This is a genomic window from Arthrobacter sp. GAS37 (assembly GCF_044908325.1).
GTDB classification, from domain to species: domain Bacteria; phylum Actinomycetota; class Actinomycetes; order Actinomycetales; family Micrococcaceae; genus Arthrobacter; species Arthrobacter ramosus.
Genome location: NZ_JBIYDB010000018.1, coordinates 1 through 57671, shown reverse-complemented (window position 1 = coordinate 57671; position 57671 = coordinate 1). Strand labels below are relative to the sequence as shown.

Sequence of the window (57671 nt, the reverse complement as noted above, 5' to 3'; positions counted from 1 at the left end):
ATTCTCGACGGGCCAACACGGAACGAGCAACGGCAGCCGGATCTGACGCCTCCTGCCCAAGGAGGCCTTCAACTGCCAGACTGTCTTCATGCATGCGCTTTTGGACGGACTCCTGAACACCAGCCCGCTCGTGATCGCGTGCATCGTGTTCGCCCTCGTGTTCGCTGAGGATGCAATCTTTGTGGGCTTTGTGATTCCTGGTGAAACGGCGGCGGTGGTCGGCGGGGTGATTGCGAGCCGCGGGCTGTTCGAATTGTGGGCCATGATCGCCATTGTGGTGACTGCCGCGATCACGGGAGACACCGTGGGCTATGAAATAGGCAAGCACTTCGGCCCACGGGTGATGGCCTTGAAAATCCTGGACAAGAGACGCGCCCAATTGCAGAAGGCTGAAGACTTCCTCAAAGACAAAGGTGGCGTCGCGGTGCTTCTCGGCCGATTTACCGCTTTCTTTCGTGCTGTCATGCCCGCGCTCGCCGGACTCAGCCGCATGCCTTACCGGCGCTTCGCGTTTTGGAATTTCAGCGGCGGCATTATCTGGGGGGCGTTGTTCGTGACCCTCGGCTTTGTGGCCGGAAATTCGTACGAAGAAGTGGCGCGCGTAGTGGGCCGGGGTGCGGCGGCTGTGGTGGCAGTAATTGTGGTGGCGATTCTAGTTGTGTGGCAGGTCAGGAAACACCGCGCGAGGAAGGCTTGATGCCGCACGAGCACGGAAACCTTGCGGAAATCTCAAGGCTTTAGGCTGGTCACAATTCGTTCGGGAGGGGCGGTGAAGGGTCGAACTGGATATGTCTGACGTTTGGCGTTATAACCGTAGTAGCTGCCCCGACGTCCTCGGCTTATCTGAGCCTCGAGTGATCTGATGTCCGCTTCTGCAGCACGCAACTTTAAGGAGAACCGATGCATCTTTTGCCCCGTGAGCAGGAAAAGCTCATGATCGTGGTCGCGGCCGACCTCGCCCGCCGTCGGCAATCCCGCGGCCTGAAGCTCAACTTCCCCGAAGCCGTGGCGATCATCAGCTACGAACTGATTGAGGGCGCCCGTGACGGGAAAACCGTCGCTGAACTCATGAGCTATGGGACCACCCTGCTTCGCCGCGAGGATGTCATGGAGGGAGTGCCCGAGATGATCCATGACGTCCAGATTGAGGCCACATTCCCTGACGGCACCAAGCTCGTCACCGTCCACGACCCGATCCGCTAGGAGGCCAACATGATCCCCGGTGAGTACCGTCTCCAAGCAGAGCCCATCGCTTGCAACAGCGGACGCGAGGCGATCGCCGTCGACGTCGTCAACCGTGGCGACCGCCCGGTCCAGGTGGGTTCCCACTACCACTTTGCCGAGGCGAATCCGGCCCTCGATTTTGACCGCGAAGCAGCTTACGGCCGCCGCCTCGACATCCCCGCCGGAACGGCCGCGCGCTTCGAGCCGGGCGATTCCAAGACCGTCAAACTCGTTGCGCTTGCGGGCAGCCGCGAAGTCTACGGCCTGCGGAACGCCGTCAACGGTCCCCTTGACGCGGACGCAGGACAGTACGACGGCGGCGCTGCCGCCGCCACCGAAGGGCCCGGAGCCAGCAAAGAAGGGCCCGGAGCCCGCAAGGAAGGACAGCCCAGTGAGCTTTGAAATTTCGCGCAAGCAGTACGCAGACCTTTACGGCCCGACGACGGGCGACTCCATCCGCTTGGCGGACACCGAACTTTTCCTCGAGATCGAGAAGGACTACACGGTCTACGGCGAAGAAGTCATGTTCGGCGGCGGCAAAGTGGTCCGCGACGGCATGGGACAGAACGGCCAAGTGACCCGCGACGGCCGCCGGCCTGAATCGAACGCGGCATCGGACCAGACGCTCGACGTCCCGGACACCGTCATTTCGAACGTCGTGGTCCTCGACTACACAGGAATCTACAAGGCCGATGTGGCGCTCAAAGACGGCCACATCTTCAAGATCGGCAAGGCCGGCAACCCCCAGATCGCCGACGGCGTGGACATCGTGATCGGGGCCAGCACCGAGATGATCGCGGGCGAGGGCAAGATCCTCACCGCGGGCGGAGTGGACACCCACATCCACTACATTTCCCCGGACCAAGTCCCCACGGCCCTGTGCAGCGGCATCACCACTATGGTCGGCGGTGGCACGGGACCGGCCGAAGGCACCAAGGCCACCACCATCACCCCCGGCAAATGGCACATTTCACGGATGCTGCAAGCCGCGGAAGGGCTGCCGATCAACATTGGCCTCCTCGGCAAAGGCCACGCGTCCGCCATCGAGCCGCTCGCTGAACAGATCCGCGCAGGCGCGGTGGGCCTCAAAGTCCATGAGGACTGGGGTGCCACGACCTCGTCGATCGACATGTCCCTCCGCGTAGCTGACGAATACGACGTGCAGGTAGCCATCCACACGGACACACTCAACGAGTGCGGATTCGTGGAGGACACCATCAATGCCATCGACGGCCGCGTGATCCACACCTTCCACACCGAAGGCGCCGGCGGCGGGCACGCTCCGGACATCATCAAGATCGCCGGATTGCCCAATGTGCTCCCGGCATCCACCAACCCGACGCTCCCGTACACGCGGAACACCATCGAAGAGCACCTCGACATGCTCATGGTGTGCCACCACCTCAACCCGGACATCCCGGAAGACGTGGCGTTCGCGGATTCCCGCATCCGGGCCGAAACCATCGCCGCCGAAGACGTGCTCCAGGACCTGGGCATCTTCTCCATGACGTCCTCGGATTCCCAGGCCATGGGCCGCGTGGGCGAAGTCGTCATCCGCACGTGGCAAGTAGCCGACGCCATGAAACGGCAGCGAGGCGTCCTCAAGGACCCGTCCGGCGCAAGCCACGGTGCTGCAAACGGCTTGGGCCAGGAAAGCGACAACTTCAGGATCAAGCGCTACATCTCCAAATACACCATCAACCCGGCGATCGCGCAGGGCATGGCGGACTCCATCGGCTCGGTTGAGGTGGGCAAATTCGCCGACCTCGTCCTCTGGAATCCGGCCTTCTTCGGTGTGAAGCCGGAACTGGTCCTCAAAGGCGGTCAGATCGCCTACGCACTCATGGGCGATTCCAACGGCTCCATCCCCACCCCGCAGCCACGCACCATGCGCCCGATGTTCGCCACCCACGGGAAGGCGCTGCAGCAGTCCTCCATCACCTTCCTGTCCAAGGCGGCCATCGACGCCGGTGTTCCGGAAGAGCTTGGCCTGGAACGCGTCATCCGGCCGGTGTCCGGCATCCGGAACCTGAGCAAAGCGGACCTCAAGTTCAACGGCGAGACGCCCGACATCGCCGTCGATCCCGAAACCTACAAAGTGACGGTCGACGGCGAAGACGTCACCTGCGAGCCTTCCGACGTGCTGCCCATGGCCCAGCGCTACTTCCTTTTCTAGATCGCCGGAGGAGAACCACATGATCATCGAAAAGATCCTGGGCAACCTGCACGAACTGCCCGACCCCGAACAGTACGCCGGCCTCCACAAGGAGAAAGTCGTGCTGCCCAGCGCCCAGCTGGTCAAACGCATCCAACGCGTCACCACGGACCATGGGAAGGAGCTCGGCATCCGCCTCCCGGCTGGCTCCGGAGACCTGCGCGACGGCGACATCCTCGTCGTCGAGGATGCGAACCTGATCGTGGTCTCGGTGCTGCCGAGCGACGTCCTGGTCATCGCCGCACGCAGCATCTACGAAATGGGTGTGGTGGCGCACTCCCTCGGCAACCGGCACCTGCAGGCCCAGTTCTTCGACGCCGACTCCGAGTACGGGGCCGAAGTCATGGTGTGCCAGTACGACCACACGGTCGAGGACTACCTCAAGCACGTCGGTGTGCCGTACGACCGCCAGGAACGCGTGATGCCGGTGCCTTTCCGCCATGCTGAACACACGCACTAGTCTCCTGGGCCGATGGTCGGGTTGGGGCGCCAGCCCTTCGGTCGCCGCAGCTTCGGCGGGTGATAGGGGCCGTGCCCGTCCCCAGCCGCTCCCAACCCTCGCAAGCTCGGGTCGGGGCCCTCGCGGCAGTGGGCCCCCCGCGGTGCCCTCCACACCGCGGCCCCTATCACCCGCCTTCGCCTTGTACGTCACCTTGCGAGGCGCCCGATGAGCGGGTCGTACCAGCTCGCGTTGCAGCAGCTGACTGACTCCGCGTTGCCTACCGGGGCGTTTGCTCATTCTTTGGGGTTTGAGACGTACATTGACCGCGGGTTGGTTCACGATGAAGCGTCATTCGGCACTTGGCTGTCCGCGTTTGTTGGGCAGCAGTTGACATATTCCGACGGCTTGGCCATTCGGTTCCTGTACGAGGGAGTGTCTGTGGGGGAATTGGATGAGCATCTCAGCGCTCAGCTCTTGCCTCGGCAGGTGCGGGAGGCCAGTACCAAAATGGGCGGGCGGCTGATCGAGATCGGGACCGAGGTCTTTCCTTCGGCCGAGCTGGAGGCCTACCGGACTCTCGTGACCACGGGCCGGGCTGCCGGTCATCAGCCGCTGGCGTTCGCCGTCGTCGCGCGCTCGCTGGGCGTGCCGTTCGAAGATGCGCTCGCCGCTTACCTTTTCGCGGCGGTCACCTCACTGACGCAGAACGCCGTGCGCGCCATCCCGCTCGGCCAGAACTCAGGGCAGCGGCTGTTGCGCAAGGCGCACGACGACGTCGCTGCCGCCGTCGAACATGTCCAGCACCTCAGCTGGGACGACTTCGGAGCCGTCAGCCCCGGGCTGGAAATTTCGCAGATGCGGCACGAATGGCAACGTGCGCGCATGTTCATGAGCTAGAACCATAGGAGGACACATGTCTGAACCCATCAAGATCGGCATCGGCGGCCCGGTAGGTGCCGGCAAAACGCAGCTCGTGGAGCGCCTGACCCGCCACATGAGCCGGGAAATCTCCATGGCCGCCATCACCAACGACATCTACACGATCGAAGACGCCAAAATCCTCGCAGCCAACGGCATCCTGCCCGAGGACCGCATCATCGGCGTCGAAACCGGCGGCTGTCCCCACACCGCCATCCGCGAAGACACCTCCATGAACACGGCGGCCATCGAGGAACTCAAGAAACGCCACCCCGACCTGCAGGTCATCTTCGTCGAATCCGGCGGCGACAACCTCTCCGCGACGTTCAGCCCCGAACTCGTGGACTTCTCGATCTACATCATCGACGTCGCCCAGGGAGAGAAAATCCCCCGCAAGGCCGGTCAAGGCATGATCAAGTCGGACCTCTTCATCATCAATAAGACGGACCTCGCCCCTTTCGTCGGCGCGGACCTATCAGTGATGGAACGGGACTCCAAGGAATTCCGGGGCGACAAGCCGTTCTGCTTCACCAACCTCAAAACCGACGAAGGGCTCGACAAGGTCATCGCATGGATGCGGCACGACGTCCTGATGCTCGACCTGGCGCAATGAGCACGACGGCTACGGCGGTCGAGGGGAGTCCGGTCGGTGACCTGACCGCTGAGGCGGCGAAGCCGGATTTGGGGGCCGCGGCGTGGCGGGCACCGCGGAGCGGGCACGGCCCCAAATCCGGCGGAGCCGCCGGAGGTGACCTGGTACCCCCAAGAGCGCCGCGGGGCGAGCTCAGCCTGCGGGTCGCCCTCCGTGCTGGTCGTTCCGTGGCCGTGCAGCAGTTTCATCAGGGTGCCTTGCGGGTTTTGAGGCCGCACTACTTGGATCAGAGCGGTCAGGTTTGTTATGTCATGGTCAATCCGGGCGGGGCGTATTTGGGGGCGGATCTCTATGTTGTGGATGTGGAGGTCGAGGCCGGGGCTTCGTTGCTTTTGACGACGCAGTCGGCCACGAAGATCTATCGGACGCCGGGGTCGTTTGCTGAGCAGCGGATGACTATCCGCCTGGGGGAGGGGGCGGAACTGGAGTTGGCTCCCGACCAGCTCATCGCCTACCGGGAGGCCAGCTATCGGCAGAATACGCACATCAATGTGCATCCGACGTCGAGCCTCATCATGGCGGAAGTCATCACTCCCGGCTGGTCGCCGGACGGCGCCTCCTTCCGGTACCGGGAACTCCGGCTCCGGAACGAGATCCAGGTGGAGGGCGACGACGGCGCGGCGCTGCTTGCGCTCGACAACCTCCTGATCCGGCCGCCCCTGGGCGAAGTGACCGGAGTGGGCTTCATGGAGGGGTACAGCCACCTGGGATCGCTCATTGTGGTGGATCCGCGGGTTGACCAGGCGCTCGCCGACGAACTGCACCGGCTGGCGGCGGGGTATGAGGCGTACTCGGGCTTGTCGCTGACCCGAAGCCTTGCGGGCACAACGGGCCTGATCCTGCGGTCCCTGTCGAACAGCACCGAGGAACTGAATCGATTGCTTGGTGCCTGTACCGGCCTTTTGCGCGAACGCTGGTACGGCAGGGCGCCGCTGAACCTCAGGAAGTACTGATGACCTCACTCGCGGAGTTCGCCTCGATGTACCGCCGGCGCGAGCATCTCCCGATGAAGTCGCGCCTCGCGTTCATGTTCGGCTCGGTCGTCCTCTTGCACCTTGCCGCCGTCGTGCTCCTGCTGGTGGGTGGCGCCGGCGGCGGGCAGCCTCTGGCGCTCGGCCTCGTGCTGACGGCATATGTGGCCGGTATCAAGCACAGCTACGACTGGGACCACATCGCCGCGATCGACAATTCCACACGAAAATTCGTGGCACAGCGCAAGGACCCCGTGAGCGTCGGCTTCGCCTTCAGCCTGGGCCACAGCTCCGTGGTGGTTCTGGCCGGTGTGATGGTGGTTGGCGGCGCCAGCCTGGTGGGCCAGCTCATGGAGGACGGCACCACCGGACACCTCGTGCTGGGGCTGATCGGCAGCGGCGTCTCCGGGCTCTTCCTCCTGGCCATGGGCGTTTTCAACGGGTCTGCATTCCTCCGCACGATGCAGCTGTACCGCGCCGCCCAGGCTGGCGGTGCGATCGCCGTCGACGACCTCGAAACCAAAGGGCTCATCGCGCGGCTCTTGGCCAAGCCGCTATCCAAGGTCCAGCGTCCCCGGAACATCTATGTGATCGGGTTCTTGTTCGGGCTCGGCTTCGACACCGCCACCACCATCGGGCTGCTGGTGCTCACGACGGCGGCGTCGCTCGCGGGCGTGTCCGTTCTTGCCCTCCTGGCGTTGCCGCTGGCCTTCACCGCGGCCATGACGCTCTGCGATTCCGTCAACGGCGTGGCAATGATGCGAATGTACAAGTCCGCCATCCATGATCCTCAGCGCAAGCTGGGATTCAACGCCATCATCACCGGCATCTCGGCCTTCTCGGCGCTCTTCATCTCGGTCATCACGCTGGGCGGCTTCCTCAACGCGGCCTTCGGGCTGAGCGATCCTGTCACCACGTGGCTCGGCGAAATAGACCTCGGCGATGCCGGGCTGGTGCTGATTGCGCTGTTCGCCGTTGTTTGGGCGGTCGCGGCCGTGCGGTTGCGGGTCCGCTCAGCGCTCCGTAAGAAGCCCTGACGACGCTCGCTCACTTATGGCGGGAAATTCGACGACGCTCGCTCACTTATGAAGCCGTTTTGGTGAACCCTCCTGCAGTCGCATCGGCAGGGTCCGACGGCGGGGGTCGGCACTGGGTGCGGAAGTCGCCGTCGGGCATTAAACAGTTGGCGGCGACGGCGGGCTATAGCTTGGGCTGGAGCCACTCCAGAAGCCGGTCCAACGGCCACGTCGTAACGATGCGATCGGCGGGTACGCCGTTGGCTTCCGCCCGCTCGGCACCGTATTGCAGGAAATCGAGCTGGCCCGGGGCATGCGCGTCACTGTCGATGCTGAAAAGGCAGCCAGCGTCGAGGGCCATCCGAATCAATTCGTCCGGCGGGTCCTGGCGTTCGGGCCTCGAGTTGATCTCGACGGCGACTGAGTGTTCCGCACACGACGCGAATACTTTTTCTGCGTCGAACTCCGACGGGGGCCGTGTTCCTCGTGATCCTTTGACCAAGCGGCCGGTGCAGTGCCCAAGGACGTTCGTGTGGGGGTTTTCGATGGCGGCGAGCATGCGCCGAGTCATGGACCGTTTGTCGGATCGGAGCTTCGAGTGGACACTGGCAACCACAACGTCGAGTTGGCTCAGCAGCTCCGCGGACTGGTCCAACTCGCCGTCTTCAAGAATGTCCACTTCGATGCCGGCCAACAGTCGGAAGCCGGGCTCCTTCCCGTTTTGCTCGTTGATTCCATCCACAACCATGAGTTGCTCCATCAAGCGCTCGGGGCTGAGTCCGTTGGCGATGGTGAGGTTGGGGGAGTGATCGGTAAGAGCGAGATATTCCCGTCCGAGAATATTCGCAGCGGTGACCATGACCTCGATCGGTGAGCCGCCGTCCGACCAGTTGCTGTGGCTGTGCAGATCGCCCCGGAGCTTGGCGTGAAGCGTGTGTCCACCGTTGACCAAGGGTTCGGCGCCACGACGGCGGAGGTTCTCAAGGTAGTCCGGAACAGCACCGCTCAGGGCCTGGTTGATCACTTCGAAGGTCCGGTTGCCGATTCCCTTGGTTCGCTTGAGCCGGCCATCCCTGACCCGGGCAATCAGTTCCTCTTGGCTCAGGCCGGCGATGATGCCCGCAGCCCGTCGGAACGCCTGGACCTTGAAGCCGTCCGCGAGTTCCCGTTCCAGCCAGAAGGCGGTTTCGTTGAGCGCGTCTACGGCCTCCATGGCTCAATCATGTACCACGCCGCCCCCAGGCGTATGTGAGCGAGGGTTTCGAGTTTGGGGCCCGTATGTGAGCGAGGGTTTGGATTGTGGCGGTTGTTTGTGAGCGAGGGTTTCGGGTTGGGGGCGTCATGCTGTCGGAATAACTGGGACGGCCCCCACCGCCCTGCAATAATCGGAACCAGTTGCCTCGCCCGAGTTGCACGCGGGGCGGTATGCACCTTCGGACGAATCACATCGCAGACGAGGCGGACATGACCAACACTCCCATCCAGCAGGACACCGACCCCACGGCGTTGCCACCCGCACCGAACACCGCCATTGACGAGGACCTGCTTCACCGGCTCGCGGACGCTCATGGCGTCGGGACGTCGTTCCACGGCTGGGATGGGCTGCAACACGACGTTTCACCCACAACCCTGATCCAGGTGCTGGGCGCACTGGGAGTCGCCGCCCATTCCGACGAGCAGATCGAGGCGGCCCTCGCGGACGCGGAAGTGGCGCCGTGGCGGCGGATGCTGCCGCCCGCCGTCGTCGTCCAGGAGGGAACGACGGCGGCGGTTCATGTGCACGTCCGCGACGGTTCGCCGGCCCGTCTGACGATCTCACTCGAGGACCGAACGGAACTCGAAGCCATTCAACAGGAGGACTGGGCGTCGCCGCGCGACGTGGATGGAGTGCCCACAGGCCGTGCCACCTTTGAGGTGCCGGCCGGGTTGCCGCTCGGCTGGCACTCGCTGACGGCCGAGTCCGACGGCGTGACGGCCACCGCCGCGCTGGCCGTGGTTCCAGCCAAGTTGCAGACGGCAGCGAAGCTCGAGGAACGGCGCGGCTGGGGACTCGCAACGCAGCTGTATTCGGTGCGCTCGAAGCGCTCATGGGGTATTGGGGATTTCGCGGACTTGGCCGATTTGGCGTCGTTGGCCGGCGCACGCGGTGCCGACTATGTCCTGGTGAACCCCCTGCATGCCGCGGATCCGGTGCCTCCGGTTCAGGCGTCGCCGTATTCTCCGTCAACCAGGCGATTCTTCAACCCCCTTTACATTCGGGTCGAATCCATTCCCGAATTGGCATATGTGAAGCCCCGGAAGCGCGCCACGGTGGACCGGCTGTTGGATGACGTCCACGCGCTCAACAAGGACGCGGAACGGCTGGACCGGGACCAGATCTTCGCCGCCAAGCTCGCTGCCCTGGAACTCCTTCACACGGTCAAGCTTTCTCCGGCCCGGCAGCGCGCCTTCGAGGAATTCTGCCGTGAGTCAGGTCCGGGCTTGGACGATTTCGCCCTTTGGTGCGCCATCCGCGAGGACCGGTCGCCGGACGACCCCTTCTGGCAGGACCCCGCGGCCACCCTCGGTTCGCCCAAGGTTGAGTCGATGCGCCGGACTTTGGCCGACCGGATTGGTTTCCACCGTTGGCTTCAGTGGATCTGCGATGAGCAGCTCGAGTCAGCCCAGGCCGCCGCGATGCGTTCCGGCATGCGGCTAGGAGTGGTGCACGATCTCGCCGTCGGGGCGGACTTGAGCAGCGCCGACGCCTGGACCCTGCGCAGCAGCTTCGCGCCGGGGGTCAGCGTGGGCGCACCACCGGACATGTACAACCAGCTCGGCCAGAACTGGAACCAGCCGCCGTGGCACCCGGTCCGTTTGGCCGAGGCGGGCTACGCCCCGTTACGCGCGATGCTCTCCACCGTCCTTCGCCACGCCGGCGGAATCCGCGTGGACCACATTTTGGGGCTGTTCCGGTTGTGGTGGGTGCCCGCTGGCAACTCCGCCCGCGACGGCGCCTATGTCCGCTACGACCACGAGGCCCTCATCGGCATCCTCGCTTTGGAAGCGCACCGCGCGGGTGCCGTGGTCATCGGCGAAGACCTGGGCGTCTTCGAGCCTTGGGTGCGGGACTACCTTGCGGCCCGTGGCATCCTGGGCACGTCGATCCTCTGGTTTGAGTACGACGGCGACTCGCCCCTGCCGCCCGAACGTTACCGAACGCAGGCCCTCGCCAGCGTCAACACCCACGACCTCCCGCCGACCGCCGGGTACCTCGCAGGCGATCATGTGGAACTCCGGAGCCAACTGGGCTTGCTTGAACGAAGCGTGGCCGAGGAACGGGCCGAGCACGAGGCGAGCCTGGACAAGATGATGGGGTTGCTGCGGGAACGGGGCCTGCTGCCGGCCGGATTCGACACTCCCGGATTCGACGGCAGCGGCCAGGAGCTTGGCGAGGAGCAGGTCATTGAGGCGCTGCATCGGTTTCTGGCCCTTGCGCCGTCGGTCCTGCTTGGCGTTGCGCTGGTGGATGCCGTGGGGGAGCGGAGGGTGCAGAACCAGCCCGGTACGACGTCGGAGGTCTACCCGAACTGGCAAGTCCCGCTAGCCGACGAACGCGGACGCGCAGTCCTCATCGATGACCTCGATACCAACCCTCGATTCAACTCCCTGCTGGCGGCTGTGGACGAGGCTGTACGGGGTTAGGCACCGCAGCGAGACGTGAGATCTCGCCTCTTTGGAGCTGGCAAGGGGGCGAGATCTCACGCATGGATTAGCCGCTCAGGGAGCTACGACCAAAGCGGTGGGGGAACCCGCGTTCAGCTGGTTGAGGACTTCGCCCGGGATGCCGGTGGAAGGGTCCAATGCGAACGTAGTGACTTGGTTGGAACGCTCGTGCGCCACGTGGAGCCAGCCGTCGCGGACCAGGTGGTGGCGGGGACGGTCTCCTCCGCTGGGCACGTCAGCCACGGGTCGGAGGCGGGTTCCGCTGCCTTCGACGGCCAGTACCGAGATCCGGTTGGAGCCGCGGATGCCCGTATAGACGAAGCGATTGTCCGGCGACAGCGCGATTTCGGCGGCTGTGTCGCCGTCGGCGGCCCCACCGGCCGTCGCGGGACCGAGCCGGTGGAGCACAAAGCGGCCGTCCGCTCCGGGCAGGAGCACCACCACTTCGATGGAATATTCGGTCAGGACGAAGACGGCGTCGACGGAGGGGTGCTGGACCAAGTGCCGGGGGCCGCTGCCCATCGGGAGTGCGACTTGGTGGTCAGGAAGCAGGCCGGTGTCGGGGAAATAGTTCCACACCCGTACGAGGTCGAAGCCGAGGTCGGTGGTCATGATCCGGCCGTCCTCGAGCATGAGGCTTGCGTGGGCGCGGCTCACCCGGGGGCCGCCCGTGGCGATGTCGATTCCGCCGTCGACGCCCGCGTGTGGATCCTTCGCCGGCGGCGCGGCAAAGCGCGAGGTGATGCCGCCGTCGTCGTCGAGCCCGTACAGCAATACGTTGCCGTCGCCCCAACAGTTGACCACGATGAAACGGGCGGAAGGGTCGACGGCGACGTGGCAGGCCGCAGCTCCAGCGGGCCAAGCCTCACCCAGGGGTTCAAGGCCGAACAGCCCGGTCCCCCGGTATGCCCGGACCGTCTGGGCGGCCTCTGCAACCGCATAGACCACTGGCAGCGTGGGGTGAACGGCAAGGAACGACGGCGACGGTGCTTCGACGGCGGTGCCCAGCCAAGCGATGCTGCCATCTTCACGTGCGGCAACTGCGCCAATGCCTGTTCCGTTCCCGTCGCTGTCCGCGGTGTACGCGCCTGCCCAGATGAGCGTTCCGTCGATGTTCTCTGCCATGCCGTCCTCAGTGTTGGTGATGGAATGCTGCCTCAGTGGCCTTGTACGTCCGAGTCGACACCGGCATCGGCACCCGCGTCCAAGGTGGCGATCGCGGACAGGTCGTCGTGGTCCAAAGCGAAGTCGAAGACGTCCAGGTTTTCCTTCATGCGCAGCGGATTGGCCGACTTTGGGATGGCCACGAGCCCCTCCTGCACGTGCCAGCGCAGCACGACCTGACCTGGCGTCTTTCCGTGTTTTTTCGCGATGGCCGCCAAGACCGGGGCATTCAGGAGATCGCGACCGGCCCCCAACGGACTATACGATTCCGTGGCGATGCCATGGCTGCCGTTGAAGGCACGCTGATCGATCCGAGTGATGGACGGCGAGATCTGGATTTGGTTGACGGCCGGCACCACCGAGGTTTCCTCCAGAAGCCGTTCGAGGTGCGTGGGCTTGAAGTTGGACACGCCGATCGAGCGCACCTTCCCCTCAGCCTGGAGTCGCTCGAAAGTCTCCCAAGTGGACACGAATTCATTCCGTTGCGGGAGCGGCCAATGGATCAACAGGAGGTCCACGTAATCCAGCCCGAGGCGCTTGAGGGAGCCCTCAAGGCCGTCGACGGCGCGATCACGGCCCTGGTGGGTGCCGTCCAGTTTGGTGGTGATGAACAGTTCCTCGCGCGGGACTCCGCAGTCCCGCACACCTTGCCCGACGCCGGCCTCGTTACCGTAGCGGTACGCCGTGTCGACGTGCCGGTAACCAAGCTCGACGGCGGACACCACCGCCGTGGCGACCTGGGCGTCGTCGAGCGGCCAGGTTCCGAGGCCGATCTGCGGAATGGCATTACCGTCATTGAGCCTGACGGTCGGAGCAAGTGCCATGGTCCTGTCCTTTCAGTTGCTTGATCGGCCTTCGTGCCCATTGGACCAGTTGCTCGCTGAGTTTCATGAAGTCCTGGTCCACGTGCTTGATGCCTGGATGTTCATCATGCCACCGGACGATCTCACGTGCGCCTGCCGCGAACGGAATTTCTGCCTGATACCACGGCACCAGCGTCTTGATCTTGGTGTTGTCGAAGACCACGGAGTGGGACCTGTCCCCGAGAAGCGCGGGACCAAGCTCCGGGGAGTGCGCGGCAATGGTCTCCGAGGCGATGTGCACCAGTTCGGGTTCCGGCACCCCTGCCGCCGTGGCGAAGAGCCGGTAAACCTGGTCCCACGGGAGCGCTTCGTCCGAGGTGATGGTGTAGCTTTCACCCAAAGCCTGCGGCCGGCCGAGGAGGCCGACGAAGGCCACCGCAAAATCGTCCGTATGGGTGAGGGTCCACAGCGAGGTACCGTCCCCGTGGACTATCACAGGCAGGCCTTCCCGCATCCGATGGATGTCCGTCCAGCCACCCAGAAGGGCGATCCGCGTGCGGTCATAGGTGTGCGAAGGCCGGACGATAGTGACGGGGAAACCCTCTTCCCGATAGGCCCGCACGAGAAGGTCTTCGCACGCGATCTTGTCCTGGGAGTACTTCCAAAAAGGATTTCTTAAGGGGGTCGACTCAAGGATCGGCAAGTGTGCGGGCGGCTTCTGGTAGGCCGAAGCCGAACTGATGAACACGTACTGGCCGGTCCGGCCGCGGAACAGCTCCACCGAGGCGGCCACATGCTCCGGCGTGAAAGAGATGAAGTCCGCGACGACGTCGAACTCGCGGCCGCTCAGCACCTCCGCCACCTCGGCGGCGTTGCGGATATCTGCCTGCAACAATTCCGTGCCCGGAGGGACCGGCCTTTCCGAGCTCAGTCCCCGATTGAGCACGGTCAGCCGGTGACCCAGCGCGACGGCGCGCTCCGCCGCCGCCGCGCTGATGGTCCCGGTCCCGCCGATGAACAGCAGGCGCAACGGTGCAGAAGTCACCACGCATAGTCTTCCGGCGCGGTCCGGTGGCCCGGGAAGATGTCGTCGAGCCGCTTGAGTGCATCGGCGTCGAGGGTGACATCCAAAGCCCTGATGGCAGCGTCCAACTGCTCCTGCGTGCGCGGACCCACGATCGGTGCGGTCACGGCCGGCTGGTGCAGCAACCAGGCCAAGGCCACGTCGCCGGGCTCGTGGCCAAGGTCGTCGGCGAGGTCCTCGTACTGGCGGATCTGGTCTTCGTGCTTCTTCAGGGTCTCGGCCGCGCGGCCCTCAAGGCGACGGACGCCGTCGCGCTCCTTCTTGAGCACCCCGCCCAGAAGGCCGCCGTGAAGCGGCGACCACGGGATCAGCCCGAGGCCGTACTGCTGGGCCGCCGGGATGACTTCCAGTTCGACGTTGCGGGTGAGCAGGTTGTAGATGGACTGCTCGCTCACGAGTCCGTTGTAATAGCGTCGCGCGGCCGCCTCCTGGGCCTGGGCGATGTGCCAGCCCGCGAAGTTGCTGCTTCCGGAATACAGGACCTTGCCCTGCTGGACGGCAACCTCTATGGCCTGCCAGATCTCGTCCCACGGCGTGTTCCGGTCCACGTGATGGAACTGGTAGACGTCGATGTAGTCGGTCTGCAGTCGCTTAAGGCTGGCGTCCAAGGCGCGCCGGATGTTGAGGGCGGAGAGCTTGGACTCGTTGGGGCGGTCCGTCATGGTTCCGTAGAGCTTGGTCGCCAGCACCACGCGTTCGCGGCGCTCGCCGCCCTTGGCGAACCAGCGGCCCAGGATTTCCTCGGTCCATCCCAGGTTGTCATGGCCGCCGTAGACGTTGGCGGTGTCGAAGAAGTTGATGCCGGCATCTAGTGCAGAATCCATGATGGAGTGCGCTACGGATTCCTCCGTCTGCGGGCCGAAGTTCATGGTTCCGAGGCACAAGCGCGAGACGCTGAGGCCTGAGCGGCCCAAGTGGGTGTACTGCATGGTTTCGGTTTCCTTACGCTGCGGTGGTTTCTACATCTGGCTGAAGGACGCGACGGCGGGGTCGGCGCCGAGGCGGGCACCGGCGTCGAGCGCGCTGATGGCTGCCAGTTCGTCCAGGGTGAGCTGCAACGACGCCGCCGCGAGGTTCTGGCGGATCCGCTCCGGGTGGACGGACTTGGGGATGACGAGGTTGCCGGTTCCGAGGTGCCAGGCCAGCACGATCTGGGCGGGGGTGGCATCGTGCGTTTCGGCAAGTTCGGTGACCGTTGCCGACCCCAGGTCCGCTCCCTGCCCCAGCGGGCTGTAGGCCTCGACGGCGATCCCGTGCGAGCGGCTCTTCGCTGCCAGTTCCCGCTGCTGGAAGGTCGGGTGCAGTTCGATCTGGTTGACGGCGGGAACGACGTCGGCCGACGCCAGGAGCGTGTCGAGGTGGGCCGGCAGGAAGTTGGAGACCCCGATTGCCCGGGCGCCGCCGTCGGCATGGATCTTTTCCAGTGCCTTCCACGCGTCGACGAACAAGCCCTGGGACGGCACGGGCCAGTGGATCAGGTAGAGATCGATGACGTCGAGGCCGAGTTCGCGGCGGCTGTGGTTGAATGCCGCCGCGGCCCGGCCTTGTTCGCCGTTGCGGAGTTTGGTGGTGATGAAGAGTTCCTCCCGGGCGATGCCGGAAGCCTTGATTGCCGCACCGACACCGGATTCGTTCCGGTACGCCGCGGCGGTGTCGATGTGCCGGTACCCGGCTTCAAGTGCGTCTTCCACGGCTTTCTGGGTCTCGGCAGGTGGGACCTGGAAGACGCCGAAGCCGAGCTGGGGGATGGTGACCGAGTTGTTCAGGACGAGCCCGGGAACGGTTGAATTCTGAGCGTTGGACATGTCCGGCCCTTTCGTCGCTGGTGGATGGTTTGCCTGACTGGCTTTTTCGAGCCTATGCACTTTCGAAGCAACAATCATTAGTTTTGACGCCCCCTGTTTTTCCTAGGACTCGCAGTCCTACCTTGGCCATAGAAACAGGCCCTTGGGAGGGGAAGAATGGGGACATGGGTCAAAGCGCCGAGTTCGGAAAATTCCTCAAAGCCATGCGTGCCCGGATGTCGCCGGAGGATGCAGGGTTGCCAGACGGGTCCGGCGCGCGCCGTGTGCCAGGGCTGCGCAGGGAAGAGATTGCCCGCTTGGCCGATGTCAGCACGGACTACTACACGCGCCTCGAACAGGGCCGCCATATCCATCCGTCCCGGGCGGTCCTTGAATCGGTGTCGCGGGCGCTTCGCCTGGACTCAAGCGAGCACACCCACATGATGGACCTCCTAGAGCACTGCGCGTCGAGCGCCAAAGCCCCGACTCCCACGCCACGGGTGCGGCCGGCCATGCGCCAACTCCTCGATGCCGTGGGTGACGTTCCGGCGCTCCTGCTTGGCCGGCGCAGTGACGTGCTCGGAGCCAATCGCATGGCAGTCTTGCTGTTTGCCGACTTCCCGTCCATGCCTCCCGCCGAGCGAAACCTCACCCGTTGGCTGATCCTGGACCCCCAGGCGCGCGAACTGTTCCGGGACTGGAAAACCGTCGCCGCGGAAGCCGCCGGTTCCCTGCGTGCGGATACCGGGCGGCACCCCGACGATCCCCAAGCCAACCAGCTCGTGGGCGAACTCGCCGTGAACAGCGAACATTTCCGCCAATGGTGGGCAGGGCATCGAGTGGCTGCACGCTCGGCTGGCACGGTCCGCCTGCACCACCCCTCAGTGGGGGACGTGGAACTTAACTTCGAGAATCTGGCCCTGCCGGAGGACCCGGACCAGGTCTTGCGGGTCTACTCCGCGAAGGCAGGTTCGCCGTCGGACGATGCCCTGAAGTTGCTGGGTAGCTTTGGTGCGAGAACAGCGTTTGGTGCGGGGACCGCATTTGGTGCGGGAACGGCGACGACGAGCCCGGAGCTGTCCGAGCGTCATGTAATGGGCGAGAGCTGAGGGAGTTTCAGCCAAAAGTGCTCCACGTCACTGTGCTGCTGCATAGTGAATCGGCGTGATTTTGTCTATGTGCCCATTGGGCGGCTTTTGAATCGCGTTTACGCTGAATTCAGACCTTTTCGCATATCAAGGATGGAATTCAACGATGAAACGCATCGCGCTGCTGAGGGAGCGGGCAACTACCGCCGGGTCCGCGGGATCCACGGGTTCGCACTGCCCGGCATCCGGTCAGTGGAGCCCTGAGGGCGAACCCCACGTGGTGCGCACGTTCTTCGAAGGCCACGTCTTCCCGTCCCACAACGGCGCGGCAACTGTCTGGCGCCGCGAGTACTTGGTCGCTGAGTCCCGATGAGTCCCGAAACCTTGGGTGTGTGGGGCCCCAGCCACTTCACGACGTCGGCCCAACGGCCCGCTGGAGCGGCACTTCACCTGCCGCCGTCGAAGTGGTCGGAACTCAGCCGCGGCGAAACCGTCTGGATCCACGAGGACAAATGGGGCTTCGACGCCGGCCTTGTGGACGAAGTTTCCTCTGACCACGAATTCCTGTGGATCGAATTTGCCGGCCGTGGCCGGCGACTCCTCTGTGGCGGTGACCCCGTCCAAGTCTGGACCCGCGGGTGAGTCCAGCCTCGCAACTGATGGCCGCCAGCCTTTCCACAGAAAGGCTGACGGCCATCGTCGTTTTCGGGGTTTTGAGGGCTTCTTAACGCTCCAGACGGAATCCGAGCTTGATGGTTACCTGCCAGTCGGCAACGGCGCCCTCGCTGAGGTGGCCGCGGATTTCCTTGACCTCGAACCAGTCGAGATTCCGGAGGGTCTGGCTTGCGGCCGCAACCCCGTTCTTGATGGCGGCGTCGACGCCCTCGGACGAGGTTCCAACAATTTCGGAAACGCTATATGTGTGGTCAGCCATTCTTGCTCCTCATGATCGTCCTTGATGCCTGAACTGCGGGCCTGGCAGGCCGTGAAAGCAGACTAGCCCACGCAAGGCCGGGGGAACAGGGGTGGTCCCCGCCGACGCTCGCTCACCTATGCCTGGTGCCCTTCCGACGCTCGCTCACCTATGGTGCCTTTCGGCCGAACGCTCGCTCACACGTGAGGCCAAATGGCGGAACCCTACTGCAGATGATCTGAGCGAGGGTCCGGGAATTGGCCTATATATGTGAGCGAGGGTCCGTGGAATGGCCCGTTTATGTGAGCGAGCGTCCCAGGGGGTCCTGAAAGCTAGGCGTCCAGGACGTATGTCCTGAGATCGTCGAGGGTCTGCTGCATGTGCGCGTCCATGGCCTCGCGGGCGCGGGGGGCGTCGCCGGCTTCGAGTGCTTTCAGGATGGCCCGGTGATGCCCGATCGCGTGCCGCTGGATATCGGGGATTTGCGAGGTCTGGGTGCGCCGGGTTTCCAGGACGCGGTGCAGGGGTTCGAAGAGCACGGCCACGAAGACGTTGCCGGAGGCGCGCAGGATGACATCGTGGAAGCCGAGGTCCGCTTCGACGAATGCGCTCAGGTCGTTGGAATCGTGGGCCTTCTGCATGGCGGAAACATGAACCTGCAGCTGGTCGATTTCCTCGGGGGAAATCCGTGAAGCGGCGAGTTCGCAGGCCCCCGTCTCGAGCATGCGGCGCAGCTCGATGAGCTGGACGGCCGCTGCGGCGTCGTTCTTTCCCTCCGAAGCCGCACGCAATACAGCTTCAAGGGACGCCCATCGGTTCAAGGGGTTGACGAACGTTCCCCGGCCGCGCTCCACGCTGAGGATTCGCTGGGCCTCGAGGGTCTTCATGGCCTCCCGGACAGTCATGCGGCTGACTTCATGCTTGGCGCTCAACTCGAGTTCGCCGGGAACCACTGTTCCCGGCAGAAATTCACCCGCGATGATGCGGTCCAGCAGCTCGTCAGCGACAATGCCGACCAGCGACTTACGTGCCATGATGCTCCGTTCCTAGATGTCTGACATCTTACGCTGGCGGTTGCCGGCTTTCGTTCCAAAACGCGCCGAGCGCCAGTGCGCAAGCATGTGGCAGCTCCCAATGCACGCTGTGCCCGGCGTCCGGGACCGCCACGAGCTTCCGCAGCGGACTGGCCGCCACGTAGGCTTCCGCCTGGCCCAGCGAGCGTAGACGGTCGCCGACGCCGGCAATCACCAACGTCGGTGCCGTCACCTTTCCGGGAACGTCCTCAGCCACTCCCGCCATCGCGGCGAGGCCGCTTGGGCCCAGGACCTCAAAGGGCAGTTCGAATGCCTGGCCAAGCAATCGTTCGTCCTCCCCGGACAGCCTTTCAAACCAGGCCTTCATGCACTTGGCGCGCGTCGCGTCGTCAATGAAGCCTTGCCCTAGCTGGGATTCGAGCATCGATTTGAAGCCTTCGTTCGGCGGAGCCGGAACCATGCCGACCAGCGCCACGCTGGCCACGAGCTCCGGATGCGCGGCCGCCAACGTCAGCGCTACGCTGCCGCCCATTGAGTGGCCCACAATGTGGACCGGCGATGCGTTCCGGACAGCAACGGCAGCCACGGAATCGGCCGCTGATTCCAGGGTCCACTGGAAGCCCGGAGGCAGCATGTCCCCGCGGTGATACCCGGGCAAATCGACGATCCAGACGGATCGCCCGGCGTCGAGCAGTTCGGTGGCGAGTGGCTCCCAATAGGCCGATGTCGAGGCCCAGCCGTGCAGCAACAGGACGGGAGGCTGGGACGGTTGTCCCGGCGTCGTGGTGGCGGCGGTTGCCGGAAGGCGCATGTCCACATGTAGCGCGACCGGAGGCTCTTGAAGCATGCGCCAAGCATAGTGACCGCTGACACTTGCACAGGTGAAAGCGGGTGTGTCACACTAGCATTCAAATATTAGATGTCTGACATCTTACATTTACCTTCAAAACCACGATGGAGTGCAAGTGACCCTTGAAGCCGATGTTCTGGCCGCCTTCCCGGCGGAAGTCCAGATCCCCGCTCAGCTGGTTGCCGACGCCGTAGCAGCGTCTTCCACAGCCTCGCCCCGCGTCCTGGTAGTCCTCGACGACGACCCCACGGGCACACAATCAGTCGCCAACTTGCCGGTACTCACCCGCTGGGAGGTCCCCGATTTCACGTGGGCGTTCGCCCACATTGCGGAAAGCCGGTCCCAGCCCGCGGTCTATGTGCTGACCAACACGCGCAGCCTGGACGCGGTTGAGGCCGCGGCCCGCAACGAGGAAATCGTGCGCAACGCCCTCGCCGCAGCGGGCGACGATGTGCGCCTGGGGTTCGTCAGCCGCTCCGACTCCACCCTCCGCGGCCACTACCCGTTGGAACCCGACGTCATTGCCGCCACGATCGCCGACGTCACCGGCGAGGCCACCGACGGCGTCGTGATCGTCCCGGCGTTTCCCGACGCCGGACGCGTCACCATCGGAGGCGTGCACTACATGCGCGGTACCGGGGCCGACGCCGGCAAGCTCACCCCGGTTTCCGAGACCGAGTTCGCCAAGGACGCGAGCTTCGGCTTCGCCAACTCCGAGATGGCCAAGTATGTGGAGGAAAAGTCCCAGGGCCGCTTCGCCGCCGACGATGTGATCGTCCTGGACCTGAACATCATCCGCGCCGGTGCGGCTGCCGCGAACGGATCCGCCGGAGATCCCCAGCTCTCCGCCAAGGCCATCGCCGACGCGATCGAACCCGCTGCGAACTCCACGCCAATCGTCGCGGACATCGTCACCGAGAACGATTTCCGCGCGCTGGCCCTCGGACTGGAAGAAGCCGAACGCCGCGGAAAGAAGCTGCTCTACCGCGTGGGCCCGCCCTTCGTCCGCGGCCGCATCGGCCAGGAAATCCGCGAAGCGCTCAGCGGCGAGGAAGCCTACGAAGGCAACACTCCCTCCACAGCCGGTGGCTTGATCGTAGTTGGCTCGCATGTCGGCCTCACCACGCGCCAGCTCAACACCCTGACGACCCAGCACGGCGCCGCCCGCATCATCGAGATCGACGTCGAGGGACTTTTCGTTAGCGGCGCGGACGAGTACATCGGAACTGTGGTCGCCGCCGTCGTCGACGCCCTCCACAAGGGCGACGTCATCGTCCACACGAGCCGACTGCTCATCAAGACCGACGACGCCGCGGCGAGCCTGAAGATTGCCCGCACCGTCTCTGCCGCCGTCGTCGCGATCGTGAACCGGACGCTCAAGACCTTCCCGCCGCGCTTCGTCATCGCCAAGGGCGGCATCACGTCCTCGGACGTGGCCGCACACGGCCTGGAAATCCGCCACGCGATTGTCCGCGGCCCGATGCTGCCCGGCATCGTCTCGCTGTGGGAGCCGGTGGAGGGACCCGCGAAGGGCATCCCGTACATCGTGTTCGCCGGCAACGTGGGCGACAACGAGTCCCTCGCGCAGGTCACGCGCAAGCTCAGCAACAACTTTTAGCCAATCGCATTCAATGGAGAACACCATGACCACCAACTACACCGTCGCCGTCCTCGGCCTGGGCGCCATGGGCCTGCCGATGGCCACCCGCCTGGCAACCCAGCTCACCGTCCACGGCTTCGACATCGCCGAACCGCGCCTGAAGCTCGCCGCCGACGCCGGGATCCGCACCTTCGCTTCGGCGCGTCAAGCCTCCGAAGGCGCCGACGCCCTGCTCCTTGCCGTGCGCAACGGCGAACAACTCGACGCCGTTCTCTTCGGCGAGAACGGCGTCGCCCCTGTGCTCAAGCCGGGCGCCGTCGTGATCCTTGGCAGCACAGTCGGTACCGAAGCCATTCCAGCCACCGTGGCCCGCCTGGCCGAGTACGGCGTCGAACTCGTTGACGCGCCGCTTTCCGGCGGCCCGAAGCGCGCCGGCGAAGGCGACCTCCTGATCGTGGTGGGCGCGACGCCGGCCGCCCAGGAAAAGGCCCGGCCCGCGCTGGAACTGCTGGCCTCCACGCTGAGCATCGTGGGCGACAAGCCCGGCGACGGCCAGGCCCTCAAGACCGTCAACCAGCTGCTGTGCGGCGTGCACATCGCCGCTGCCGCCGAGGCCATGGCACTCGCGGACGCCCTCGGACTTGACCAGGCGAAGACGCTCGCGGCCCTGGAAGCAGGTGCCGCAGGCTCGTTCATGCTGTCCAACCGCGGCCCCCGCATCCTCGAGGCATACAACGAGGACGGCGCCGAGGTCCTCAGCCGCTTGGACATCTTCGTCAAGGACATGGGCATCGTCGGCAAGGCCACCCGCGCCGCCGGCCTGGCCGCACCGGTCGCCGCCGCCGCCGAACAGCTCTACCTCCTCGGGCAGGCCCAGGGCCTCGCCGCCGCCGACGACTCCGCCATCATCAAAGTCGTCGCGCCCGTCAGGCGTACAAACTAGCCCCTCGCACAACGTACGACGACGGCGGGTCCCCTTCCGTCGTCGCCGTCGTCCGCAATTGAGGCTCCGTGCAGCACAGGGAGGCTAGGATCAGCACATGATCGTGGCCTCCCTGATTTTCGCTCTCATTGCCGGCTCGTTGCACGTCTACATCTTCAGCATGGAGTCCATCACCTGGACCCGTCCGGCCACGTGGGAGCGCTTCAGCGTCGCTTCCCAGTCCGACGCCGAAACCACCAAGCCCCTCGCGTACAACCAGGGTTTCTACAACCTCTTCCTTGCCATCGGGGCGCTCGCCGGGATCGTCTTTGTCGCACTTGGTCATCCGCAGGTGGGCTGGACCCTCGTCTTCAGTTCGTGCGGCTCCATGCTGCTGGCGGCAATCGTGCTCGCCTTCAGCGGCAAAAAGTACCTCCGCGCTGCGGTTCTTCAGGGCACGACGCCGCTACTCGCCGTCGTGCTCGGCATCCTCGCCGTGGCGCTCGGCTAAGCGCGGAACCCTCGCTCACGTATGTGCCCGCCAAGCCCGTCGCTCGCTCACTCATATGGGCTTTTGGGGTGACCCTAGCTCACCCCGTCAACACCCTGAACCCCAGTTCCGCATTGAAGCCGTGGATTTCCCGCGTGTCCAGAGCCGACATGAAGGACAGGATTTCCTCCGTGATCACCTGCCCGGGAACCAAGACCGGGAACCCCGGCGGGTAGGGGGTGACGAAGGAGGCAGACACCATTTCCTCGCCCGCGGCGACCCTTCGCGCAAGTTCGGCCGCACTGAAGTATTCGCAGGATCCGGCTTTGTAGCTCTCGAAGTAGGCCGCGCGCATGTTGCCATCGGGAGTTTCCGCGTCCTTGCGGAATCGTTCGGCGAAGCGGCTGAAGTCCGGCAAGGGTGGCGGCGTGCTGGTCAGCGCCGCGACACGCGCACGGCGGGCCCGCTGGCCCAAGCCACTCAGGCCGGATTGCTCGTCTTCGAAGGTCTCGGCCAGCTTGACCAGGACCTCGACGAGGTAGGCAACGGCACTCCGCGAGGTGCCGATGTTGGTCATGAAAAGAACGCTGTTCCTTGACGTCTTGTTGACCTGGATCCCGTACTTGTCCATCAGGTAGTCGTGCTTGAAGGTATCGCCGTCCACGCCGGTGAGGCCGATGTGCAGGGTCAAACGGCTCGGATCAACAACGAATTCGTCCCGCTCCCAAGCTTCCGACATCGCTGCCAGGCCGTCGCGGAGCGGCATTTGCCGGCTCGTTTCGCGGTACTGCGCAGGAATAAGGTCCTTGGTGCCGAGGACGCGGAAGTACTTCCTCAGCAAGGGATGCCTCGCCACGGCCTGGGCGATGCTGACCGCGAGATCTGCCTGCCGTTGCACGAGCTCGTAGCCTTCGAACTCGACTTGCCGCCGTCCCATGTCCAGGGAAGCCAGGATCTGATAGTTGGGTGACGTGGAGGTGTGCGTCATGTACGCCTCCCGGAAGCTCTCCTCGTTCAACTGGCCAAAGTCCTGGTCATGGATGTGGATCATGGACCCCTGCCGGAGCGACGTCAGGGTCTTGTGGGTCGACTGCGTTGAGTAGACCCTCAAGCGTGCCTTCGCCGGATCGGGCACCAGCCTCGTCTTCAGGAGCAGCTCATCGCTGACGGGCCCGACGCCGGAACCCGGGCCGCCGTCGTCGGGCCCGACGCCCGCTTGGCCGCCGTCCGCTGGGCCGCCTGCCGCCCCAAGCTCGCGCAATTGCTCGGCGTGGCGCCGGGCGTAGGCCGGATCGGCGAAGGACTTTTCAAGCGATCGGGCCGAAGCCATGGCCGTGCGACGGCGGTAGATGTGGTGGAAGCCCGCGAACGCGAACCAGGCCTCGTCCCACAGGAAGACCAGGTCAGGTTTGATGGCGAGGCACTCCTCCATCACTCGTTCGACGTCGTACACAATTCCGTCGAATGTGCAGTTCGTGAGGGCAAGCATCTTGACCTCGTGGAGCCTGCCTGCCCGGCGGTAATCCAGGAGCATCCGTTTGATGCTTTCCAAGGGAACCGCGCCGTAGAAGGAGAAATCGTTCAAGGGGTAGGCGTCCAAATACGAGACCTGCGCGCCGGCCAGCATGAGGGCGTAGTGGTGCGATTTGTGGCAGTTCCGGTCCACCAGAACCACATCGCCGGGAGCCAGGATCGATTGGTGCACGATCTTGTTGGCTGTTGACGTCCCGTTGGTGACAAAGAGCGATTTTTGGGCACCAAATGCCCGGGCCGCCAGCTTCTGGGCCTGTTTGAGGGAGCCATGCGGGTCCAAGAGTGAATCGAGCCCGCCGGACGTGGCCGAGGTTTCGGCAAGGAGCAGGTTGAGGCCGTAGAACTCGCCGAGATCGTTGATCCACTTGGAATGGATGACCGATCCACCCCGGGACACCGGCAGGGCATGGAAAACACCGGCGGGTTTGCGGCTGTATTGCTGGACCGCGTGGAAGAACGGCGCTTCATATCGTTCCGCGATGCCGGCCAGCAAGGACAAATGGAGCTCCAGCCCATCCTGGCGGCGGAAAATCCGGCGGAATTGGCGGGTCAAGGAACCGGCGAGTTCTTCGATCCCCACTCCGGCCACCAGGTAGAGATCAAGTTCGGGGCGGAGTTGGCCCAGTTTCTCCGCCAAGCTCAGGATGCGGTCCAACGGTCGCTGGGGGAGCGACTTCCCCAAGAACCGGTCCAGGAAGCTGCGCACATCCCGGCTCAGGCGCTGCCTGCTGTTCGGGACGAATCCCGGCCGCAGCACACACGCCTGGATGTCGGGGTTGAGCAGGATGGCCACGATGGCGTCCTCGAAGCTCGGCACGCACACGAGCTCGTAGTTGAAGGCGTCGGCGGGGCGGCGCTGGCTGAAAAGTTCCGCTTGAAGGGCTTCGCGGTCGGCGCTGGAGATGTCATCGATCACGAGGACCTCGAACCGCTTGCGCGCTTCGGCGGGTTCTTCAACCCGGTCCGCTTCGCGTTCGGGATCCGGTGAGGGTTCCTGGGCGTGTTGGTTGTGGCCGGCAACGCGTCGCGCGACCGGTTCGATGAGGCTTAGCGCCTCAGGGTATTCTGCAGCTTCCAGGACCCGTCGCAATTCCATGACATATTGCTGCCCCGGAGACGCCCAATACATTTCGAGGGATTCCAGCAGCGGCAACAACCTTCTGACATCCCGCGGCAGTTCCCGCGGCGGGCGGACGCCGCCGGAACGCGATGTGGCGGCGGCCAGCTGTTTGACGGCGTAGCCAAGGAACTCCCAGGCGTCGGCGCGCACCCGCCAGGCGCTGCTGGGGACCTCGCCGCCGGACCCGGAATCGTCGTCCGCGTTTGGCCTCGCAGCCAAACCGAGGCCAAGCGATGCGCCACTGGCCAGGGCGGCTGGAGCGAGGGGAAGTGGGGCTGACTGCACTGTCGCGAAATCGGCGCGTGCCACGATGACTCCTTTGTCATGGATTGATAGCACTCTCTACTAAACGCCGCGAGTCGTCGCGCCGCACGGTAAATGTTCGTGTTGCCGTCTGGGTGTCCAGATGGGAGCGGCACTTCCCGTCATTGGTGAGCGAGCGTTGTGGGATTTGGCGTCATTGGTGAGCGAGCGTCGGGGACGGGCGGGCAGCTAGGCTTCACGCCACAGCGGCAACGGGACCACGCTGCGGCTCCGTCCGGACTCGTCCAACACGTGCCCGAGGCGCTTGTAGTTTCGGACCACGGCTTGCCGGGAGATCACGGCGCTCCCTGGCGCGCGCTCCGCCAGTTCGCGCTCGTGGCCCTGGACCTCCAAGTAGTCGCGGACCCAAAGTGTCACGAGCAGATTCTGGGCGCCCAGAACCTGGGCGCTGAGCCTGCAATTCGGCAGGGCAGCGAAGTAGCGCCCGACGGCGTCAACATGGTGGGCGGGCACGTTGAGGATGAGGCTCACTTCCCTCAGTCCTTGTTGGGCGGAAACGGACGTATCGCACCTCAGCGTCATGTAGCCGGACGCGAGGAACCGCTCCACCCGCCGTCGTGCCGTTTGGGGAGAGACGCCGCAGGCGGCTCCCAGTTCCGCCCAACTGGCCCGCCCGTCCTTAGCCAGTTCCTCCAAGAGGGACGCATCCAGCCGGTCGGGAGCGTAGGCGGCCGGGGCGGGCAGGGGTTCTGCCGACATGAGCCGGGCCCGCGCCGGTTCGAGGGTGCCGCTGCGCCAGTCGGAAGCCTGCCGGTACAGCTTGGTGACGAAAACGACTTCCCGGTGGGTCACTCCGGGGAGGCCTGCGAAGGAGCCGGTGACGATGTCCATGAGCTCTTCGTGGCTGGAGGCGAAGCAGTCCACGAAGAGATCGTGCGAGCCGGACACCAGCGAAACGGTGCCGAATGCCGGCTCCGCACACAGTTTTTGGACCAGGGCTTCGTTCTCGCTTGGAAGGGAAGAAAGGCTGATGAACGCCGACCAGCCAGCACTCAGATAGCGCGGACCCGGGGCCGGGGTGATCCACGCCAGTCCCTGCTCGGCAAGGGAGTTCCAGCGGCGCGCGACGGTAGGCCCGGACAAGCCCAGGACATCCCCCACGCGGCTCCAGTCGGCACGGGGATTGATCTGCAGGGCATTGACGATTTCGAGGTCAGTTTCGGAGATCATGGCTGATTCCTTCAAAATTTACGATTCTCAGAGGATTTCAAACAAATTCCTAGCCAGTGTAGACGGCGGACCTAACGTTGTGACTCGCATCACCCCTACTTGCATCCCAACGCCCAGGCAACGACGCCCCCAACACTCAAGGAAGCACATGGCAAGCAAGACAGCACCTCCGGCGACGGCAGCCGTCGCACGCCGGACCATCACCGGAATGATCGTGGCGATGGCCCTGATCGAATCACTCAGTGGGGTCACCCAGGGTTACCTGAACCCGATCCTCCCCGCCCTCGGGCCGAGCTTTTCGATCGATGACCCCACCATCAACGGCATTTTCCTGATCTCAAACGTGAGCTTTGCCGTGCTCACGCCGATCATCTCGCGGCTCGGCGACAGCTATGGCTACAGGCTCGTGCTCCGCTGGTCGACGGCGGTAGTCGCGGCCGGCGTCCTCATGATGGCGTTGTGGCCCTCGCTGTGGACGGTGACAATCGGCGTCGTCATGCTCACGTGCGTGGTTGGCTTCATTCCGCTGATGATGGGCATCCTGCGGGTGAGCAGCCCGGCGCAGACCCGCACCGGCGTGAGCGTGATGATCGGCATGCTCATGATCATGGTTGGCGCAGGCGGCCTGCTTGCCGGGATCATCGGCGTCGACGATCCCACCCTCGGTTTCTGGGTAGCGGTGCCGTTCGCGGTTGTGGGGCTGCTTTGCTCCTTCGTCCTGCCTGACGCCGGGACCCCCACCCGCGAAGGACTCGCCTTGGTGCCGCTCCTGGCATGTTCCCTCGGCCTGATCGGCTTCGTGGTGGCCCTTTCGATGGGCCCGGACTGGGGCTGGTTGGATGCCAAGACCCTGGGATCCGGAATCATCGGCCTCGCGCTGATGGCCTACTGGGTGGTCCTGGACGCTCGAAGCGTGAACGGCAAGCGCTTCATGGACCTGCGGATGCTCGCCATACCGCGCATCCGGACGGTCTCGCTGGCCACCTTCTTCTTCGGTTTCGCCTCCATCAGCTACTTCGGCACCAACGGGATCTTCCTGTATTCGAACCCTGACAAGACCGGCTACGGCTTCGCGCTGAGCCCGCTCATGATCGCCATCGTCCTGGCCGCCGCATCGGTGCTCTCGCTGCTTTCCTCGCTCCTGACCTCGAGGGCTCTTAGCCTGTTCGGCGAGCGTGCGACCCTGGTATTCGCCGGTCTCCTGCTGGCGGGCGGCTTCCTGGTCATGGCAGCTGCGCACGGCTCCCTGGCCGGCTACTGCGCCGGTTTCGCCATGTTCAACCTGAGCCTTGGCATGTATCAGGCGGGAACCCGGGCACTGTCTGTGGAGGGCGTTCCGCTTGAGGAAACCTCGACGGCGGCCGGCCTCAACGAACTGGCGCTGTCCGTTGGCATTGCGGTGGGTGCCGCCGTCGTGAAGCTCATCTCCTCGTCTTCAGTCCAGTCAGGGCATATCAGCGAGGGGGGCCTCCTGTCGATCTGGATTGCCCTGGCCATCGCGGCCCTGATCGCTGCGGCAGCAGCCGCCCGCTACCCTAAGCGCCAAGCCGCGGTGATGGGCGCATGAAAGCTGCTGCCTTGAAAGCCGCCGCCATGAAGGCCGGGTCCCCGGAAACCGCAACGCCCACCACGACCTCACCGGCCGCCGTCGAGCGCTCCGTCTCCGCCGCGCTGGAAAGGTGGGAGCCGGAAGTCCTTGGCCTGAGCCACGCGATCCACGCCGATCCCGAGCTCAGCGGGCAGGAGTTCCGTGCCGCCAAGCGGGTTAGCGGGCTGCTCCGGAGCGCAGGCTTCAGCTTTGACGGTCCGCAGCCACTGCTCCCTGCTTCCTTCAGCGCGAGGTTCGGGACCGGTGAGCTGGTGGTCGCACTGTGCGTTGAATACGATGCTTTGCCGACCATTGGCCACGCGTGCGGACACAACGTGAACGCCGCCTGTGCCGTGGGCGCGGCACTCGCGCTCGCCTCCGTCGCCGACGGGCTCGGGATCACTGTCAAGGTCCTCGGCACTCCGGCGGAAGAGACAAGCGGCGGCAAGGTCGATCTCATCGGCGAGGGCTTCTTCGAAGACGTATCCCTGGCGATGATGGCCCATGCAGGCGCCGAGGACGTCATCGGCGGCTCGTCCCTGGCCATGGGTATGTGGGACGTGCTCTATGAAGGGCGCCCCGCGCATGCCGCGGCCGCTCCATCCGAGGGGGTCAATGCCCTCGATGCGCTCGTGATTGCACAGACGGCCATTGCCTTGGCACGGCAGCAACTTCCGCCCGCCTCGGTTGTTTCGTTGATCGTGACGGAAGGCGGGAGCGCCGTCAACGTCATACCGGAGCGTGCCCGGGCGAGCGTGGAAATGCGTTCACCGAGCCTCAAGAACCTGCGAACCATCGAGGAACGCGTGCGGCGCTGCCTGGAGGCGGGCGCACTTGCCAGCGGGAGCGCCCTCAAGGTCACGCCCACGGGTAACGCCTACGCCGAACTCAGGCAGGACCGGTACCTTTCCGAGGCCTACCGGGAAGCGATGTCCGCCCGAGGGAGGGCTGTCGCGTTCAACGAAGATCCAGTAGCTTCCACGGATATGGGCAACGTCTCGCAACTGGTCCCAAGCATCCATCCGCTGCTCGGCTACGACGTGGGCGGGGCCGCCCACCACACCGCCGAGTTTGCTGCCCACGGCTCGTCCGCTTCCGCGGACCGGGCGGTCTTGGAAGGCGCCTTCGGCCTGGCCCTGGCGGCCTGCGCGGCGGCCAGCGATCCGCGGCAACGGGAACGGCTGCTGAACGTCCGTCGCTAAACGCCGTGACCGTGGGTGCGGTTCCACAGCTGCGTTCCGGAACGCAGCTCGCGGGCCGCACCCACGAATTCGCACGTTCGCCCGCTCTGGTTCCCACCGTCGAGCGGGCGGACAATGATCTCAGCAGTTCGCGAGGGAGCGTAATGGGATTCTCGAGGCAACAAAAGACGTCCGTGGCCATGGCCGCATTTGGCCGCTCACGTGATCCCGTGATCGATCTCGCCCGGTTCTTCTGCCTCATCCTGGTGGTGCTCTCGCACTGCATGATGGTCAGCCCGGTCCTGCACCCGGACGGCACCGTCACCACTGAAAACACGCTCATGGAGCAGCACTGGTTCGAACCCGTCCTGTGGGTGTTCCAAGTGATGCCGCTGTTCTTCGTCCTTGGCGGCATCACGGGACTGGAATCGTGGCGTCGCTTGCGTGCGCGCGGCGGCTCCGGCGTCGATTATGCGCAACTGAGGCTTTTGCGTCTCATCCGTCCGGCAACTGCGCTGCTGGCCTCGATGTTCGTGGGGTTGTGGGCCGCAAGCCTGCTTGGCGTCGACCCGGAAGTGGTCCAGCTCATCGCGACTGGGGCGGGCATGCCCTTGTGGTTCCTGGCCGCGTACCTCGCAACTCAACTCAGCGTTCCCTTGCTGGCCCGGCTGCACGGACATTCCCCGTGGTTGACCCTCGGCGGGCTCGTGGCCGCCGTGATCACCCTTGACTCCCTGCGCGGGGCGTTTCCGATGCTCGCCTTCGTCAACATGCTCTTTGTGTGGTGCGCGGTCCAGCAATTCGGCTTCTTCATCGCCGACGGCATCTTCGCCGGGCGCAGCCGGGGCTGGTTCGCGGGGTTGATCGTGGGCAGCAACCTGCTGCTGGGGTTCGTGACCGGGATCGGGGTCTACTCCGGAAACATGATCGTGGACCTGAATCCGCCCAACTTCTGCATGCTGCTCTTGGGCCTGTCCCAGGCAGCAACGCTCCAGCTGCTGCGCCCCGGCCTTGCCTGGGTGGCTGGCGTGCGCTGGATCCGTTGGGTGGTGGCCGTGGCGGGCCGGCGGTCCATGACGGTCTATCTGTGGCATTTGCCCCTGCTCGCAGCAATGTCGGGGCTGCTTCTGCTCACTGGCTTCCCCAAACCGGCGGCCGGTACGGCCGAATGGTGGTGGGCCCGCCCACTGGTGCTGCTCGGCGTCCTCCTGCTCTTGCTCCCGGTCCTGCTGCTGTGCGGCAGGCTTGAGGAGCGCCCGACGGCGGCCAGCCACGCGCGCGGCAGGACGCACGTCGCGGTGGTGACTGCCGGCGTCGTGGTCTTCATTCCGGTGGTGGACGCCGCCTTCAACGGACTCACGCTGACCCTTCTCGCTGGGGGAGCGGCGTGCTTCGCGCTGGGAGTGTTACTACTGGGACGGGTGCCGGCCGGAGTCCTTTCCGCCGCGGTTCCCGATGCCCCTGCGGTGCCATTGCCAGAGCCCGGTTTACGTGCGAATCTCGACTCATGACTGAGTTCACGGATTCAACCGCAGAGTCGTTCAGCCCGGACGTCACAACGGTCAGGAACGACAAATTCCACCGCTACGAGCTTCTGGTTGACGGTGAAGTAGCCGTGATCTCGCAGTTTATGGACAAGCCCGGCCACATCGACTTCCTCCACACCGAGACGCGCGCGCAGTTCAAAGGCCGCGGGCTGGCCAAGGTCCTGGCGCACTTTGCCTTGGACGACGTCGTCGCCTCCGGCAAGCGGATCATTCCGCATTGCCCGTTCATCGCGGCCTATCTGCGCAAGCATGAGGGCTACGAGCTCGACGTTGATTGGCCAGCGGAACCGCCGGTGGGGGAACCGGACAACGAGTAGTCATTCGGCCGCGGAGTGCGTTGAATCATCTGAACTTCCCGCCGACTGCGATGAGTGGTCGTGTCACTAATGAGTGGCTGCGGACGCGGGATCGTGACGCAGTTTTGCTTAAGATCTATTGTTTGAGGGCCACAATGGCGTCGTGTTCGTCGCGGATTACCCGGCCTCGGGACAATCCGGCGACCCCCATGGCGCTGACAAGCTCGCCGCCGTGCCGGTGATCGGAGGCACTGACCACGTACGAAAAGCTCAACATCGCTGATTCTCCGGAGGACAACGTCCCGATATCCAAGTCCCAATCGTGGGGCTTGGAACTGTAATCAAGGCTCTCCATTCCTTCATTGGTGAAGGAGCGAGGAATGAGGCACACGTTGCGGAGTAGGACCTTGGAATCATTGATGATCCATGCGGTGAAAATAATGGTCTCGCCCGGGGCTGCCGCCGACTTGTCGGCCCCGTAAACGAGGACAATATTCCCGACATGTTTCTTTCGGGCAAGCGGTGCTGAGCGGAGTGGGCGGCGTCGGGTCATGCCAGTTGAGTGCGGCTCGCGGCGGAATCGTGTTGCCGCGGGCCAAACTCGCTGCCGTCGAATAACCGGTCCTGCGTAAGATTCAAGTCACATGCAATTTCGGCTGTCACACTGGATGGTTATGGGGCAGGTTTCAGAGGACGGTTCGAATGGCGGAGACGCGTCGATGGCCGTCGGGCACAGCGACCCTCAAATCATGGCCATGGTGCGTGACGGCGATGCTTCCGCCTTCGATGTGCTGTTTCAGCGGCATTTGGCAGCGGCCAAGTTTGTCGCCCGTGCCCAGACGGACAATGTCAGTGACGCCGACGACGTCGTGTCCGAGGCGTTTGCTTCGATTTTCCAAGCCCTCACTGAGGGCAAGGGACCGGACCATTTCTTCCGCTCCTATCTTCTGACTGCCGTGCGGCGAATTGCCCATGACCGGAACCGGAAGTCCAGGCGTACCCAGGTCGTGGGCGACGTCGACGTCCTAGATACCGTTGTCGTCGACGCGGACACCGTTCTGGACGCCTTTGAGTCCAGCACGATGGCGAAGGCGTTCAAGTCGCTTCCGGAACGCTGGCAAGCGGCCCTCTGGCACGTGGACATCGAAGGCCTGAAACCTGCCGCGGCCGCACCCTTCATCGGATTGAGCCCCAACGGCGTCTCCTCGCTCGTGATCCGGGCGCGTGAGGGGCTCCGGCAGGCCTACTTGCAAAACCACGTCAATGTGGCCAGCGACGACTCATGCGTTGAATTTTCGAGCTTGCTCGGAAAGTACGTCCGCAACGGCCTGAAACGTGCGTCACAGGAAAAGGTCAAGGCCCACCTGGAGGAGTGTCCGAAGTGCACGGCTGTGCTGGTGGAACTCAACGATGTCCAGGCGGGCATGAGGGCGCTTGTCTTCCCCTTGGTGGTCGGGGTGGTCTTTACACCGGCAGTGACCGCCGGATTTTTCCCCGGAACCGTACTCCTGGAGTCGCTTCTTCCCGGAGGGGTTCTCCCGGAGCCATTCCTTCCCGAGCCGTTCCTTCGGGAGTCGTTCCTTCGGGGAGGGGCCGAACCGGCCGCCGCGGGACTGCGGTCGGTGGGTGGATTCTGGAAGATGGCAGTCGCCGCCATGGTCCTGGGAGGCCTCGCGATTGCAGGCATCCTCATGTGGCTTGGACAGGCTAGCCCGACGCCCATGGCTGAAGCCGATGTTCCGAGCATCGCCCCGTCAGCCCCGCAGTCCGCGCCGGAACGTGGCCCGACGGCGCCCCCGCCAAGCCTGGCGCCGACGTCGGACCCGCCCGCCATTGCGGTGCCGCAACCCCCGGCGCCCGCGCCAATCGTGCCCGAAGCGGTTCCTGCGCCGCGGGAGACAGCCAGGGTGGTTGATTCCGGAACCGGCATCACGAACCCCGTTCGTGAGACGGGTTCGTTGACCATCCACAAGTACGAGAGGCCGGCCTCGCCGACCAACCTGCCCAACGACGGAACGGTTCTGACTGCCGCCCAGTTGCAGGGACTGACGCCGATGGCCGGGGTGACGTTCGCGGTCCAGAAGGTCAACAATATTGATCTGACGACGAATGCGGGCTGGGCTGCGGCGGCAGCGCTGACGCCGGACCAGGCCGTGACGCAGGCGGCGACCCCGGGTTCGAAGGTCACGACCGGCGCGGCCGGAACGGCGACCTTGGGGAATCTTCCGCTGGGCCTGTATCTGGTGACCGAGACCGGCTACCCGGCCGGTGTGACTCCTGCGGCCCCGTTCCTGGTGACGGTTCCCATGACGGACCCGGCCGGCGGGAACAGCTGGCTGTATGACGTGAACGTCTATCCCAAGAACGCGGTGACCGGGGCCACGAAGAGCGTGAATGATGCGTCGGTGGTCAAGCTCGGTGACAACGTGCAGTGGACCATCAGCAGCGACATTCCCAACGTCAACCCGATTGATGGGTACCGGATCGTCGACAAGCTCGATTCGAAGCTGAGCTACACCAACTCGACCGTGGCGCTCTCCAACAGTGCCGCGCTGGCGCTGAACACGGACTACAGCATCGCGTTCGACACGGCCACGAACACCCTCACAGTCGACTTCACCGCAAGCGGCCGGGCGATTCTGGCTGCCAACCCCACCGCGAAGGTCGTGGTCACGGTGAACACGACCGTGAACACGGTCGGTGAGGTCACGAACACGGCTCTTGTCTACCCGAATGCGGCCAGCTTCAACATCACTCCGGGCCAGCCCGGCGGTCCCGTGGTCACGCCTCCGGTGGCGGTGACGAAGTGGGGCAACATCGTGCTGCACAAGAAGGATTCCCAGAGTTCGGCTGCCCTGGCCGGTGCCGGGTTCTCGGTGTATCCGAGCCGGGCTGATGCGCTGGCCGGTACCAACGCGATCAGCGTCGGAGGTTCCAGTTCCTGGACCACCGATGCCAGCGGCAACCTGGTGATCTCGGGGCTGCGTTACTCCAACAAGGCGAACGGAAAGCCCGTCAGCCCCGGTCAGCCCGGTTACCAGTCGTACTGGCTGGTGGAGACCAAAGCCCCGTCCGGGTACGCGCTGCTCGCCCAGCCGGTCGAGACCACGGTCACCAGCAACGACCCCTCGGCTGTGACGGTGACGATCGGCAACATCAAGCAGAACGCTGGATTCCAGCTGCCGCTCACCGGCGTAGGAACCTGGGCCCTGCCTGCGGGCGGAATCCTCGTGCTGGCAGGCGCAGGCCTGTTCATGGTCACCGGCCGCCGGAAGCCCACCGAAGTAAAATAGGCGGCTGCGGCGCCCGGAACCTGATCCGGCCGATGTCACGCTCCGAAAATACTTTCCAACTTTCGCGTCACGATCCGCGAATTGCTCCCACTGTTCCAGTGGGTGGCCGTTTCTCCCCCGCTTCATTCAAAAATTCAACCTGTTTTCTGCGACACGAATCGCGGGAAGCGCGCACTTGATGGCTAGAGACCACCTGTGTGCCCGCTCCCGAAAGTGAAGCAAGAAAGCCTATGAAGCAGTCCCTTCCAGCCAAGCTACTGGCAATTCTCCTCACAGCAACGATTGTCGGCCTTGGTTTGGGCGGTACCTTGCCTTCACCCGCATATGCGACGACGCCGGGAACCCCGGGAGTGCCTCAGGCGGGTACTCCGGTCTACACCGAGGATTTTTCCAATCAGGATGCTTCCGCGGCTGCCATCAACATCCTGAACTACACCGGCGGTGCGGCAGCCGCGTTCTCGACGTACACGGCGGACCCGCAGTGGACTCCGGCCGGGAACCAGTGCAATGGGTGGATCATGAGTTGGACCACGCCTAACCCTCCGGCCTCCGACGCTGGCTGCCAGCGGAACCTCGGCACGACGTGGCCCTCACTTCGGAGCATGGCCCAAGCACTCGGCATGGCGCAGGGGCAGAGCCCGGCGCAGGCGCAAACGAACCAGGCTCTGACGGAGTACACGAATGCGTCGAGCGGTTCCATCACCGCCGGCACGGAATTCCGCACAGTGAAGACCATTCCCGCGATCGCCGGGCACTACTACGCGGTGTCGGCCTATTTCGCCGCCGTGAACTGTCCTGCCCAGGGCGGCGCCAGTCAACCGCAGGAGACATTCAGTCTTCTCGTGAACGGCACTCCGATCGTGCTGAGCTCCGGGCTGAACCCATGCACGAGTTCCACTGACTGGTCGACTCAGGTGACCAAACTGCAGTCAGCGGCGTACATGGTTCCGGCCGGGACGACTGCGAACCTCGGGCTGTCGCTGTACAACGCGCAGACCAATGGCTCGGGTAACGACGTGGCGTTCGACCTGCCCCAGATCGTCGACGTCACCCCGCAGTTGGACAAATCGTTCGGTCCGGCGCTCATTGCCCCCGGCCAGACGTCCATGGTGACGCTCACGGTGACCAACACCAGCGACCTGAAGGCGAAGAACGACTGGAGTATCACCGACACGCTGCCTGCCGGCGTCGTGATCGCTCCGACTCCCGTGATCGGCGGAACATGTGCACAGGTGACCGGCGCAGGGTTCGTCCGCACGGCGACTGCCGGAGCGAACACCTTCACTGCGACGGGCGGTGATCTTGCCGCGGGGCAGGCATCCTGCACCATCACGTTCAACGTGACCGCCGCGGCGGAGGGGACGTATGTCAACGGCCCGGCCAACATCGTGACCAACCTCAACCCGCCGGCGAACGCCACCCTGACCGTCCGGGCGCCGCGGATTACCTTGACCAAGGCGCTCGGAGCACCGCGCGGGGCGGCAACGGACCAGTTCACCGTGCAGATCCGCACCGGCGGGGCGACGGGCGCGGTGGTTAACAACACCACCAACTCAACCACGACAGGAACGGGATCCTCAGTAACTGCGGGAACCGGCACCACCGGCGCCTACGTGGCCACGGCTGGAACCGTGTATACCCTGACCGAAGCGGCCGCCGGTACGGCCAACCTTGCGAACTATGCCGGCACCATTACCTGTACGGACTCGTTCGGCCTGCAGGCCGGTTTGCCCGTCGGGGCCGCGTTCAGCGGTTCGCTGGCCATCACGCCGGTGGCCGGGGCGAACATTACCTGCACCTTGTCAAACACCGCCCAGCCGATCATCAACGTAGCCAAGCAGGCCGGCACGGTCACCGGTCCGGATGCGAACGGCAACTTTGTCGCCAACTACACCGTCACCGTCTCCAACACCGGCTCGGCGGCCGGCACTTACGGTACCCTGGCCGACACTCCGGCGTTCGCCCCGAACCTGGCTGCAACGAGTGCTGCTTGGACGACTACCGGGACCGGGGCTCCTGCTGGTGGGTCGTCGCCGACACCCGGTCCATACGCGCTGGCCCAGCCGGGAATCGCCATCGGCCCGGGAGCCACGCAGACCTTCAATCTCGCCGTGACGTTCCACTACACGAACACCAGCCAACCAGCGGCGTGCGCGGGCCCCGGCACCGGCCTGTTCAACTCGGTTGCGTTACCGGCTGGCCAAGAGCAGGGCCCGACGACGGACAACTCCGCCTGCGACGCCCTCACGCCCAATCTGGTGGCCTCCAAGAGCGTGGACCCCGTGGCCGGCACCATGGTCCAGCCCGGGCAGGTTCTGAGCTACTCGCTGACCTTCGACAACACGAGCGGTTCTGCACCGGCCGCTGTCAGTTTCACCGACTGGCTCGGGGACGTTCTGGATGCCTCGAGCTTCGTGGCCAACTCGATCACCACAACCTCCACGAGCGGGACTCCCTTGGTTGTCACGAACAACTCGGGGGCGGCGCCTAAAACCTTGGCCGTCACGGGCATAGTGGCTGCCGGCGCGAAAAGCGTCGTCACGTATCAGGTGAAGGTCAATAGCGTTGGCAACCTGGGTGATGCGTCGCTCGAGAATTACCTGACACCGTCAGCCACCATCATCCCGCCATCGAGCTGCCCGGACGGCAGCATCACCTGCACTGTCAACCCCGTGGGCTCGTGGACCCTGGGCAAGACCGCCTTCCCGGCCTCCGGAACTTACCTCAATCCGGGCGACCCCAGCGCAAACAGGGTGATCACGTATACGGTGACCGCCACCAACTCCACCGTCACCCCCGTCACCGGTGTCATCCTCAGCGATGACCTGAGCCAGGTACTGAACAACTCCACGTTCACGGCCGGCTCGGCGAAGCTGACCGTCAATGGCGGTACACCATTCGTAGTCCCGGACCCCGGTCCTGACATGAAGCTGGCTACGCTTCCATTCAGTCTCCCCGGCAACGGCGCGGCGGTGTTGACCTACTCGGTGACTGTCAACACGAATGCATGGCTCGTCACAGTGAAGAACGGGGCAACCGGCAACGGGATCCTCCCTCCGGCACGATGCGTCACCGGAGGCTCGGCGCCACTTGACCCTGCATGTTTCACCACGAATCCCACTACCGGCCACCTGTTCCTGCAAAAGGCAGGACCCGGGACAATCCAGGGTTCCCCCGTCCCGCTGACCGGCTCGACGTTTGAGATCCACAATGATGCTGCCGGGCAAATGGGCCCCACCGTCGTCGGAGTGAACAGCCCGGTATCCGGGTCGCCCGGACTGGTCGAGGTCAGGAATTTGCTTCCGGGGACCTACTGGCTGCTCGAAACCAAAGCCCCGGACGGCTACTCGCTTCTGGCCACCCCCGTGAAGTTCACCATTGCGCCGAACGGCAGCATCGCCTTGGACCCGGCCACCGCAGGAACGTCGGTAACGGCAAACAACCAGACCATCACCGTTCTGGATATGGCGTCCGTCAAGCTTCCATTCGCCGGCGGGCCAGGCACTGCCGGCATCTTCGGCGGAACGGTTCTCGGGATCCTCGCCCTCATGATTTCCCTCGCCCTCATCGTCTTCAGGCGAGCGAACAAGACCCCACAAACCCAAACTCCTTAGCGCAGCTCCGCGCAAATCAATGGGGGAACAAGAAAGGAACACGATGAAATCATCGAAGGTGAGGCGCGGCATAATAGCCTCTTTGGCCGCAATAGCCTCAGCTGGGATGCTCGCCCTCGGAGCCGGAGGTGCACACGCGGCGAACACCGCGAACATCGATCCGTCCAAGACAGGTTCGTTGACCATCCATAAGTACGAGAAGCCGGCGACGCCGACGAACCTGCCTAACGATGGAACGGCACTGACCCCGGCCCAGACCGCGGCCCTGACCCCGATGGCGGGGGTGACGTTCACGGTGCAGAAGGTGAACAACATTGACCTGACCACCAACGCGGGATGGACTGCCGCTGCTGCCTTGACGCCGGCCCAGGCCGCGGCGCAGGCGGCCACCCCGGGCTCCACGACCACGACGGACGCGAGCGGAACGGCGAGCTTGGGGAACCTGCCGCTGGGCCTGTATCTGGTGACGGAGACCGGCTATCCCGCTGGTGTCACTCCCTCGGCCCCGTTCCTGGTGACCCTTCCGATGACGGACCCCGCGGGCGGGAACGGGTGGCTGTATGACGTGAACGTCTACCCCAAGAACGCCGTGACTACGGCGACGAAGACCGTGAACGACGCCTCCGTGATCAAGCTTGGTGACGCGGTAACGTGGACCATCACGTCCGACATTCCCAACGTGAACCCGATCGATGGGTACCGGATTGTCGACAAGCTCGATTCGAAGCTGAGCTACACCAGCTCGACGGTGGCGCTTTCGAACAACGCGGCACTGGTGTTGAACACCGATTACACGGTCGTGTTCGACACGGCCACGAATACCCTCACGGTCGACTTCACCGCCACCGGCCGGGCCGTGCTGGCGGCCAACCCCACGGCCAAGGTCCTGGTGACGGTGAACACCACCGTCAGTACGGTCGGTGAGGTCGCGAACACGGCCCTTGTCTACCCGAACGCGGCCAGCTTCACCATCACTCCGGGCCAGCCCAACGGTCCGGTCGTCACTCCTCCAGTTATTACCAAGTGGGGCGACATCGTGCTCCACAAGAAGGATTCCCAGAGCTCCGCGGCCCTGGCCGGGGCCTTGTTCTCGGTCTACCCGAGCCGGGCCGATGCCCTGGCCGGCACGAACGCGATCAGCGTCGGAGGTGTCAGTTCCTGGACCACCGATGCCAGCGGCAACCTGGTGATCTCCGGTCTGCGCTACTCCAACTGGGCCAACGGGGCAACAGTGACCTCGGGCCAGCCCGGCTACCAGAGCTACTGGCTCGTGGAGACCAAAGCCCCGTCGGGCTACGAGCTGCTCGCCCAGCCGGTCGAGACCACGGTCACCAGCAACGACCCGTCAGTGGTCACAGTGACGATCAACAACGTCCCGCACAACGCCGGGTTCCAGCTGCCCCTCACCGGTGGTGTGGGAACCTGGGCCCTGACCGCCGGCGGGATCCTCGTGCTGGCAGGCGCCGGTCTCTTCATGGTCACCGGCCGACGGAAGCGTAACGAGGCAAAGTAAACACCCCTCGGTGACCCGCATCCCTTGATGCAGGGTATGGGGCATCCACCACTGCGGTGGATGCCCCATGCCGCTCCCGTCCATCAAAGCAAGAGGCCCCAATGACCCAAACCCTCAAAGAATTCATGGAGGGTTCCGAACCCGGACCGGAAGGCCGGAGACCGGCGGCGGGAAGCAAGCGCATCCGATCAGGTCTTGCTTACCGCAGACTTGTCACGATGATGGTCATCGCCGCATTCGGCCTGGGCCTGGTCCTTTACCCCCAGGCAGCTGACTGGTTCAGCTCGATATCCCACAGCAGCCAACTTTCCGGCTATGCGCAGGAAGTCGAACAGCTTGAACCCTCGGCCCGGACGAAAGTGTTGGAACGGACACGCGAATACAACTCCCGGATCCCTGCCGGACAGCTGCGGGACCCGTACTCCGCCCAAGCCCCGATGCCGGCATTGGAAGGGCAGCTGCGGGATTATAAGAGCCAGTTGAACGTAGCCAACGACGACGTGATCGGAAGATTCCGCTACCCGTCCCTGAACATTGATCTGCCGATCTTCCACGGAACCAGCGACGACGTTCTAGCCAAAGGCGTGGGCCACCTCTATGGCTCCTCCCTTCCCGTAGGCGGCCCAGGCACGCACAGCGTCCTCACATCGCACTCGGGGATCCCGAATGCGGAACTCTTCAATCCCCTCCACAGCGCGAAAACGGGTGACATCTTCTCCACCGAAGTCATGGACCACACGTTCCTCTACAAGGTCGACAGGATCGAAGTGGTCAAACCGGATGACATTTCCTCACTGAAAATCACCGCGGGGGAGGACTCCATCACTTTGGTAACGTGTACCCCCATCGGAGTGAACTCACACCGGCTCCTAGTTCACGCCTCCCGGATCGCAGACATCCCCAAAGGCGCCCCGGAACAGAAAACCCTGGCAGGGCGCCAAGCCAACATTGGATTCCCGTACTGGATCGTCTACTTCGTTTGCGGCTTGCTGGCCTTCTACCTGGCTTTTCTTGCCTGGAACCGTCGACGAAGCCGATGATCCAAACGCTTGGGCGCGCAAAGGCCCGGGGCGCATCTACCCCCAGACAAGGAAGCACCACAATGGCCTCACAATTCAATCTCTACGTTGACGCGGATGCCTGTCTGCGGTTCCAACTTGTTACCGGAAATGGCGACGTGCTCCTCACCTCCGAGGCTTTTAAGGACGAGGATGCGGCAATCGCAGCGATCTGGTCAGTGCGCGAGGCCGCGGCCAACGGGCGCATCGTGGATCTCACCGGTTCGATGCCGGAAAACCACCCCACCAACTAAGTCATGGCCCCGGCATTTCGACGGACTTCCACCGATATCTTGCGAAGTTCGCGACACGATTCACACCCGGGCGACACAAAGTTAGTGCCTGACATGCGAAGGAGTGAGACTCCTCGCGGACCTGTTGGGGGCCGCTATGAAGGCGTCCATTCTCGATGGACCGCATGTCAGGCCGTGCCCTATGCGGTCGTGCGCCCCCATGCGACTCATGGCCTGGGGCACGTGTAGGGATCTAAGGATCCCTACACGGCGTGCGGCTGGATCTGAGACCCCAGCCGCACGCCACTTCCGTCTCTGCCGTAAGCAAGGAGAACTGCCGCCGCGCCTGGTCGGCCAGTCCTCGTGCTCCGGGCGTCGGGCCGGGGGACCCTTAGCGCACGATGCGCAGAGTGCGCACCTCGAACGGCCGCATTCGCAGCTCGCCACCGAGGCGCGCATCGTCCAGGGCGTCCTCGATGAGGCTCACCTCCCGCACCTCGCGGTGCGGAAAGTCGACCGTCAGCTCGCCGTTCGTGCGACGACCAAGCGACTCGTAGACGCGCACGATAAGGTCGCCCGAGCTATCGTCGGCGAGCTTCACGCCGGAAACGACGATCCCTTCGCCCTGGACCGAGACCAGCGGCGCGACGTCGTGATCGCCTCGGACTACGGTCCCTGGGGCGTTCAGCTCGATGCCCGCCTGGGTGGCCTCGGCAGGACCAGCGCCGATCACCATGCCGACCGTGATGACGTGCCGTCCGTGGTCGGCATCGGGGTCAGGGAAGCGCGGTGCCCGAAGCAGCGAGAGCCGTACGGTTGTCGTCACGGAATCGTCCGCCACCTCGCGGGAGGTGTCGTAGCCGTAGATCGAGTCGTTCACGAGGGCGACGCCGAAGGCGGCCTCGCGCACCAGCACGAAGCGGTGCATCGACGTCTCGAACTTCGCTGCCTCCCAGCTCGTGTTCGTGTGCGTGACGCGCGACTGATAGCCGAACTGGGTCTCGGCCTCGGAGTGTGCCGCCTGCACGTCGAGTGGGAACGCGAGCTTGAGCAGCTTCTCGGTCTCGTTCCAGTCGATGTCGTTGACGATCTGCAGCGTCCGCGAGCCGGGTGCCAGCGTGATCGTCTGGGTGATGGCCGACTTGGAGAATGTGCGATCGATGACCACTTCGGCTCCCGCCTCGGTGAGCCGGGAGCAGATGCAGGTGACATCGCGCAGCTCGGTGGCGCTGTTCCGGTAGTAGCGGTCAATGTCCCAGGCGTCCCACATGTTCGGGAAGTCCTGGTGCAGCTGCAGCAGGTTCGCCGCGCGGCCATCGGCGACGGCGTCACGTCCGGTCCGGAGATCTACCGCGGAGACCACGAGGCCCTCTTTGGAGATGCGCACACGCACGAGCGCGTTCTCCAGCACGATGTCCTCGCCTGAATCGTCCAGCATGACCCGGTCTTCCGAGGCGACGGCCAAGGTGGCGCCGAGCGGCAATGGACCGGCGACCGACGTCGGCGAGAACACGAGCTCATGGTCTCCGTCGCCGGCGAGCGATCGGCGCGCGGCATTCGAGATTGCTTGTGCCCGGGCAATCACGTCGTCGAGGACGGCGACCGCCTCGCGGTGCACCCAGGCGATGGACGTGCCGGGAAGGATGTCGTGGAACTCATGCAGCAGCACCTGCTGCCACAGCTGCTCGAGTTCAGCCTGCGGGTACGCGTTCCCGGCACGGACTGCATCCGTCGCCGCCCACAACTCGGCCTCGATGAGTGCGTGCTCGGCCCGGCGGTGGCGCGACTTGGTCCCGTGCTGGCTGGTGAGAGTGCCGCGGTGCAGTTCGAGGTACAACTCGCCGACCCAGACAGCCGGGTGCGGGAGCTCTGCCTTGGCGGCGTCGAAGAAGACGTCGGGATGTTCCCAGACGACTTGGGCGCTTCCCTCGAGGTTCTGAAGGCGTCGGGCGCGGCCCGTCATCTCGCGCGTCGTGCCGCCGCCGCCGTCACCCCAGCCCACGGGCGCGATCGACCGGGAGCTGACCCGGTTCTCTTTGAACTGGCGCGACGCCTTGGCGACCTCCATCCCGCTCAGCTGCGAGTTGTAGGTGTCCATGGACGGGAAGTGTGTGAAGATCCGCGAGCCGTCGATGCCCTCCCACAGGAACGTGTGGTGCGGGAAGACGTTCTGCTGGTTCCAGGAGATCTTCTGTGTGAAGAACCACTCGAAGCCGGCGCGGCGCATGAGCTGCGGGAGTGCCGACGAGTAGCCGAAGCTGTCGGGCAACCAGACGCCCTTCGAGCGGAAGCCGAACTCCCGCTCGAAGAACCGCTGACCGTGCGAGAACTGCCGGACGAGCGACTCACCCGCCGGCATCACCGTGTCGGACTCGACCCACATGCCGCCAAGTGGCAGGAAGCGACCGTCGGCCACCGCGGTCTTCACTCCTTCGAACACCTCGGGGCGGTGCTCCTTGAGCCACGCGTAATGCTGCGCGCTGGACATGCCGAACTGGAACTCCGGTTGCTCTTCCAGCAGCGCCGTCATCGACGACGAAGTACGGGCGACCTTGCGGATCGTCTCGCGGACCGGCCACAGCCAGGCGGAGTCGATGTGTGCGTGGCCGATGGCCGAGAGGCGATGGGCGCTGGCCTCGGCGGGAGCCGCGAGCACGTCGGCAAGCTTCGAACGGGCGTCTGTAGCGGTGGCGGAGATGCGCTGAAGGTCGAGCACGTCGAAGGCATCATCCAGGGCCTGCAGGATTCTCATGCGCCGCGGGGAGGTGGGCGGAAGCTCGGCCTGCAGCTCGAACAGGACGTCGACGTCGAGCGAGAGCTCGAAGACCTCCTGCTCGAAGACAACGAGATCCATCCGGCGCGTGCGGTAGAGCGGTTCCGCAGACGAGGTGAGGATATCGCCCTCCTGCGTCGGGAGGAAGGGATGGTAGTCGAGCAGCACGGGGTTGGATGCCGCTTCGAGGTAAAGTTCGACGGCCTCGTCGCCGCCGGCCGCCGTGGTGACCGGGATCCACTGGTTGCGGGGGTTGATGCTCTTCACCGGAGTGCCGTCGGCACGATAGACGAGCGCCTCGCATTGGAAGCCTGCCATGTTGATATCGAACCCGAGGTCGACGACGGCTTCGACAGAGCGGCCTGCCCACTCAGCCGGCACGCGACCGGTGATCCGGAACCAGGTGGTGCCCCAGGCGGGACCCCATGGCATTCCGACGGACGCCGGTGCGTAGTCGAGCGCGAACCCGTCGGCCGGGCTGATCGGCTCGCCGGCGAGCTCGTGGATCTCCACGCCCAGAGGCACGGATGCCGAGTGGATCGCCGGTCGGATGCGCTCCTCGAGGACGCGCTTGACGCGACCGATGGTGAGCGAGGTGTCATCATGCATGGGCTGTTCTCCGGGCTCGACGCCGATGGTTTCACTAAAACGCTCCAGAAGGCTAGATCATCGGGTCGGTCATCCCTTGACGCTTCCCTCTTCGACGCCCTTGAAGAACCACTTCTGCAAGACCGCGAAGAGCAGGAGGATCGGTACGAGCGCGATCATCGTTCCCGCTGCGATCACGCGTGGGTTCGCCGCGAAATTGGAGCTGAGATATTGCATTCCGACGGTCAGCGTGTAGTTCGCAGGATCTGAGAGCACAACGAGGGGCCAGAGGAAGTCGTCCCACGCGCCGATGAACGCGAAGAGCGCGACGACGGAGACCATGCCCCGCACGTTCGGCCAGACGATGTGGCGCAGGCGCTGCATCGTGTTCGCGCCGTCGATGGTTGCCGCATCCAGCGTGTCCGACGGGATCATGCGGCAGGCGGCCGTCATCAGCAGCACGTTGATCGCCGCGACGGCCCCGGGGAGGAACACGCCCCAGAGCGTGTTCGCGAGCCCCAACGACTTGACCGTGAGGTACTGGCTGGTCAGGGTGACCTCGCCCGGGACCAGCAGCGTGGAGAAGAAGATCGCCAACACGACCCACTTGAAGCGGAACTTCATCGTGCCCAGCGCGTAACCTCCGAGTGTCGCGAACACGACATTGGTGATCACCGTGCCGATGCCGACGAGCAGGGAGTGCCAGGCGTAGTCGACCACCGGAATCGTGCGGAACACCTCGGCGTAATTGTCGAGGGTCGGCGCCGCCGGGATCAGCGACGGCGGGAAGTCGTAGATGTTCTCCGACGCCCCTTTGAGCGAGGTCGACATCTGCCACAGGAAGGGGAACACCATGAGCGCCAGCACTCCGAGAAGCAGCGCGTACTTGCCGATCAGGCCGCCGAGCGAGGGTTTCATGATGTCCGCCGAACCGCGCGTGCGGTAGGGATTCTCCCGCGGTGGCTTCACCGTTCTACTCGTCTGGGTCGCAGTCATCGCCGGGCCTCCTGTACTGTCGCTCCGCGTTTAGTCTTCGCGGCTTTGGCCCCGCGCCTGCTCGCCAACGCTTCGCGGATGGTGTCACTGTTGTTCACGATCCCGACGATCAGCAGCGGAACGAGGGTCAGCAGGAACAGCACCAGCGAGATCGCGGACGCGTAGCCGATCTGGCCGTTCAGTCCTTTGCCCATCGACTGGATGAGCATCACCATACTCATCGCCCGTCCGCCGGGTCCCCCCGAACCATTGGAGAGCACGTAGAGCTCGGTGAAGACGCGCGTCGCCCCCACGCACACCAGCACCGACACGAGCATCATGGGTCCGCGTACTCCAGGGACGGTCACCGACCAGAACCGGCGCAAGCGGCCGGCGCCGTCCATCGCCGCCGCTTCGTGCAGCTCACGGCCGACGTTCCCGAGGGCCGCCAGGTAGACGACCATGTAATAGCCGAGCCCCTTCCACACCGTCAACCCGATGGCACATCCGATCAGCAACCAGCGGTCGGAGAGGAACTCGACCGGACGGTCGATGAGGCCGAAAAAGCTCAGTGCGGAGTTGATCGTGCCGCTGCCGGAGAAGAGAAATTCCCAGACGATCGCCACGACCACGGCGGAGGCGATGACCGGAAAGTAGAAGGTCGTTCGGAAGAACCCGATCGCCGGCACCTTGTTGTGCACGAGCAGTGCGAGCAACAGCGGGAGGAACGTCAGCAGCGGCACGCACACGACGACATAGATCAGCGAGGTTGTCAGCGCGTAGCCGAAGCGGTCGTCCTCGAGTAGCTTCTCGAAGTTCGCGAAGCCGACGAACTCCGCCGGGCGAAGGGGGCGGGCATTCGTGAACGCGAGTACGACTGTGTTCAGGAATGGCCAGAGCGCGAACACTGCCATCCAGATCACGCCGGGTAGGACCAGTAGATACGGTGTGTGCCAGCGCTGTCGTCTCACGGCGACCGCCCCCTTCATCCCGTCGTCGCCGGCTCAGCTGGCGACGTTCTGCTTCGCGTACTCGACGGCCTTGTCCAGCGACTCCTGGGCAGAGATTTCCCCCTTGACCGCGAGGGCGATCTGCTGTTTGGCGTAGGTCTCCATCGCCTCGGTGAACTTCGGGGCTCCCATCATCCGGGCCTTGTTCATTTGCGAAGCGGCCAGGTCGGTGGCGACGCCCTGCATCTTGTTCTTCGCCGTCTCGGTGAACGCGGAGGGGTCTTCATTGGCGGCCCTTGTTCCGGGGAAGAATCCGGGGGCGAGCTTGACGAAAGCGATCTGGTTCTTGGTGTTGGTGAGGAACTCTGCGAAGGCAAGCGCCGTGGCGGAGTTCTTCGACTTCGCCGAGACGCTGATGCCCTGCACGAACAGCGGCGGGTTGCCGAAGCCATTGGTCGCCTCGACGCTGCGCAGGATCGACGGGGCGTTCACTGAGACATCCTTGTCGATGTAGTTCGGACCCGAGGTTGTCCAGGCCACGGTGCCCTTGTTGAAGTTGTTGACGTTGGCATTCGCGGTTCCGGCGTTCTGCAGCGCCTCGGGCGTGATCGCCCCCAGCTTGTAGAGTTCGGCGTAGCGCTGGATGATCGCCGCGGCTTCGGGGGTGTTGAAGACGAACTTGCCGTCCTTGTAGATATCGAGCTTCCCGCCCCGGTCGGACACCATGATTTGCAGCGACTTGGGGCCGGGCACATCCGAGATCGTCTGCACGCCGCCCGCCGCGAGCGTAGCCGCGGCGTCCAAGGTCGCGGCGTGTGTCTTGGGCGGCTCGGTCACTCCGCCCTTGGCGAGCAGGTCCTTGTTCCAGTAGTTCAGTTCGGTGCCCAGGTACCAAGGGAAGCCGAACGAACCGTCGATGCCGTCGAACTTGTAGGCGCCGACGCCGCCGTCGACGTAGTCGCCGAGGATCTTCGACTCCTTTTTCAGGTCGACGAGCTGCCCGGCCGAAGCGAGCGAGTATGCGTACTCCGGCGGAAGGTTGACCACGTCCGGGAGTTCACCGGACCCGGCCTGCTGCAGGATCTTGTCCTCATAGCCATCAGCGGGCTGGTCAATCCACTTGACCGTGACGCCCGGGTGCTCCTTCTCGAACGCCTTGACGACGCCCTCGAAGTAAGGGGTGAATTTGTCGTTCTTCAGCGACCAGGTCTGGAAAGAAATGTTTCCGCTGATCTTTCCGTCGCTGGCGGAATCGCCAGGCGAGGAGGTGCCGCCGGTACAAGCGGTGAGGGCGAGTGCTGTAGCCACCGCGATGCCTGCGGCGGCAGTCGTTCCGATCTTCATGGACAGTCTCCTTCGAAGGGTCCAGGCTGCTACGTCTCGGGATGGGTCGCAGTCGCAACCTATTACTAAAACGGTATAGTGGCGATAGCTTGCCACACCGAGCGCCGAACCGTCCAGTGCCGGACGACACCGGCCAGGCACTGATTTCCCGGAAAGGACCGCGATGACCCGCCCCGTGGCCCCGCTGCGCTTCGGCGCCAACTACACCCCGTCGTCCGAGTGGATGCACGCGTGGATGTCGCTGGATCTCGACGAGGTGCGCAGGGATTTCGCCTCGCTAGCAGCGATCGGCCTCGACCATGTGCGGATCTTCCCGCTGTGGACGTTGCTCCAGCCCAACCGCACGCTGATCCGCGATAAGGCCGTGGACGACGTCCGCGCCGTAGTTGACGCGGCGGCGGAATTCGGACTGGATGTCAGCGTGGACGTCATCCAAGGGCACCTATCGAGCTTCGACTTCATCCCTTCCTGGCTGTCCACTTGGCACGACAAGAACATGTTCACGCACCCCGATGCACTGAGCGGACAGGCTGAGCTGGTCACCCGCCTCGGCGAGCGGCTCGGGGACGCCACCAATTTCCTCGGTTTTACCCTCGGCAATGAGACCAACCAGTTCTCGGCCCCGACCCACCCATCCCCCTGGCCGGTCACCGAGGCTGAGGCCGCGAACTGGATCACGACGCTCCTCGATGCCGCCCATACCTCCGCCACTGCGCAGCAGCATGTGCACAGTGAGTACGACGCCGCTTGGTACATGGACGGGCACGGCTTCACGCCCGCCCTCGCCTCCCGGCTCGGCGACATGACCACCGTGCACTCGTGGATCTTCAACGGCACGGCGGAGCGTTATGGCGGTCGCTCGGTGGCCTCCGACCGCCATGCCGAGTACATGATCGAACTCGCCCGCGGGTTCGCCACCGACCCCGGCCGTGCGATCTGGCTCCAGGAGGTAGGCGCCCCATCGAACTGCCTGGCTCCTGCGCAGACCCCGGGCTTCCTGGAGGCGACGCTGCGCTCCGTCGCGCGCACCGAGAACCTCTGGGGCGTCACCTGGTGGTGCTCGCACGACGTAAGCCGCAGCCTCGCGGATTTCCCCGAGCTGGAGTACACCCTCGGCCTCGTCGACCAGGACGGCGCGGTGAAGCCGATCGGACGCCGCTTCGCAGAACTCATCCCGGAGCTTCGCGAGCGGCAGCCCGTCCCCGCCCGCACCCTCGGCATCGTCGTCGAGGTCGACGAGAACGAGACGCCGATCAGCCGCGGCGCGATGAGCCCGGGCGGCGCGATATTCCAGGCCTGGGTCGACGCCTGCACGGCAGGCGCCGACCCGGCCATCGTCACTTCGATCGATGCGGCGAAGCCCGCGGTCCTCGCCGCGCGCGGCATCACCGAGCTCATCCGCCCCGCGGTCAGCCGGACCGCTTACGCCTCTCGGAATACCGTCGTCTGAGACCTCAACGCGGGACGGCGGTACTCTCGCGGACGGTGAGCTGCGGCATGGCGCCGATGCGGTCCGCAAGTACGTCGGGGGCATCGATCTGCTCAAGCAGGAACGCCGCTGCCGCCGCCCCGAGCCCGAACGTATCGCGGGTGATGCAGGTGATCGACGGGTGCACGAGCCCCGCGACGACCGAGTCGTCGAAGGAGGCGACGGAGAGATCCTTCGGCACGGACACCCCCATCTCCTGCGCGACGCGAAGGCCGGCGATCGCCATCACGTCGTTGTCGAAAACCACGGCCGTTGGCCGCTCCAGTCGACTCAAGAGCCGGCGCATGGCCGTGGATGCCGCGGCTGGCGAGAAGTCGGTGGCGATCATCTCTCCGCTCACCCCGCGTTCACCGAGACCGGCGAGCACCTCGGTGCGCAGGCGCGTGTGTTGGAACTCTGCAGGGCCGGCGACGTACGCGATCGAGCGATGACCAAGGGCGCCGAGATAGTCGAAAAGGGAGTGCGCCACCTGGCTATCGTCGAGCCAGATTGTCGCCGGGTGCCCCTCGTCGGACGCATGGCTGCCGAGCACCACCGCGGGGAGGGCGAGATCACGTAGCACGGGGAAACGCGGGTCCTCGTCACGAGGATCGATGACGATGACTCCATCGACCTGGTTGGCGCTGTGCCAGCGGCGGTAGGTCGCCACTTCCTCCTCGATCGAGGAGACGAGCACCATCTGCATTGCGATGCGGTTCTCCGCGAGGGCTGACTGGACGCCGGCGATGAGGTCGGTGAAGAACGCCTCCGCACCGAGGGTGCCTGCCGAGCGGTTGACGGCGAAGCCGATGACCCCGGCGCCCGCGCCGCCGAGCGCCCGCGCCGCCGAGCTCGGAAGCCACTGGTGCTCCTCGGCGATGGTGAGGATGCGCTTTCGTGTCTGCTCACTGACGCCCGGCCGCCCGTTCAGCGCGAACGACACCGCCCCCGGCGACACCCCGGCCAGCCGGGCGATGTCCGTGATGGTCACGCGCTTCGTTTTGTTCATGCTTCAACTGTAGCGATACAGGGTGATCTCAAAACTTATTCTGTGCATGACAGTCTTCACCTGCTACCGTTTTACTAAATCGCTATAGTTGCACACCGCCGGGCATCTTCACGCTGATTTTCGAAGATGCCTCTCAAACAAGAGAGAGCAATGAGACGAACAACAGCATTCGGCGCAGGGGTACTACTCGCTGGACTCGCCGCCTTCGGTCCGCAGCCGGCGGTCGCCGATGACGCCGCCAAGGCATCCATAGGCAATACCGCGCACTGCGAGGCGGAGCCCCTCACAATGGCGTACTACCGGACCTGGCGCGACGTCACCGTGCCGCATAACGCCAACTCGAATTTGCCCCACCCGAACGTCACACGCATGAGCGACCTCCCACCGGAGATCGATGTGGCGATGGTCTTCGACGCCGGCGCCACGGCCAACACCGACTATTGGCGCACTCTGCGCGACACCTACGTGCCTGCATTGCACGCGCAGGGCACGAAGGTGGTCTACACCCTGTGGCTCGAGCGCCTCGCCGACGCTGACATCCCGCTGACCGAGGACGCGTACCGCGCCTACGCGCAGGAGCTCGTCGACACCTTCGTCACCCCCTACGGCCTCGACGGGATTGATATCGACGTCGAGTCCTATCCGCAGGGCGACAAACTCACCCGCGCGATCGGCGTGTTCAACGCCCTCGGCAAACTGATCGGCCCGAAGTCCGGCACCGACAAGATCTTCATCTACGACACCAACCAGGATGGCAACACCCCGCTGTTCAAGGCCGTGCACGAGAACGTCTCCTTTGTGCTCCTGCAGGCCTACGGCCGGGGCACGTGGGGGATGCAGCGGACCTGGAACACGTTCGCGGATAAGATCGCCTCCTGCCAGTTCCTGCCCGGCTTCTCTTTCCCGGAGGAGCAGGATCGGATGCGCTGGGGTGACGCCGAAGGCATCTACGATCCCGCCACAGCACCGCAGAGCAAGGCGTACCAATACGCGACCTGGCAGCCCGAGGGTGGCTCCTCGAAGGGCGGGTTCTTCGCATACGCTGTGGACCGCGACGGAAAGGTCTGGGGCGATAACACCATCACGCCCACCGCGTTCTCTTGGATGAAGAACCTGTCCGCCGTGCAGGACAAGGCCGCCGGCGTCGTGCCCAAGGGCACCTGGTCGCTGGCGGTAGCGTCCACTCCGGCGCACGGGAGCGAACTGAGTCCGGGTGACACGGTCGTCTGGACGGTGTCGGCGACCGCCGGATCCGTCGACGTGGCCGGCGCGGCCGTGGCTGTGGACCTCAGGGACCTCGTTGACGACGCGACAATCGAAGGCCTCACGGCGTCGACCGGTACGACCGAGCAGCATGGCGGGGCCGTCGGGTGGAGGACGGATCTGCCCGCCGGCAAGAGCGCGACCCTGACGGTTTCGGCGCGCATCAGCGGTTCCGGTCCTGGAGCCGACGCCGTGTTGGCCGCTGCCGAGGGGCCTGTTCGGGGCCGGGTCTCGGTGGCGGTCGCCGGCTTTGCGCCGCAAGCCGATTTGGCCGCGTGCGACGGCTGCACGGGCATTTCCCTCAAGGTGGCGGGTCCGACGCCAACAGTCACGCCCACCCCGACGCCGACAGCGACCGGGATAGCGACGCCGACCGGGAGCGCCACACCGACGCCGACGGTCACGCCCAGCGTGACGGCGACCGGGGCCGGGATCACTACGGGCGCGGGGCCAGGTTCTCCCCTCGCCTTCACCGGCGGGCTTGATCCGTTCCGCTGGCTGGGCGTCGGCGCATTGCTCGCCGCGATCGGCGGGGGGATGGTTGTCTGGCACCGCAGGGCTCGCCGCGGCTGACACGGAGGGAGTCTTCATGACCTGCCCGCTGCTCTGCGCCGGCGTTCGTCTGGTTCACTACGCAGACAAGGCCAGCGCAGCTCCGCACGACACCTTGGCCTACTCCGCCTGGATCATTAACGATTCAGGCGAAGAGCTCACTGATGTCGCTCTCGTCTTGCGATCGTTCACCAACGCGGGCATGGAGGATCTGAAGTACGCGAGCGGTCCGTCCATCTTGACCTTCGGCCCGGTGCCGCCCGGAGGGGAAACTGAGCTGGTCTTCACGTATGTCGTCACCGAAAACGACCAGCGGCATGCAGGGGAGCTCATCAGCGCCATGGCCGTTCAGGCCGTGACAGCCTCGGGGGCGAGACTTTGGGATGAGCACGACGCGATCACGCCCATTTCCTTGCCCTCATAGCCCGCCCACTGTCCGGGGGAGTCACTCGCCTTCATCGCGGGGCAGGTGCCTACTTTAGCGCTTTCCTTTTCTGCCATTGCCAGGCGTGCCAGAACAGCAGCGTCGCCAGGATCAGAGCGGCGGCCTGGAGAAGCTGTGGGGTCATGTTCATCAGGACGTACGCGAACGGCATCGTATTTCCCAGAATGGGGGTATACGGGGCCATTGCCTCATTGATGATCACCATGATGGCTATGACGAGCCCCAGCTCCAGCCCCCACAGCCCGATGATGAACGGATTCACCGCAGCCCTGCGCTGAGCCACCTCAACCGCGCCTAAGTGATGCTCCAGCGAATTACCGTGCTCGTCGATTTCGCGGAATTCGATCCTGCCCTGAGCCTCATCCATTGTCTGTTCCCCCGGTTTGGCGCGCCGCGGCCCCTCCAAAGACTCGAAAGGCGCACTTTTGAGGCACTCTACCGCGTGCGCCAGGAACACACGAGAGTCAACGGGCTAGTCTGGGCGCATGACAACTCGTGCCAACGAACTCACCGCCTTGGTCACCGGGGCTACTGCCGGACTCGGTGCTCAATTCGCCCGCCAGCTGGCCGAATCCGGCCACCACCTCGTCCTCGTGGCCCGCGATGAAAGCCGGCTGCGGGCAAGCGCTGAGGTGCTTGAACGGGACTTCAGTATCTCGGTGGAGGTCCTGCCCGCAGACTTGACCTCCGACGTCGGGGTTGCGGCTGTCGCGGCCAGGCTGCGGGACGCTTCGCGGCCGGTGGACGTGCTGGTCAACAATGCCGGGATCGGTTTGCTGGACTCTTTCGAGAAGAACGATCTGGAAGACGAAAAGCGGCATTTGCGGCTGCATGTCCAGACGCCCATGGAGCTGTGCCACGCGGCCTTGGAGGTCATGTTGGCGCGCAAGTCGGGCCGGATCATCAACGTCGCCAGCGTTGCGGCATTCGCGAACCGGGGCAGCTATTCGGCAGCCAAGGCATGGCAAGTCAGCTTCAGTCGTTGGGCGAACACTGCCTATGCCGGCAGCGGAGTGAAAGTCACCGCGGTGTGCCCGGGCTTCACCCACACGGAATTCCACGATCGCATGGGCATGGACAAGTCGGTGGCTCCGCGCTTTTTGTGGCTGAAGGCCGAGCGCGTTGTCCGGGAAGGGCTGGAAGACAACGCCAAGGGCAAAGGGGTATCCATCCCGACGAAACGCTACAAAGCGATCACCGCCGCCATGCGCTTCCTGCCGGCGAAGCTTACGTCAGGTCCGCCCCGGAGGCCTCTGAAATAGATCAGCGCAGCGAAGTAAGCCGGGGCGCCTGGATCAGCACCGCCACCGCAATCCCGATCACGGCTCCTACGAACGTCTCCACCCCGCGTTCCAGGACGAGCACGCCAGGGTCCGCGGGCGCCGCCAACTGGGTCATGAGCAGGATGACCGGGGTGAAGAACACCATGGCCCAGCCGTAATGCCGAGCCATGAACAGCTCAGTGGGGAACTGGAAGCCGATCACCAGCAGGACCAGGATGACGGTGGTTTGCCCGGGGAAGTAGTGCAGCGGGGACAGCGGGCTTGGAAAGAGCACGACGGCGACTATCCCCAATCCGAGGAACGTCCCCACGATGCGGTGGATGCCACGGTGCAGGCGGCTGGGCATATCGGCACCGGCCAGCGGAACGGCGGCGGCGGCCATGGCCCAGTGCGGATGTCCGCTGCCCGTGAGTACTCCGCAAGCACCTGCCGCGCCGACGGCGAGCACATACCGGGCCGCGTGAAGGCCGGCTGCTTGGCGCAACCGCGCCGAGGACGCCGGAATGTCCCGGATGGCGCCACGTTTCCACACCCGGTACCGAAGCCACCCCGCAAAACCCACCACCATCGAGAACGCTGCCGATGCCGCGCAGATCAGGACCGCAGCAATGAAGGGGATGGTCGCGGGAACGGAAGCGCAGGCCCCCAAGGCCAGGATTCCGAAGAACGGGCCGTTGGGCTTGAGGCGTACCTTGTCTGAGAACAGCGAACCCACACCCGCCAGGAGCGCCTCGACTACTACCAATCCCCATGAATGGATGTGGGAGACGGACAAGAACGTGCCCACCGAGACACCGGCCAGGAGCACTGCTGCGGCCTGGGCCTGGTGCTTGAGCCGAAGTTGGTGCGATTCGGCACGGCCGTACATGCCGGTCAGGGCGCCGAACACGGCGTAGATGATGAGGTCCGCCCGGCCAACCGCGAGAAGCACAAGCGCCGGCACGGCGACGCTCAGTGCGACGCGGACGGCAGCCAGGTGATCGTTGCTTGCCGGTGGAACGGTATTAAGCGCACGGAAATGGGCCAAGATTGATCGCAACGGGACACCACCAATCACTTCAGCCGATCATTGGGAAGCTATCAGCACCCCAAGATCCGCGCCATTAGCTGGGTCACAACGTTTCCTTGTGCGTCGCCACCCAACTAGCTCCCCACCCAACTAGCTCGCATTTGTTGTCGTTATGAGGCCGCATAACGACAACAAATGCGAGTCAGTTGGGTTGGCGGGAGGCGCGTCAGGCCGGGAAGCATTGCAACGCCGTCGAGCGGGCGGATTCCAGCGCTTCGCGAACGGGACGTTTGCGGTGTTGTTCGGAGAGGATTTCCACGCCCCACGGCCCGTTGAATCCGATGGCCTGGAGCGTTTTGATGAAGCCGGTGACGTCTTGGTCTCCTTCTCCACAAAGGCGGCGATTGTCCCGGGTGTCCTCGAAGAGCGTCCCCTTTATTTCCGCGTCCGCGTCATTGAGTTCCACCCCGAAAATCTGTTCGGCGGTGAGGCTTCGGGATAGCTCCTCCAAGCTCGTTCCGGCCCGGAAGACATGCCAGTAGTCAACCACCAGGCCGCATTCGGGCATGTCAACTGATCGCATGAGCTCGGCGGCCGCCGGCATAGAGCCGACCATCGAAAACGGCATGGGCTCGAGGGCAATGCGCGTCCCTCTTTTTGAGGCTTCCTTCGTCAGGTGCCGCAGCGGCTCCACCAGGAAATCGAGATCATCCAAAGGCTCGCCGCACGCCGTTCCTACCTTGATGAATCGCGCCCCGAGTGTTTCGGCCGCATCAAGGAGCAGTTCGAGCTGCGGCTTCCATTCGTGGGAGCGGGACTCGTCCCACCAGTTACTGAGCAGCTCGACCTCGACGTGGCGGAAGCCTGCTTGGTCGATGAGTTTCCGGAGTCCGGAGAAACCGATGGTGTCCTTCGCCGCGACGAGATCGTCGTGCGCCAGTCCGAACCCCGCCCATCCGGTAGAAGCGATGGCTTCCAAGCGCTCGCCGATAGGGACAGGACTGATCTCCGGGGAATTCAACGGCGCGATATTTCCTGCGCTCGTCCAGCAGGTCGCGATTAGTTCGGGGGTGCTTGAGTACGTCATCGTTCTCCTCGCGACGGTGCGCGGCTAGTTAAGGCAGGTGGGTGGGAACACCCGTCGACTATTCAATTGGAACGCTCCATTGACAATCGGTCAAGCCTTGATTTAGCGTTGGAGCGTTCCACAAAGCGATGTGGATCACATCCGTTCACAGCTAGATGGTTCCGTCCTCCCACCATGTCTTTGAAGGCACAGCAACGGGGTCGACGGTCGAAGTACGCGACATCAAAGGAGATCTCACGTGGCAAAGTTCAATTGGCGGCGGGGCGCAGTAGCCCTTGCCGTAGTACCGCTTCTCGCCCTGGCAGCATGCTCAAGCGGGGGCGGGAAGCCGGCCGACACCGCCAACGCCGCGGGTGGTGGGCAGGCGGCAAGCACTCCGCGGATCAAGGTTGCGCTCATCACCCACGCCGAGGCTGGCGATACGTTCTGGGACATCGTGCGCAAGGGTGCGGAGGCCGCGGCAGCGAAAGACAATGTCGAGGTTCTTTACACGAGTGATGCCGATGCGGGGCGCCAGTCCCAGCTGGTGCAGCAGGCCATCGACCAGAAGGTCGATGGCATCGCGGTCACGATCGCCAACCCGGGCGCCATGAAGGATGTGCTGAAGAAGGCCACCGACGCGGGCGTCCCGGTGGTGAGCTTCAACGCTGGTGGGGACGTCTCCGCGCAGATGGGGGCGTTCACCCACTTCGGTTCCAATGAGACCCTGGCTGGCGAAGCGGTCGGCGCCAAGCTGGCGGACCAAGGCTACAAGCACCCCATCTGCGTGATCCAGTCACAGGGACAGGTGCAACTCGAACAGCGGTGCGCGGGTGTGAAGACGAAGGTGCCCGGCACTGAGATCCTTTATGTCAACGGGGCCGATATGACGGCGGTACAGTCCACTGCGACGGCGAAGCTCCAGGCCAGCAAGGATGCTGACGTGATCATCGGGCTCGGCGCCCCCATCACCTTGACCGTTATCAAAGCCGTGGCAGATGCCAACAGCCCGATCAAGGTGGCCAGCTTCGACCTGAACCCTGCGCTGGCGCAGGCGATCAACGATGGCAAGGTCCTGTTCACTGTGGACCAGCAGCCGTGGCTCCAGGGCTACATGTCCATCGACGCGATCTGGCAGAACAAGCTTGGTGGTTTCAAGATCGGTGGCGGGCAGCCTGTCCTCACGGGCCCGACGATCGTCGACAAGTCCAATATTTCCGATGTTCTGAAGTTCGTTCAGCAGGGCATCCGCTAATCCGATGACCTCTCAGCTCGCGCGGCAAGATTTCCTTGCCGCGCGAGCTGATGGAGAAGAAAGGTATTTCATGGCATTAGTTATTGCCCCGGCACCCAAAACTGCCGCGGATGAGCGGGTCGCGAAGCGGAGCCCGTTGAGCCAGTTGATGGCCCGTCCTGAAGTCGGCGCCCTGGTGGGGGCCGTTGTCCTCTTCATCTTCTTCGCTTCGGTGTCCGGGACGTTCACCCAGCCGAATGCTTTGGCGACGATCCTGTATGGTTCCTCGACGATCGGGATCATGGCGGTAGGGGTGTCCCTGCTGATGATCGGCGGCGAGTTCGACCTCTCCACCGGTGTCGCCGTG

General features: G+C 64.5%; 50 protein-coding genes and 1 pseudogene. 31 read left to right on the top strand and 20 right to left on the bottom strand.

From position 1 onward, the window contains the following. Window positions 1-88 precede the first annotated feature (88 nt). From ABH924_RS15135 to ABH924_RS15095, 9 genes are all read left to right on the top strand, one after another. Window positions 89-697 (top strand): DedA family protein, encoded by a 609-nt coding sequence (locus ABH924_RS15135; RefSeq protein WP_404500035.1) that lies wholly within the window; start codon window positions 89-91, stop codon window positions 695-697. 203 nt (window positions 698-900) lie between these two features. Then, complete coding sequence (locus tag ABH924_RS15130; RefSeq protein ID WP_078106942.1) at window positions 901-1203, top strand: urease subunit gamma; 303 nt, start codon at window positions 901-903, stop codon at window positions 1201-1203. Between the two features lie 9 nt (window positions 1204-1212). Beyond that, window positions 1213-1626 carry an urease subunit beta gene (locus tag ABH924_RS15125; RefSeq protein WP_404500033.1) on the top strand — a complete coding sequence of 138 codons (414 nt, stop codon included), beginning with the start codon at window positions 1213-1215 and terminating at the stop codon, window positions 1624-1626. Continuing rightward, a complete protein-coding gene (ureC, locus tag ABH924_RS15120; protein WP_404500031.1) occupies window positions 1616-3400 on the top strand; it encodes an urease subunit alpha in 1785 nt (594 codons plus the stop codon). The genes ABH924_RS15125 and ureC overlap by 11 nt, the downstream gene beginning before the upstream one ends. 19 nt (window positions 3401-3419) lie before the next feature. After that, window positions 3420-3899 carry an urease accessory protein UreE gene (ureE, locus tag ABH924_RS15115; RefSeq protein ID WP_404500029.1) on the top strand — a complete coding sequence of 160 codons (480 nt, stop codon included), beginning with the start codon at window positions 3420-3422 and terminating at the stop codon, window positions 3897-3899. 207 nt (window positions 3900-4106) lie between these two features. After that, a complete protein-coding gene (locus ABH924_RS15110; protein ID WP_404500027.1) occupies window positions 4107-4778 on the top strand; it encodes an urease accessory protein UreF in 672 nt (223 codons plus the stop codon). A gap of 16 nt (window positions 4779-4794) precedes the next feature. Then, on the top strand, window positions 4795-5412 hold the full coding sequence (gene ureG, locus ABH924_RS15105; RefSeq protein WP_078106937.1) for an urease accessory protein UreG: 618 nt from the start codon (window positions 4795-4797) through the stop codon (window positions 5410-5412). Further along, window positions 5409-6404 carry an urease accessory protein UreD gene (locus tag ABH924_RS15100; protein WP_404500025.1) on the top strand — a complete coding sequence of 332 codons (996 nt, stop codon included), beginning with the start codon at window positions 5409-5411 and terminating at the stop codon, window positions 6402-6404. Before ureG ends, ABH924_RS15100 begins: the two co-directional genes overlap by 4 nt. After that, window positions 6404-7459, top strand: a complete 1056-nt coding sequence (locus tag ABH924_RS15095; RefSeq protein ID WP_404500023.1) for a HoxN/HupN/NixA family nickel/cobalt transporter — start codon at window positions 6404-6406, stop codon at window positions 7457-7459. Before ABH924_RS15100 ends, ABH924_RS15095 begins: the two co-directional genes overlap by 1 nt. Window positions 7460-7622: 163 nt before the next feature. On the opposite strand, the gene ABH924_RS15090 is transcribed toward ABH924_RS15095, so the two are convergent. Further along, the gene (locus tag ABH924_RS15090) at window positions 7623-8651 is read right to left on the bottom strand and encodes a PHP domain-containing protein (RefSeq protein ID WP_404500021.1); all 1029 of its coding nucleotides are present in this window, start codon (window positions 8649-8651) and stop codon (window positions 7623-7625) included. Between the two features lie 251 nt (window positions 8652-8902). Between ABH924_RS15090 and malQ the strand changes: the two genes are divergently transcribed. Then, window positions 8903-11122 (top strand): 4-alpha-glucanotransferase, encoded by a 2220-nt coding sequence (malQ, locus tag ABH924_RS15085; protein WP_404500019.1) that lies wholly within the window; start codon window positions 8903-8905, stop codon window positions 11120-11122. A gap of 75 nt (window positions 11123-11197) precedes the next feature. On the opposite strand, the gene ABH924_RS15080 is transcribed toward malQ, so the two are convergent. Genes ABH924_RS15080 through ABH924_RS15060 form a run of 5 tightly spaced genes read right to left on the bottom strand, consistent with a single transcriptional unit; the run spans window position 11198 to window position 15999 of the window. Beyond that, the gene (locus ABH924_RS15080) at window positions 11198-12268 is read right to left on the bottom strand and encodes a lactonase family protein (protein ID WP_404500017.1); all 1071 of its coding nucleotides are present in this window, start codon (window positions 12266-12268) and stop codon (window positions 11198-11200) included. Between the two features lie 32 nt (window positions 12269-12300). Beyond that, window positions 12301-13131, bottom strand: a complete 831-nt coding sequence (locus tag ABH924_RS15075) for an aldo/keto reductase (protein ID WP_234753935.1) — start codon at window positions 13129-13131, stop codon at window positions 12301-12303. Further along, window positions 13100-14155 (bottom strand): SDR family oxidoreductase, encoded by a 1056-nt coding sequence (locus ABH924_RS15070; RefSeq protein WP_404500015.1) that lies wholly within the window; start codon window positions 14153-14155, stop codon window positions 13100-13102. The genes ABH924_RS15075 and ABH924_RS15070 overlap by 32 nt, the downstream gene beginning before the upstream one ends. Continuing rightward, entirely contained in the window at window positions 14152-15123 is a 972-nt protein-coding gene (locus ABH924_RS15065; RefSeq protein ID WP_404500013.1) for an aldo/keto reductase, read from the bottom strand. Before ABH924_RS15065 ends, ABH924_RS15070 begins: the two co-directional genes overlap by 4 nt. 30 nt (window positions 15124-15153) lie before the next feature. Continuing rightward, the gene (locus ABH924_RS15060; protein WP_404500011.1) at window positions 15154-15999 is read right to left on the bottom strand and encodes an aldo/keto reductase; all 846 of its coding nucleotides are present in this window, start codon (window positions 15997-15999) and stop codon (window positions 15154-15156) included. Between the two features lie 164 nt (window positions 16000-16163). Here ABH924_RS15060 and ABH924_RS15055 point away from each other — a divergent pair, with 164 nt between their 5' ends. The 3 genes from ABH924_RS15055 to ABH924_RS15045 all read left to right on the top strand — a co-directional run bounded on the left by ABH924_RS15055 (window position 16164) and on the right by ABH924_RS15045 (window position 17708). Next, on the top strand, window positions 16164-17087 hold the full coding sequence (locus ABH924_RS15055) for a helix-turn-helix transcriptional regulator (protein ID WP_404500009.1): 924 nt from the start codon (window positions 16164-16166) through the stop codon (window positions 17085-17087). A gap of 145 nt (window positions 17088-17232) precedes the next feature. Next, window positions 17233-17439 carry a hypothetical protein gene (locus ABH924_RS15050; RefSeq protein ID WP_404500007.1) on the top strand — a complete coding sequence of 69 codons (207 nt, stop codon included), beginning with the start codon at window positions 17233-17235 and terminating at the stop codon, window positions 17437-17439. After that, window positions 17436-17708, top strand: a complete 273-nt coding sequence (locus ABH924_RS15045; RefSeq protein ID WP_404500005.1) for a hypothetical protein — start codon at window positions 17436-17438, stop codon at window positions 17706-17708. Before ABH924_RS15050 ends, ABH924_RS15045 begins: the two co-directional genes overlap by 4 nt. Window positions 17709-17790: 82 nt before the next feature. Here the strand turns inward: ABH924_RS15045 and ABH924_RS15040 are convergent, their stop codons facing one another. From ABH924_RS15040 to ABH924_RS15030, 3 genes are all read right to left on the bottom strand, one after another. Then, window positions 17791-18000, bottom strand: coding sequence for a dodecin (locus ABH924_RS15040; RefSeq protein WP_404500003.1), 210 nt, complete (start codon window positions 17998-18000; stop codon window positions 17791-17793). Between the two features lie 311 nt (window positions 18001-18311). After that, window positions 18312-19013 (bottom strand): FadR/GntR family transcriptional regulator, encoded by a 702-nt coding sequence (locus ABH924_RS15035; RefSeq protein WP_404500001.1) that lies wholly within the window; start codon window positions 19011-19013, stop codon window positions 18312-18314. A 28-nt stretch (window positions 19014-19041) separates the two neighbouring features. Next, complete coding sequence (locus tag ABH924_RS15030; protein ID WP_404499999.1) at window positions 19042-19860, bottom strand: alpha/beta fold hydrolase; 819 nt, start codon at window positions 19858-19860, stop codon at window positions 19042-19044. Window positions 19861-19978: 118 nt separating this feature from the next. Between ABH924_RS15030 and ABH924_RS15025 the strand changes: the two genes are divergently transcribed. The 3 genes from ABH924_RS15025 to ABH924_RS15015 all read left to right on the top strand — a co-directional run bounded on the left by ABH924_RS15025 (window position 19979) and on the right by ABH924_RS15015 (window position 22896). Then, complete coding sequence (locus ABH924_RS15025) at window positions 19979-21481, top strand: four-carbon acid sugar kinase family protein (protein ID WP_404499997.1); 1503 nt, start codon at window positions 19979-19981, stop codon at window positions 21479-21481. A gap of 25 nt (window positions 21482-21506) precedes the next feature. Beyond that, window positions 21507-22406, top strand: a complete 900-nt coding sequence (locus ABH924_RS15020) for an NAD(P)-dependent oxidoreductase (RefSeq protein WP_404499995.1) — start codon at window positions 21507-21509, stop codon at window positions 22404-22406. 97 nt (window positions 22407-22503) lie between these two features. Then, window positions 22504-22896, top strand: a complete 393-nt coding sequence (locus ABH924_RS15015) for a DUF1304 domain-containing protein (RefSeq protein WP_404499993.1) — start codon at window positions 22504-22506, stop codon at window positions 22894-22896. A gap of 79 nt (window positions 22897-22975) precedes the next feature. On the opposite strand, the gene ABH924_RS15010 is transcribed toward ABH924_RS15015, so the two are convergent. Then, window positions 22976-25747 (bottom strand): aminotransferase class I/II-fold pyridoxal phosphate-dependent enzyme, encoded by a 2772-nt coding sequence (locus ABH924_RS15010; RefSeq protein ID WP_404500068.1) that lies wholly within the window; start codon window positions 25745-25747, stop codon window positions 22976-22978. Between the two features lie 273 nt (window positions 25748-26020). Further along, window positions 26021-27022: an Lrp/AsnC family transcriptional regulator gene (locus tag ABH924_RS15005; RefSeq protein ID WP_404499991.1), complete on the bottom strand. Its 1002-nt coding sequence runs from the start codon at window positions 27020-27022 to the stop codon at window positions 26021-26023. A gap of 148 nt (window positions 27023-27170) precedes the next feature. Here ABH924_RS15005 and ABH924_RS15000 point away from each other — a divergent pair, with 148 nt between their 5' ends. The 4 genes from ABH924_RS15000 to ABH924_RS14985 all read left to right on the top strand — a co-directional run bounded on the left by ABH924_RS15000 (window position 27171) and on the right by ABH924_RS14985 (window position 31655). Continuing rightward, complete coding sequence (locus tag ABH924_RS15000) at window positions 27171-28589, top strand: MFS transporter (RefSeq protein ID WP_404499989.1); 1419 nt, start codon at window positions 27171-27173, stop codon at window positions 28587-28589. Beyond that, on the top strand, window positions 28586-29812 hold the full coding sequence (locus ABH924_RS14995) for an amidohydrolase (RefSeq protein ID WP_404499987.1): 1227 nt from the start codon (window positions 28586-28588) through the stop codon (window positions 29810-29812). The genes ABH924_RS15000 and ABH924_RS14995 overlap by 4 nt, the downstream gene beginning before the upstream one ends. 143 nt (window positions 29813-29955) lie before the next feature. Then, window positions 29956-31302 carry an acyltransferase gene (locus tag ABH924_RS14990; RefSeq protein WP_404499985.1) on the top strand — a complete coding sequence of 449 codons (1347 nt, stop codon included), beginning with the start codon at window positions 29956-29958 and terminating at the stop codon, window positions 31300-31302. Then, window positions 31299-31655, top strand: a complete 357-nt coding sequence (locus ABH924_RS14985) for a GNAT family N-acetyltransferase (RefSeq protein WP_404499983.1) — start codon at window positions 31299-31301, stop codon at window positions 31653-31655. The genes ABH924_RS14990 and ABH924_RS14985 overlap by 4 nt, the downstream gene beginning before the upstream one ends. A 115-nt stretch (window positions 31656-31770) precedes the next feature. Here ABH924_RS14985 and ABH924_RS14980 read toward each other — a convergent pair whose 3' ends face one another. After that, window positions 31771-32187, bottom strand: coding sequence for a hypothetical protein (locus ABH924_RS14980; RefSeq protein ID WP_404499981.1), 417 nt, complete (start codon window positions 32185-32187; stop codon window positions 31771-31773). A 121-nt stretch (window positions 32188-32308) separates the two neighbouring features. Between ABH924_RS14980 and ABH924_RS14975 the strand changes: the two genes are divergently transcribed. The 5 genes from ABH924_RS14975 to ABH924_RS14955 all read left to right on the top strand — a co-directional run bounded on the left by ABH924_RS14975 (window position 32309) and on the right by ABH924_RS14955 (window position 41366). Further along, entirely contained in the window at window positions 32309-34927 is a 2619-nt protein-coding gene (locus tag ABH924_RS14975) for a SpaH/EbpB family LPXTG-anchored major pilin (protein WP_404499979.1), read from the top strand. Between the two features lie 230 nt (window positions 34928-35157). After that, window positions 35158-38541: a SpaA isopeptide-forming pilin-related protein gene (locus ABH924_RS14970; protein ID WP_404499977.1), complete on the top strand. Its 3384-nt coding sequence runs from the start codon at window positions 35158-35160 to the stop codon at window positions 38539-38541. A 19-nt stretch (window positions 38542-38560) separates the two neighbouring features. After that, the gene (locus ABH924_RS14965) at window positions 38561-40054 is read left to right on the top strand and encodes a SpaH/EbpB family LPXTG-anchored major pilin (RefSeq protein WP_404499975.1); all 1494 of its coding nucleotides are present in this window, start codon (window positions 38561-38563) and stop codon (window positions 40052-40054) included. A gap of 101 nt (window positions 40055-40155) precedes the next feature. Beyond that, window positions 40156-41094, top strand: coding sequence for a class C sortase (locus ABH924_RS14960; RefSeq protein WP_404499973.1), 939 nt, complete (start codon window positions 40156-40158; stop codon window positions 41092-41094). Window positions 41095-41156: 62 nt separating this feature from the next. Then, on the top strand, window positions 41157-41366 hold the full coding sequence (locus ABH924_RS14955; RefSeq protein WP_404499971.1) for a YegP family protein: 210 nt from the start codon (window positions 41157-41159) through the stop codon (window positions 41364-41366). A 370-nt stretch (window positions 41367-41736) separates the two neighbouring features. Here the strand turns inward: ABH924_RS14955 and ABH924_RS14950 are convergent, their stop codons facing one another. The 4 genes from ABH924_RS14950 to ABH924_RS14935 form a co-directional block, all read right to left on the bottom strand. Continuing rightward, on the bottom strand, window positions 41737-44727 hold the full coding sequence (locus tag ABH924_RS14950) for an alpha-mannosidase (RefSeq protein ID WP_404499969.1): 2991 nt from the start codon (window positions 44725-44727) through the stop codon (window positions 41737-41739). Between the two features lie 69 nt (window positions 44728-44796). Then, entirely contained in the window at window positions 44797-45702 is a 906-nt protein-coding gene (locus ABH924_RS14945; protein ID WP_404499967.1) for a carbohydrate ABC transporter permease, read from the bottom strand. Beyond that, complete coding sequence (locus ABH924_RS14940; RefSeq protein WP_404499965.1) at window positions 45699-46652, bottom strand: carbohydrate ABC transporter permease; 954 nt, start codon at window positions 46650-46652, stop codon at window positions 45699-45701. Before ABH924_RS14940 ends, ABH924_RS14945 begins: the two co-directional genes overlap by 4 nt. A gap of 33 nt (window positions 46653-46685) precedes the next feature. Then, window positions 46686-47975 carry an extracellular solute-binding protein gene (locus tag ABH924_RS14935; protein WP_404499963.1) on the bottom strand — a complete coding sequence of 430 codons (1290 nt, stop codon included), beginning with the start codon at window positions 47973-47975 and terminating at the stop codon, window positions 46686-46688. 163 nt (window positions 47976-48138) lie between these two features. Here ABH924_RS14935 and ABH924_RS14930 point away from each other — a divergent pair, with 163 nt between their 5' ends. Next, window positions 48139-49425, top strand: a complete 1287-nt coding sequence (locus ABH924_RS14930) for a glycosyl hydrolase (protein ID WP_404499961.1) — start codon at window positions 48139-48141, stop codon at window positions 49423-49425. A gap of 4 nt (window positions 49426-49429) precedes the next feature. Here the strand turns inward: ABH924_RS14930 and ABH924_RS14925 are convergent, their stop codons facing one another. Then, window positions 49430-50452, bottom strand: coding sequence for a LacI family DNA-binding transcriptional regulator (locus tag ABH924_RS14925; RefSeq protein WP_404499959.1), 1023 nt, complete (start codon window positions 50450-50452; stop codon window positions 49430-49432). Window positions 50453-50602: 150 nt separating this feature from the next. Between ABH924_RS14925 and ABH924_RS14920 the strand changes: the two genes are divergently transcribed. Together ABH924_RS14920 and ABH924_RS14915 are read left to right on the top strand one after the other, a co-directional pair. Further along, window positions 50603-52288, top strand: coding sequence for a hypothetical protein (locus tag ABH924_RS14920; protein WP_404499957.1), 1686 nt, complete (start codon window positions 50603-50605; stop codon window positions 52286-52288). Window positions 52289-52304: 16 nt separating this feature from the next. Continuing rightward, a complete protein-coding gene (locus ABH924_RS14915; RefSeq protein WP_234753966.1) occupies window positions 52305-52691 on the top strand; it encodes a hypothetical protein in 387 nt (128 codons plus the stop codon). A 49-nt stretch (window positions 52692-52740) separates the two neighbouring features. On the opposite strand, the gene ABH924_RS14910 is transcribed toward ABH924_RS14915, so the two are convergent. Further along, window positions 52741-53079: a hypothetical protein gene (locus ABH924_RS14910; protein WP_404499954.1), complete on the bottom strand. Its 339-nt coding sequence runs from the start codon at window positions 53077-53079 to the stop codon at window positions 52741-52743. A 118-nt stretch (window positions 53080-53197) separates the two neighbouring features. Between ABH924_RS14910 and ABH924_RS14905 the strand changes: the two genes are divergently transcribed. Then, entirely contained in the window at window positions 53198-53974 is a 777-nt protein-coding gene (locus ABH924_RS14905) for an SDR family NAD(P)-dependent oxidoreductase (RefSeq protein ID WP_404499952.1), read from the top strand. 1 nt (window position 53975) lies between these two features. Here ABH924_RS14905 and ABH924_RS14900 read toward each other — a convergent pair whose 3' ends face one another. Both ABH924_RS14900 and ABH924_RS14895 read right to left on the bottom strand, forming a co-directional pair. Then, window positions 53976-55034 (bottom strand): FUSC family protein, encoded by a 1059-nt coding sequence (locus ABH924_RS14900; RefSeq protein ID WP_404499950.1) that lies wholly within the window; start codon window positions 55032-55034, stop codon window positions 53976-53978. A 196-nt stretch (window positions 55035-55230) separates the two neighbouring features. Then, window positions 55231-56091, bottom strand: coding sequence for a sugar phosphate isomerase/epimerase family protein (locus ABH924_RS14895; protein WP_404499948.1), 861 nt, complete (start codon window positions 56089-56091; stop codon window positions 55231-55233). 238 nt (window positions 56092-56329) lie between these two features. Between ABH924_RS14895 and ABH924_RS14890 the strand changes: the two genes are divergently transcribed. Continuing rightward, a complete protein-coding gene (locus ABH924_RS14890) occupies window positions 56330-57325 on the top strand; it encodes a substrate-binding domain-containing protein (protein ID WP_404499946.1) in 996 nt (331 codons plus the stop codon). A gap of 70 nt (window positions 57326-57395) precedes the next feature. Then, window positions 57396-57671: pseudogene (locus ABH924_RS14885) on the top strand (ABC transporter permease); the annotation flags it as partial.

Coding starts and splice junctions, on each gene's coding strand:
- ABH924_RS15135 (WP_404500035.1), top strand. CDS start 89: ATGCATGCGCTTTTGGACGGACTCCTGAACACCAGCCCGCTCGTGATC.
- ABH924_RS15130 (WP_078106942.1), top strand. CDS start 901: ATGCATCTTTTGCCCCGTGAGCAGGAAAAGCTCATGATCGTGGTCGCG.
- ABH924_RS15125 (WP_404500033.1), top strand. CDS start 1,213: ATGATCCCCGGTGAGTACCGTCTCCAAGCAGAGCCCATCGCTTGCAAC.
- ureE (WP_404500029.1), top strand. CDS start 3,420: ATGATCATCGAAAAGATCCTGGGCAACCTGCACGAACTGCCCGACCCC.
- ABH924_RS15110 (WP_404500027.1), top strand. CDS start 4,107: ATGAGCGGGTCGTACCAGCTCGCGTTGCAGCAGCTGACTGACTCCGCG.
- ureG (WP_078106937.1), top strand. CDS start 4,795: ATGTCTGAACCCATCAAGATCGGCATCGGCGGCCCGGTAGGTGCCGGC.
- ABH924_RS15100 (WP_404500025.1), top strand. CDS start 5,409: ATGAGCACGACGGCTACGGCGGTCGAGGGGAGTCCGGTCGGTGACCTG.
- ABH924_RS15095 (WP_404500023.1), top strand. CDS start 6,404: ATGACCTCACTCGCGGAGTTCGCCTCGATGTACCGCCGGCGCGAGCAT.
- ABH924_RS15090 (WP_404500021.1), bottom strand. CDS start 8,651: ATGGAGGCCGTAGACGCGCTCAACGAAACCGCCTTCTGGCTGGAACGG.
- malQ (WP_404500019.1), top strand. CDS start 8,903: ATGACCAACACTCCCATCCAGCAGGACACCGACCCCACGGCGTTGCCA.
- ABH924_RS15080 (WP_404500017.1), bottom strand. CDS start 12,268: ATGGCAGAGAACATCGACGGAACGCTCATCTGGGCAGGCGCGTACACC.
- ABH924_RS15075 (WP_234753935.1), bottom strand. CDS start 13,131: ATGGCACTTGCTCCGACCGTCAGGCTCAATGACGGTAATGCCATTCCG.
- ABH924_RS15065 (WP_404500013.1), bottom strand. CDS start 15,123: ATGCAGTACACCCACTTGGGCCGCTCAGGCCTCAGCGTCTCGCGCTTG.
- ABH924_RS15060 (WP_404500011.1), bottom strand. CDS start 15,999: ATGTCCAACGCTCAGAATTCAACCGTTCCCGGGCTCGTCCTGAACAAC.
- ABH924_RS15055 (WP_404500009.1), top strand. CDS start 16,164: ATGGGTCAAAGCGCCGAGTTCGGAAAATTCCTCAAAGCCATGCGTGCC.
- ABH924_RS15050 (WP_404500007.1), top strand. CDS start 17,233: ATGAAACGCATCGCGCTGCTGAGGGAGCGGGCAACTACCGCCGGGTCC.
- ABH924_RS15045 (WP_404500005.1), top strand. CDS start 17,436: ATGAGTCCCGAAACCTTGGGTGTGTGGGGCCCCAGCCACTTCACGACG.
- ABH924_RS15040 (WP_404500003.1), bottom strand. CDS start 18,000: ATGGCTGACCACACATATAGCGTTTCCGAAATTGTTGGAACCTCGTCC.
- ABH924_RS15035 (WP_404500001.1), bottom strand. CDS start 19,013: ATGGCACGTAAGTCGCTGGTCGGCATTGTCGCTGACGAGCTGCTGGAC.
- ABH924_RS15030 (WP_404499999.1), bottom strand. CDS start 19,860: ATGCTTCAAGAGCCTCCGGTCGCGCTACATGTGGACATGCGCCTTCCG.
- ABH924_RS15020 (WP_404499995.1), top strand. CDS start 21,507: ATGACCACCAACTACACCGTCGCCGTCCTCGGCCTGGGCGCCATGGGC.
- ABH924_RS15015 (WP_404499993.1), top strand. CDS start 22,504: ATGATCGTGGCCTCCCTGATTTTCGCTCTCATTGCCGGCTCGTTGCAC.
- ABH924_RS15005 (WP_404499991.1), bottom strand. CDS start 27,022: ATGATCTCCGAAACTGACCTCGAAATCGTCAATGCCCTGCAGATCAAT.
- ABH924_RS15000 (WP_404499989.1), top strand. CDS start 27,171: ATGGCAAGCAAGACAGCACCTCCGGCGACGGCAGCCGTCGCACGCCGG.
- ABH924_RS14995 (WP_404499987.1), top strand. CDS start 28,586: ATGAAAGCTGCTGCCTTGAAAGCCGCCGCCATGAAGGCCGGGTCCCCG.
- ABH924_RS14990 (WP_404499985.1), top strand. CDS start 29,956: ATGGGATTCTCGAGGCAACAAAAGACGTCCGTGGCCATGGCCGCATTT.
- ABH924_RS14985 (WP_404499983.1), top strand. CDS start 31,299: ATGACTGAGTTCACGGATTCAACCGCAGAGTCGTTCAGCCCGGACGTC.
- ABH924_RS14980 (WP_404499981.1), bottom strand. CDS start 32,187: ATGACCCGACGCCGCCCACTCCGCTCAGCACCGCTTGCCCGAAAGAAA.
- ABH924_RS14975 (WP_404499979.1), top strand. CDS start 32,309: ATGGGGCAGGTTTCAGAGGACGGTTCGAATGGCGGAGACGCGTCGATG.
- ABH924_RS14970 (WP_404499977.1), top strand. CDS start 35,158: ATGAAGCAGTCCCTTCCAGCCAAGCTACTGGCAATTCTCCTCACAGCA.
- ABH924_RS14965 (WP_404499975.1), top strand. CDS start 38,561: ATGGGGGAACAAGAAAGGAACACGATGAAATCATCGAAGGTGAGGCGC.
- ABH924_RS14960 (WP_404499973.1), top strand. CDS start 40,156: ATGACCCAAACCCTCAAAGAATTCATGGAGGGTTCCGAACCCGGACCG.
- ABH924_RS14955 (WP_404499971.1), top strand. CDS start 41,157: ATGGCCTCACAATTCAATCTCTACGTTGACGCGGATGCCTGTCTGCGG.
- ABH924_RS14950 (WP_404499969.1), bottom strand. CDS start 44,727: ATGCATGATGACACCTCGCTCACCATCGGTCGCGTCAAGCGCGTCCTC.
- ABH924_RS14945 (WP_404499967.1), bottom strand. CDS start 45,702: ATGACTGCGACCCAGACGAGTAGAACGGTGAAGCCACCGCGGGAGAAT.
- ABH924_RS14935 (WP_404499963.1), bottom strand. CDS start 47,975: ATGAAGATCGGAACGACTGCCGCCGCAGGCATCGCGGTGGCTACAGCA.
- ABH924_RS14930 (WP_404499961.1), top strand. CDS start 48,139: ATGACCCGCCCCGTGGCCCCGCTGCGCTTCGGCGCCAACTACACCCCG.
- ABH924_RS14925 (WP_404499959.1), bottom strand. CDS start 50,452: ATGAACAAAACGAAGCGCGTGACCATCACGGACATCGCCCGGCTGGCC.
- ABH924_RS14920 (WP_404499957.1), top strand. CDS start 50,603: ATGAGACGAACAACAGCATTCGGCGCAGGGGTACTACTCGCTGGACTC.
- ABH924_RS14915 (WP_234753966.1), top strand. CDS start 52,305: ATGACCTGCCCGCTGCTCTGCGCCGGCGTTCGTCTGGTTCACTACGCA.
- ABH924_RS14910 (WP_404499954.1), bottom strand. CDS start 53,079: ATGGATGAGGCTCAGGGCAGGATCGAATTCCGCGAAATCGACGAGCAC.
- ABH924_RS14905 (WP_404499952.1), top strand. CDS start 53,198: ATGACAACTCGTGCCAACGAACTCACCGCCTTGGTCACCGGGGCTACT.
- ABH924_RS14895 (WP_404499948.1), bottom strand. CDS start 56,091: ATGACGTACTCAAGCACCCCCGAACTAATCGCGACCTGCTGGACGAGC.